This is a genomic window from Vibrio metschnikovii CIP 69.14 (assembly GCF_000176155.1).
GTDB classification, from domain to species: domain Bacteria; phylum Pseudomonadota; class Gammaproteobacteria; order Enterobacterales; family Vibrionaceae; genus Vibrio; species Vibrio metschnikovii.
Genome location: NZ_ACZO01000009.1, coordinates 1 through 57671 on the forward strand (window position 1 = coordinate 1; position 57671 = coordinate 57671).

Here is a 57671-nt window from a genome sequence, read left to right on the forward strand (position 1 = left end):
GACTAGTGAGCTATTACGCTTTCTTTAAATGATGGCTGCTTCTAAGCCAACATCCTAGCTGTCTAAGCCTTCCCACATCGTTTCCCACTTAGCAATACTTTGGGACCTTAGCTGGCGGTCTGGGTTGTTTCCCTCTTCACGACGGACGTTAGCACCCGCCGTGTGTCTCCCGGATAGTACTTACTGGTATTCGGAGTTTGCAAAGGGTTGGTAAGTCGGGATGACCCCCTAGCCTTAACAGTGCTCTACCCCCAGTAGTATTCGTCCGAGGCGCTACCTAAATAGCTTTCGGGGAGAACCAGCTATCTCCGAGTTTGATTGGCCTTTCACCCCTAGCCACAAGTCATCCGCTAATTTTTCAACATTAGTCGGTTCGGTCCTCCAGTTGATGTTACTCAACCTTCAACCTGCCCATGGCTAGATCACCCGGTTTCGGGTCTATATCCAGAGACTGAACGCCCAGTTAAGACTCGGTTTCCCTACGGCTCCCCTATTTGGTTAACCTTGCCACTGAATATAAGTCGCTGACCCATTATACAAAAGGTACGCAGTCACCCCATTAAAGAGGCTCCTACTGCTTGTACGTACACGGTTTCAGGTTCTATTTCACTCCCCTCACAGGGGTTCTTTTCGCCTTTCCCTCACGGTACTGGTTCACTATCGGTCAGTCAGGAGTATTTAGCCTTGGAGGATGGTCCCCCCATATTCAGACAGGATATCACGTGTCCCGCCCTACTCGATTTCACTTTACTGGCGTTAACGGCTACGGGGCTATCACCCGGTATCGCGTGCCTTTCCAGAGCACTTCGCCTGACACCAATAAAGCTTAAGGGCTAATCCAATTTCGCTCGCCGCTACTTTCGGAATCTCGGTTGATTTCTTCTCCTCGGGGTACTTAGATGTTTCAGTTCCCCCGGTTTGCCTCGCTGCGCTATGTATTCACGCAGCGATAAGTGCTTATGCACTTGGGTTTCCCCATTCGGAAATCGTAGACTCGAGTGGCTTTTACTGCCTCATCTACGCTTATCGCAAGTTAATACGTCCTTCATCGCCTCTGACTGCCTAGGCATCCACCGTGTACGCTTAGTCACTTAACCATACAACCCCAAAGGGTCTTTGGCTTCTTGCTTTCACGAAAGTGAAAACAAACAAGCGACCAAGTTGTCTCGCGTTTAATTTACATGAGTGCGAGACAGATTTTGCCGGACTCAATTTTGAAAAGCATCCGAAGATGTTTTTCACCAAGCACACTTGAATGTGTATTTTTGGTCTTTATCAAAAGATAAAGATTGAGAACTTTACAAGTAACCCATCAATGAAGATAAGTTACTTTGTCAGCTTTCCAAATTGTTAAAGAGCAAAGTGTTTTTCACACTTTCTAACGATTCTCAGCGTCAATAACTCAGCCACCTAAGTAAACTTGCGCGGCTGGATATTGTTATCCAAGAACATTTAGAGAGTGGTGGGCGATACCGGGTTCGAACCAGTGACCCCCTGCTTGTAAGGCAGGTGCTCTCCCAACTGAGCTAATCGCCCACATTATTTTACTTCCCGTGGAGGGAATGGTGGGTCGTGCAGGATTCGAACCTGCGACCAATTGATTAAAAGTCAACTGCTCTACCAACTGAGCTAACGACCCAATTTTCTTCATTAAAGAAGTGGTATCCCGTAGGGGAGTCGAACCCCTGTTACCGCCGTGAAAGGGCGGTGTCCTAGGCCTCTAGACGAACGGGACACTAAGATACTCTCTTTACTAACTAAACCAATTCAATCTGTGTGAACACTCATCAATGCACAATCTTTACGTAAGGAGGTGATCCAGCGCCAGGTTCCCCTAGCGCTACCTTGTTACGACTTCACCCCAGTCATGAACCACAAAGTGGCAAGCGTCCTCCCGAAGGTTAAACTACCTGCTTCTTTTGCAGCCCACTCCCATGGTGTGACGGGCGGTGTGTACAAGGCCCGGGAACGTATTCACCGTGGCATTCTGATCCACGATTACTAGCGATTCCGACTTCATGGAGTCGAGTTGCAGACTCCAATCCGGACTACGACGCACTTTTTGGGATTCGCTCACTATCGCTAGCTCGCCGCCCTCTGTATGCGCCATTGTAGCACGTGTGTAGCCCTACTCGTAAGGGCCATGATGACTTGACGTCGTCCCCACCTTCCTCCGGTTTATCACCGGCAGTCTCCCTGGAGTTCCCGACATTACTCGCTGGCAAACAAGGATAAGGGTTGCGCTCGTTGCGGGACTTAACCCAACATTTCACAACACGAGCTGACGACAGCCATGCAGCACCTGTCTTACAGTTCCCGAAGGCACTCCCGCGTCTCCGCAGGATCCTGTAGATGTCAAGAGTAGGTAAGGTTCTTCGCGTTGCATCGAATTAAACCACATGCTCCACCGCTTGTGCGGGCCCCCGTCAATTCATTTGAGTTTTAATCTTGCGACCGTACTCCCCAGGCGGTCTACTTAACGCGTTAGCTCCGAAAGCCACGGCTCAAGGCCACAACCTCCAAGTAGACATCGTTTACAGCGTGGACTACCAGGGTATCTAATCCTGTTTGCTCCCCACGCTTTCGCATCTGAGTGTCAGTATCTGTCCAGGGGGCCGCCTTCGCCACCGGTATTCCTTCAGATCTCTACGCATTTCACCGCTACACCTGAAATTCTACCCCCCTCTACAGTACTCTAGCCTGCCAGTTTCAAATGCAACTCCGAGGTTGAGCCCCGGGCTTTCACATCTGACTTAACAAACCACCTGCATGCGCTTTACGCCCAGTAATTCCGATTAACGCTCGCACCCTCCGTATTACCGCGGCTGCTGGCACGGAGTTAGCCGGTGCTTCTTCTGTCGCTAACGTCAAAGAATACCGCTATTAACGATACCCCCTTCCTCACGACTGAAAGTACTTTACAACCCGAAGGCCTTCTTCATACACGCGGCATGGCTGCATCAGGCTTGCGCCCATTGTGCAATATTCCCCACTGCTGCCTCCCGTAGGAGTCTGGACCGTGTCTCAGTTCCAGTGTGGCTGATCATCCTCTCAGACCAGCTAGGGATCGTCGCCTTGGTGAGCCATTACCTCACCAACTAGCTAATCCCACCTGGGCATATCCTGACGCGAGAGGCCCGAAGGTCCCCCTCTTTGGTCCCTGTTCATTATAAACAAGGGCATCATGCGGTATTAGCCATCGTTTCCAATGGTTATCCCCCACATCAGGGCAATTTCCCAGGCATTACTCACCCGTCCGCCGCTCGTCAGCAAAGAAAGCAAGCTTCCTTCCTGTTACCGCTCGACTTGCATGTGTTAGGCCTGCCGCCAGCGTTCAATCTGAGCCATGATCAAACTCTTCAATTTAAGTTCTTTTTGGCTCAATGAATACTGACTCTAAATTACCTAGCTCCTATAAATAGAAGCGTAATTCAAAGCTATTATCGTTCCAACAGAACGATAATGAATTGACTGTGCCGATAGTGCTAAAAGCCCTATCAATTGGTCACTCAGTTCATTGAAACCGAAGTGCTTATTGCTAAGCATTTTGATTATCATCAACGAGTGCCCACACAGATTGATTGGTTTAAATTGTTAAAGAACGCTTCCTAGTTAACTTAGTCAACTCGGAAGAGGCAGCTATTTTAGCGAGATAAACTTTCGTGTCAAACACTTTTTTCATTTATCTTTTCAAGGTAAAAACCTTTTTAAAACAACTTACTGACTGGCTTAATAATTTAAGCTTTACCTTGTCAGCGAGGCGGCATTATAGAGATCAACATCACATTGGCAAGCACTTTTTTGAACTTTTTTGCCAATCAATAAACAAGCGTACAAAAACAAAGCAAACAGAACAAAACCAACCATATTTCGTTACATCTGATTAAACTGATTAGCGAAATTAGTCACCTTTTGCCAATTTGTGTACTCCACCTCTTTCGTAGTATCCGTTTCTCCACCAGTTAAACTCATAATAAAGCGAATCATCATCTTATCGAACAGACCATAACGCGGATAATATAAAGCACCAGCAAAAACACCGATCAAACTCGGCTTCCAAGGCGATTTTTTTAAGAAGGTTTGAATATAAACACTCCCTTCAGGAGTATCTTTACCTTGTTGTTCTTTGCGAGCCGTAAGATTAACGCAAAAAAAAGCGCACTTGTTTTGCTGTAAATAACTCTGGTTCGCTGCTATGAATGAATAAAGCTGAGGATTCAATCGACCATAACGAATGGATGCGCCAATAAGAACTTTATCGTAAGTTGATAAGTCTTCTGCAGTGTAGTCTTGTAAGTCCTGAATCTCACATTGGCTACCAACAAGCTTATTAGCGATAAACTGGATGATTTTCTTAGTTTGTCCTTCACGGGACGAATATAACATCAATATTTTCACGAAATCCCCTTAGCTACGCCAAAAAGTAGGCGTGAGTAAAATAAGTAATGTGAATATCTCTAGTCGACCAAATAGCATAGATACGATCAGAATCCATTTAGCCGCATCGTTAATATCCGCAAAATGAGACGCAACCTCGCCAAGTCCTGGACCAAGATTATTTAACGTCGCGGCTACCGCAGAAAAGGCGGTTAATTCATCGATTCCAGTAAAGATTAACGCCAACATACAGACCACAAATACTAAAGCGTACGCAGAAAAAAAACCCCAAACGGCATCAACAACCCGTTGTGGTAGAGCGCTATCACCTAACTTGATCGGATAAATAGCCCTTGGGTGCACCAAACGCTTCATTTCACGTGCACCTTGTAATGTTAATAAGAACACTCGGATCACTTTCATCCCGCCGCCTGTCGAACCAGCGCAGCCACCGATAAAAGAAGAAAATAATAATAAAACCGGTAAAAAGAGCGGCCACTCAGAAAAACCCGTCGTCGTAAAGCCAGCGGTAGTGGATATAGAAACCGTTTGAAACAGCGTTTGATCAAAAGCATGGTATAGCGAGTCATAACTATGATGCTTAAGAATGACCAGAAAACAGATGATAAATAAAATCACTTGGATCAGGATAAAAGCTCGAAATTCCCTATCAGCCCAATAATATTTAGGATGAACGCCTCCTGTAGCAAAGGCGGCATAGTGAAGAGTAAAGTTACAAGCAGAAATGAGTAAGAAAATTACGGTGATCAGATTAATCGCATAACTGTCAAAGTATCCGATACTCGCATCATGGGTTGAAAAACCACCAATCGCAATGGTTGAGAAGCTATGACATATTGCATCAAACAGCGTCATACCAGCAAACCAATACGCTGCCGCGCAAGCAATAGTTAGGCTTAAATAGATATACCATAAGGCTTTCGCCGTTTCAGCTATTCGGGGGGTAACTTTATTGTCTTTAACTGGGCCAGGAATTTCTGCACGATAGAGCTGCATTCCCCCAATCCCCAACACTGGTAAGATAGCCACAGCGAGAACGATGATCCCCATTCCACCAAACCATTGTAAAAACTGACGATAAAAAAGAATCGCTTTAGGCAAATCGTCAAGGCCAACAATCACCGTTGCTCCCGTGGTCGTTAAGGCAGAGAACGATTCAAAAAAGGCATCGGTTACAGACACATTTGGGTTGTCCGCTAATAAAAACGGCAGTGCTCCAGCACTACCAATAACGGTCCAGAATAAAACAACAATCAAAAATCCATCTCGTGCTTTTAACTCATGGCGATGGTGGCGATTAGGCAGCCATAGCAAGCTCCCTAAAATAAAAAGCACGAAAAAAGTAGAGACAAAAGGCACCCCGGCACCATCACCATAGATTAAGGCAACAGAAGCAGGTATCAGCATAGACACACTAAACAAAGCGAGCAATAGCCCGACGATTCGAATAATTGAACGAAATTGCATAAAAAATGACGAAGCTCTGCTTCTGACTTCCTAAGTATGTTCTATGTGAGTAACAAGAATTTTAGCACCACTCTTGTTAATAATATTTTGTGTAAAATCATTCAGGTTACCCCAAGGTAACTCCATGATAATCTGCACATTATCATGGTACTGAGCTTCAACCTGTTTGGCTTCATACTCATTCATGATCGATTGAGCTAAGGCAATAAAACTGTAGTCTAACGTTAGCAATACTTTTGTGGTGATTTTTTTCTCATTTATTTGAAGCTGCTTAAGCGCTTGCTGTACCCCGCCACCGTAGGCTTTTACTAACCCTCCTGTACCAAGCAAAATACCACCATAATAACGTGTGACGACAGCGGTAATTTCTCCAATTCCAGAACCTGATAATTGTGCAAGCATCGGCTTACCCGCCGTACCAGAAGGTTCACCATCATCACTAAAGCCCCATAACGTTGAGTTTTCAGGCCGTCCTGCGATAAATGCTGAGCAATGATGTCGCGCATCGGGATGCTGTTGCTTAATAGAAGCAATAAATGCCTTAGCTTCTTCAACTCCAGAGGTATGAGTAAGATAAGTGAGAAAGCGGCTTTTTTTTATCTCTTCCTCAAACAAGCAGGCCTCTGCTGGAATAGGATAAGACTGAACGTTCATAACTCAATAGTCGATCGTAAAAAGGTGACTTAGTGTATCACGAACGTAACAAAAGTCGGCTCGGATTGGTAACAAGCGCACAATGTTAAACACTTGTTTAAAAAATGTATTGAAATTAATCTATCTCCCGTTCAAACTGAAAAAACTGGTCAAACCAGAACATTAATACCACAACACTCTCACACGCAATCGCCGGATTGTATGTCACGGAGATAGACAATGATTTACCAAGCCAAAACCCTACAGGTAAAGGAATTGCAAGATGGTATCGCAGAGCTGAACTTTTGCTCTCCTGAATCCGTCAATAAACTTGATCTAGCAACCCTTACCGCACTTAATGAAGCTCTAGATGCTTTACACCAGCACTCTGGATTAAAAGGACTGATCCTGACTTCAAATAAACCTGCTTTTATCGTCGGTGCTGATATTACTGAGTTTTTAGGTTTATTTGCGATGCCTGATGCTGAGCTTGATCAGTGGTTAGTGTTTGCTAACACTATCTTTAACAAATTAGAAGACCTACCAGTCCCAACCTTATCTGCCTTAACAGGTTTCACTTTAGGTGGTGGCTGTGAGTGTGTACTTGCTACTGACTTTAGAATCGGCGATAAGACAACCAGCATTGGACTACCAGAAACCAAGCTCGGGATCATGCCCGGATTTGGTGGAACCGTCCGTCTACCTCGCTTAATTGGCGCCGACAGCGCAATGGAAATCATCACTCAAGGTAAAGCCTGCCGAGCTGAGGAAGCGCTTAAGTTAGGCTTACTTGATGCGATTGTCGACAGCGATAAGCTACTTGAATCCGCACTCAATACCATCACTCAAGCGATTAATGAGAAAATTGACTGGGTAGGACGACGCCAACAAAAAACGTCACCGTTAACCTTAAGCAAAATGGAAAGCATGATGAGCTTTACCATGGCAAAAGGTGTTGTTGCTCAAGTCGCTGGTAAACATTATCCCGCGCCAATGACCGCAGTAGTCACCATTGAACAAGCCGCGCGTAGCTCACGCGATGAAGCACTGGATATTGAACGCCAGCACTTCATCAAATTGGCGAAATCAACCGAAGCTCAAGCGTTAGTGGGTCTCTTTTTAAATGATCAACACATTAAAGGATTAGCGAAACAATCGGCTAAATCAGCCAGCCAAGACACCCAACGTGCAGCTGTATTGGGCGCCGGCATTATGGGAGGCGGTATCGCTTACCAATCTGCCAGTAAAGGTGTGCCAGTCTTGATGAAAGATATCGCTCAGCCTTCACTCGACCTAGGCATGACCGAGGCTTCTAAACTACTCAATAAGCAACTAGAACGCGGTAAAATTGATGGCTTCAAAATGGCGGGCATTCTTGCTTCCATCACCCCAAGCTTACATTATGCGGGTATAGAACAGGCCGATGTGATTGTTGAAGCAGTAGTCGAAAATCCTAAAGTTAAAGCAGCGGTATTGAGTGAAGTTGAAAGCCAAGTTTCGGATAACACGATCATTACGTCCAATACGTCAACTATTCCGATTAATTTGCTCGCCAAATCACTGAAACGCCCAGAAAACTTCTGTGGTATGCATTTTTTCAATCCTGTGCATCGTATGCCATTAGTTGAAATCATTCGTGGCGAGAAAACCTCTGACGATACCATTAATCGCGTTGTCGCTTATGCGGCCAAAATGGGTAAATCGCCAATTGTCGTTAATGATTGTCCGGGCTTTTTCGTTAACCGTGTTCTGTTCCCTTACTTCGGTGGTTTCAGCTTGCTATTACGTGATGGTGCTGATTTCACCCAAATCGATAAAGTTATGGAACGTCAGTTTGGCTGGCCAATGGGACCCGCGTATTTACTCGACGTGGTTGGTCTTGATACCGCCCATCACGCACAAGCGGTCATGGCAGAAGGTTTTCCTGAACGAATGGGTAAACAAGGCCGTGATGCGATCGATGTTCTTTATGAAGCCAATAAATATGGCCAAAAAAATGGTCATGGCTTCTATAGCTACTCGATAGATAAAAAAGGCAAACCGAAGAAAAACTTCTCGGATGAAATTTTATCTCTTCTTGCTGACGTCTGTGCCAACCCACAGCCTTTTGAAGCTCAAACGATCATTGAACGAATGATGATTCCGATGATCAACGAAGTCGTGCTATGTCTAGAAGAGGGAATTATTGCTTCTCCTCAAGAAGCCGATATGGCCTTGGTCTACGGTTTAGGATTCCCTCCATTCCGTGGTGGGGTTTTCCGCTACCTCGATACCATCGGTTTAGAGCAATACATTGCGATGGCCAGACAGCATCAGCATTTAGGCGCGATGTATCACCTACCACAACTGTTACTGGATATGGCAGAAAAAGGGCAGCGCTTTTACCCCATCCCTGCTCCGGCTTCTTTATAAACAGTGATTTGGAAAAGGAATAACAAAATGAATACTGTAGTGATTGTTGATTGCCTTCGTACGCCAATGGGACGTTCGAAAGGCGGAGCATTTCGCCACCAGCGCGCTGAAGATCTCTCGGCTCATCTGATGAAGGGAATATTGGCTCGTAACCCACAAGTCAATCCGCAAGAGATCGAAGACATTTATTGGGGCTGTGTACAACAAACCTTAGAACAAGGGTTTAATGTCGCTCGTAATGCCGCCTTACTTGCTGGCCTACCGATAGATATTGGCGCGGTTACCGTCAACCGTTTATGCGGTTCATCGATGCAAGCTTTACACGACGCAGCACGAGCAATTATGGTTGGTGATGCGGAGATCTGTTTGGTTGGTGGTGTTGAGCATATGGGTCATGTACCGATGAATCATGGTGTTGACTTCCACCCTGGTTTATCAAAGAACGTAGCCAAAGCCGCCGGTATGATGGGCTTAACCGCAGAAATGCTTGGCAAGCTGCATGGCATAAGCCGTGAGCAACAAGATGCTTTCGCGGCTCGTTCTCATCAACGCGCTCAAGCCGCAACCGTCGAAGGCCGTTTTAAAAATGAGATTTTACCGACCGAAGGTCATAGCGCAGATGGAAGCTTATTTACGCTAGATTATGATGAAGTCATCCGCCCAGAAACGACGGTTGAAGGTTTAGCAGAACTGCGTCCAGTTTTTGATCCCGCCAATGGAACTGTGACTGCTGGCTCTTCATCTGCTCTTTCTGATGGCGCATCGGCTATGCTGATCATGAGTGAAGCCAAAGCTAAAGCCTTAGGACTGACCATTCGCGCTAAAGTAAAATCAATGGCGATTGCCGGTTGCGACCCATCGATTATGGGTTATGGACCAGTACCCGCGACCCAAAAAGCACTGCAACGCGCCGGACTCACGATGGCTGATATCGATCTCGTCGAGTTAAATGAAGCCTTTGCCGCTCAATCTCTGCCTTGTGCGAAAGATCTTGGTTTGATGGATGTAGTTGATGAGAAAGTCAACTTAAACGGTGGTGCAATTGCTTTAGGCCATCCTTTAGGCTGCTCAGGAACCCGAATTTCCACGACATTGATCAACCTCATGGAAGCGAAAGACGCTAAATATGGTCTGGCTACGATGTGTATTGGCTTAGGTCAAGGTATAGCAACGATTTTTGAACGCCCATAACACGTTGATTCATATTTAAAGAGCCAGTTAAACTGGCTCTTCTCTTTTAGGCGTCGGTTTTTAGCCAATCGCGATGTAACTGATCACTATCACCTAAATAATCTACCATCCATTCGATTAATTGATGGTTCTCATCTTTACGCCACACTAAGCAACATTGACTTAATGGCTTATTATCAGGGAGATCTTTAGCAATTAACTGACCAGAAGACAGCAAAGGTTGAGCCATATGACTGGGCATAAAACCCACCCCTAATCCTTTTTTTAAACACTCTTTCGCACTATACCAATTTGGTAGTAAAAGGCGTCGCTGCTTGGGGTAATGTCCTGTATGGCGCTTAGGTAATAGACTGGAAGTATCATCTAAACAAATCGCAGGATATTGGCTCACCAGTTCTTCGGTTAATATATCGATATGCGCACAAGGATGATCGGGAGAAAGAACAAAGACCCAATCTAATAATCCCATATCACGGACTTCAAAATCTCCACCAACGGGTATTGCTGAGGTCGCCCCAATCACAATATCTGCTCGACCTTGAGAGATGGCTTCCCACGATCCATTAAACACTTCCATGTTGATTTGTAGTTCGGCAAATTCAAACGTTTGATAAAAATTTTCAACCATAGGTTTGATGCAATCAAGCTTGACGACATTATCTAGCGTCAATTTAAGGGTTTTTTGCCATCCGTGTGCTGCTCTTCTGGTTTGTGATTTGATCTCCTCCATTTGCCGCAATAGATGACGAGCCTCGACCATAAAGAGCTCACCAGCACTGGTTAATTCCACTTTGCGCGGTAAACGACGAAATAAAATCACCCCCAACTCCGTTTCGACTTGACGAACCCCATAGCTGATCGCCGAAGGAACTTTATGCAATACCTCTGCTGCCGCAGTAAAACTGCCTAACCTGGCAACGGTATCAAGCATTTCCAGAGATGATTTAGAGAACATAGCCAACCCACCAATCAATTTTTTTGAACGATAACCAATAAATTTCGCGTTTCATTTAATACAAAATAATCAATACAATAAATAACCATAGAGAACATAGCTATCAATAGCAAATAACAAGAAAAAATGAATTAATTTTTTTGATAGGAATAAAAATGAAAGTCTCACCTTTACAACTGTTTTACTTATCAGCGCTATCGATGCTCGGCTTTATTGCTACCGATATGTATTTACCTGCCTTTAAAATCATGGAACATGATTTTGCGACAGGTCCAGAGCAGATCGCCCTGTCTTTGACGGTATTTTTAATGGGCATGGCGATCGGTCAACTCTTATGGGGCTTGGCCTCCGATAAGTTTGGGCATCGCAATACCTTAATTGTCGGACTGGTGATTTTTACCATTGCCTCTTGCGGCTTAGCTTATAGCGAAGAAGTATGGCAATTGCTGAGTTTACGCTTTGTCCAAGCGATTGGGGTTTGTGCACCAGCGGTTATCTGGCAAGCGATGGTGATTAAACGTTACCCTAGTCAAGTTAGCCAACAACTTTTCGCAACGATTATGCCGTTAGTCGCACTATCCCCTGCGCTGGCACCACAATTGGGAGTGCTGCTCGCCAATACCTTCGGCTGGCATAGTATTTTCTTTACGCTCACTCTGATGGGGATTGCTCTGGTCATCTGTACGGGTTTGCAAGACAACGTCAAAGGTGATCCGAAAACAACATCGATTGCCGAAGATATCAAATATCTTTTTCAAAGTCGGGCTTATATCGGTAATGTGATGATGTTTGCTTGTGCTTCTGCGGCTTTTTTTGCCTATTTAACCGGAATGCCAGAAATCATGGCACAGCTAGGTTATGAAGCCAAAGACATTGGGATGAGCTTTATCCCACAAACCATCGCGTTCATGGTTGGGGGTTATATTGGTAAAAAATCGGTCAACAAATATGGGGATGAGAAAGTCCTTAAGCAACTACTCGCCCTATTTACCTTATCATCGGTACTGATATTTGTTGCATCGCAGTGGACACTCACCTCTATTTGGCCAATCTTAGCGCCTTTCTGTTTGATCGCTGTAGCGAATGGTGCACTTTACCCAATAGTGGTTAATCGTGCACTATCGAGCGCAAAACATAGCCCAGCCACTGCCGCGGGTATGCAAAATAGCCTGCAAATTTGTGCCGCAAGTTTAGCCAGCGCTTTAGTCGCTACATTAGCAAGTCAAGCTCAAGTGGTTACTGGCGTCGCAATTATTATTTGTATGTTTGGTCTTTGGGTCGGATACATCATTGCTAACCGACACTTAAGCCAACAGTTTACCACGCCGGATAACTCTCGCGTTGTGCGCGATAAATAGCGACGTAAACGAAGTGCAAAAACACCATCGCCCGCATGATGCGGGCGATGGTGTTTAGAACACGGTTTATTTTTTCACAGGCCGTGACCACCCAGAAATTTTCTTTTCTTTAGCGCGAGTAATCACTAACTCACCAGCGGCCACAGGCTTAGTCAGCGTGGTTCCCGCACCAACCGTTGCTCCATCCGCTATCGTAACCGGTGCAATCAATTGGCTATCTGAACCGATAAATACGTCATTGCCAATAATCGTTTTATGTTTATTAGCCCCATCGTAATTACAAGTAATTACCCCTGCCCCAATATTAACCCGCTGCCCAACCTCGGCATCCCCTAGGTAAGTAAGATGATTGGCCTTTGAGCCTTCACCCAAGCGAGCATTTTTCATCTCGACAAAGTTACCGACATGGGCATCATCACGCAGTTCAGCGCCGGGGCGTAAACGGCTGAATGGACCGACGGTACAATCTTCACCGACCGTTGCACCTTCAATAATGCTATAGGGACGAATTACTGTATTATCATCAATCTCACAATCAATAAGGATGGAACCGGCACCAATCACAACGTTATTGCCTATCGATACCTGACCTTCGATCACGACATTAACATCAATTTCGACATCAACCCCACATTGCAACTCACCGCGCAGATCAAATCGTGCAGGATCGCGCAACATCACGCCTTGCTCAAGCAACTTATTAGCTTGGCGAGCTTGGAAAGCACGCTCTAAACGAGCAAGTTGAATGCGATCATTGACACCTTCCACTTCAATTGAACTGACTGGATGCACCGCTTCAACCGCACGCCCTTCATCATGAGCAGCGGCAATCACATCCGTTAAATAATACTCACCCTGAGCGTTATTCTTATTAAGCCCTTTTAACCAGCGTTTTAAATCTCCACCGGTGGCAACCATAACACCCGTGTTGATCTCTTTAATTTGTTTTTGCTCTTCGCTGGCATCTTTCTGCTCAACAATCGCCACTACTGGGCCGTTCTTACGGACAATACGTCCATAGCCCGTTGGGTTATCGAGAACCACCGTCAACAGCGCAATACCACCTGTTGGTTGAGCTTCAAGTAAACTTTCTATGGTCTGCTCAGAGATCAATGGAACATCACCATACAAAACCAAGATTTTTTCATCGTCTCTAAACTGATCCGACGCCTGATCCACCGCGTGTCCAGTGCCGAGTTGCTCTGCTTGCAAAACCCAGTTAACGGGCTCATCGGCCAGAACGTGTTGCATTTGCTCTCCACCATGCCCATACACCAAATGGATATTGTGTGCTCCAAGATTATGGCAGGTGCTAATCACATGTTTGACCATGGGCTTTCCTGCCAAAGTGTGCAGCACTTTAGGAATATGGGAGTGCATACGGGTGCCTTTGCCTGCAGCAAGGATCACAGCGCTAAATTTCATCGGATACCTATGACGTTATATAAAATATGGCTCGCATTTTAGCGGGTAACACGAGACGTGTTAATTTTCTAGTGCAAGTTTTTGATAAAAAACCAACAAAAAGGCGACCAGAAGGTCGCCTTTTATGATTACGTACTGAAAAGAGATCAGCGACGCTTTCTTATTAGATCAATGACTCGTAACTGAGCAATCGCTTTAGCCAGTTCACTCGATGCCTGCGCAAAGTTCACATCACCATGATTGTCATTTAGCAACTCTTCTGCTGAGCGTTTCGCTTCAGCCGCTTTTGCTTCATCAAGCTCTTCAGCACGAATCGCAGTATCTGCTAAAATCGTTACATCATTCGGTTGAACTTCGAGTATGCCACCAGAAAGGTAAATAATTTCTTCTTTACCTTTAATGGTCACAATACGCACCATCCCCGGTCTGATATAAGTCAGTAAAGGGACGTGTCCTGCTAAAACGCCTAAATCTCCGCTTTCACCCGAGACTTGAATAGACCGCGCCCAACCGGAAAAAATCCGCTTTTCAGCACTGACTACATCTAAGTTAAAGGTTACTGATGCTGTCATAAAGCCTCCTTGGAGATTTGAGCGTTATAGCTTCTTGGCATTCTCAAGTGCATCATCAATCGTACCGCAGTACATGAACGCTTGCTCTGGAATGTCATCATAATCGCCAGCTAATAAACCTTTAAAGCCACGCAACGTCTCTTTCAGCGATACGTAAACACCTGGGTCACCAGTAAAGACTTCCGCTACGTGATAAGGTTGAGTTAAGAAACGCTCAATCTTACGCGCGCGAGCAACCACTTGCTTATCAGATTCAGACAACTCGTCCATACCCAAAATCGCAATGATGTCTTTGAGTTCTTTATAGCGCTGTAGCGTTGACTGAACACCACGAGCAACATCGTAATGCTCTTGGCCAACCACCAAAGGATCCAACTGACGAGACGTTGAATCAAGCGGGTCAATCGCTGGGTAAAGACCCATTGCAGCGATGTTACGGTTAAGTACTACCGTTGCATCCAAGTGAGCAAACGTCGTCGCTGGTGATGGGTCAGTTAAGTCATCCGCAGGTACATAAACCGCTTGTACTGAAGTGATAGAACCCGTCTTCGTTGACGTGATACGCTCTTGCAGAACCCCCATCTCTTCAGCAAGCGTTGGCTGATAACCTACCGCAGAAGGCATACGACCAAGCAGTGCCGATACCTCTGTTCCCGCAAGGGTATAGCGGTAGATGTTATCAATAAACAGCAATACGTCACGACCTTCATCACGGAATTTCTCCGCCATGGTCAAGCCAGTCAAAGCAACACGTAGACGGTTACCTGGTGGCTCGTTCATCTGGCCATAAACCATCGCTACTTTTGATTCTTCTGGTTTTTCGATGTTAACAACACCTGCTTCCTGCATTTCATGGTAGAAATCGTTACCCTCACGAGTACGCTCTCCCACCCCAGCAAATACTGAAAGACCTGAGTGTTGTAGTGCGATGTTATTGATAAGCTCCATCATGTTAACGGTCTTACCTACACCTGCACCACCAAAGAGACCGATTTTACCGCCTTTAGCGAACGGACAAATCAAATCAATTACTTTTACACCAGTTTCAAGTAGCTCTGTCGAGTTAGATTGCTCTTCATAGCTTGGCGCTAAACGGTGAATAGAGTAAGTCTCTTCTGCACCAATTTCTCCGCGCTCGTCAATCGCATCACCGAGTACGTTCATGATACGACCAAGGGTTTTAATCCCTACTGGTACTGATATTGGACCGCCAGTATTTTCAACTGTCATTCCACGACGTAAACCATCTGAGCTGCCCATTACAATACAGCGAATGATACCACCGCCTAACTGTTGTTGAACCTCAAGAACAAGACGCTCTTTTGAGTCTTGAACGTTAAGTGCATCATAAACGCTAGGCACTGAGCTCTGTGGAAACTCTACGTCGACTACCGCACCGATGATCTGTACGATCTTACCTGTAGCCATCGTTAATCCTCTAGTCTGTTAATTACCTTTGTTAAACCGCTGCTGCGCCGCTAACAATCTCTGACAATTCTTGGGTGATGGCTGCTTGGCGAGCCTTGTTATACACCAGTTGTAAATCATCAATCAGATTACCTGCGTTATCCGATGCTGCTCTCATCGCAACCATTCGGGCAGACATTTCACACGCTAAGTTTTCCACTACGGATTGATATACTTGTGCTTCGATATAACGAGTCATCAAAGTATTCAGTAGTTTATTCTGATCAGACTCAAACATGTAACTCCAAGCATGCTTGCGACCTGAATCATCTTCTTGCGTTTTCGGCAAAGGTAACAATTGTTCCATCTTTGGTTGTTGAGTCATCGAGTTAACAAACTCGTTGTACACTAGGAACAAACGATCGATTTCACCTTCTTTGTACTTAGTCAGCATAACGCTGATAGAACCGATCAAATCATCTAATTGTGGCTCATCACCGATACCGGTTTTCTGAGCGACAATTTTTGCCCCTATGCCTCGGAAATAAGAACTACCTTTACTTCCAATCATCGCTATTTCAATCGCAGTGCCACGGCTAGAATATTCATTCATATGCGCAACGGCTTTTTTAAACATATTGATGTTTAAACCACCACACAAACCGCGATCGGTGGATACGACGATATACCCAACACGTTTAGCTTCACGTTCTTCTAAGTAAGGATGAGTAAACTCCAAAGTACCGTTTGCTAAATGACCAATGACTTTACGAATTGTTTTTGAATATGGACGAGGCCCTTCCATCGCATCTTGAGTTCGACGCATTTTAGAAGCCGCAACCATTTCCATTGCTTTAGTAATTTTTTGAGTGCTTTTGACACTCCCAATCTTACTGCGAATCTCTTTTGTATTGGCCATCGTTACTCTCCGTTAATTACAATGTGGCTTGTAATTACCAAGTCTGAGTTGCTTTAAAATCTTCCACTAACTTTTTCAACTTAGCTTCAATTTCATCGTTGTAAGCACCCGTCTTGTCAATTTCCGTTTTTAAATCGGCATATTGAGAATGAGCATACGACAGAAGTGCAGATTCAAAATCCAACACTTTATTCAATTCGACATCGCTTAAGTAACCGCGCTCAGCAGCAAAAATAACCAACGCCTGATCAAAAACTGACATTGGTGCATACTGCTTTTGCTTCATCAATTCAGTCACTTTTTGACCATGGTTAAGCTGACGTTTCGTCGCCTCATCCAGATCAGAAGCAAACTGAGCAAATGCCGCAAGTTCACGATAAGCCGCCAGAGCAGTACGGATACCACCAGAAAGCTTTTTGATGATTTTTGTCTGTGCAGCACCACCTACCCGAGAAACAGAGATACCTGGATCAACCGCAGGACGAACCCCAGCATTAAATAACTCAGTTTGTAGGAAGATCTGACCATCGGTAATCGAAATTACGTTGGTTGGTACGAAAGCAGAAACGTCACCTGCTTGGGTTTCAATGATCGGTAATGCCGTTAAAGAACCGGTTTTACCTTTCACTTCACCGTTAGTGAAACGTTCTACATACACTTCACTCACACGAGCCGCACGCTCTAAGAGACGAGAGTGGAGGTAAAAAACGTCACCAGGGAAAGCTTCACGACCCGGTGGACGACGCAACAATAGCGAGATTTGACGATACGCCACCGCTTGCTTTGATAAGTCATCATAAACAATCAGTGCATCTTCACCACGGTCACGGAAGTATTCACCCATGGCACAGCCAGAATAAGGCGCTAGATATTGTAGTGCTGCTGATTCAGAAGCAGAAGCGACCACAACGATGGTGTTTTTCAATGCACCATGCTCTTCCAATTTACGTACAACGTTAGCAATGGTTGACGCTTTTTGGCCAATCGCTACGTAGATAGAATAGATACCTGAATCTTTCTGGTTAATGATCGCATCAATCGCCAAAGCGGTTTTACCCGTCTGACGGTCACCGATAATCAGCTCACGCTGACCACGACCGATAGGAATCATCGCATCAACAGATTTATAACCCGTTTGTACAGGCTGATCGACCGATTTACGATCAATAACCCCAGGGGCAATCACTTCTACTGGAGAAGTTAATTTTGCGTCAATCGGACCTTTACCATCAATTGGCACACCTAAAGTGTTCACCACTCGACCCAAAAGCTCTGGACCTACTGGGACTTCAAGAATACGCCCAGTACTGGTCACTTTCATACCCTCACTGAGATCAGTGTAAGGGCCCATGACAACAGCACCTACCGAATCACGTTCAAGGTTAAGTGCGAGAGCAAAATTGCCGCCCGGCAGTTCAATCATTTCACCTTGCATCACGTCCGCTAGGCCGTGAATACGGATGATACCATCGCTTACTGATACGATAGTACCTTCATTGCGAGCATCAGAAACAACGTTGAAACCTTCAATTCGCTTTCTGATGATTTCGCTGATTTCCGTGGAATTAAGTTGCATTGCTCCAATTCCCCTAATTAAGACTTCATCACGTCTTTCAGACGATTAATACGACCCAGTAACGAGCTGTCAAGGATATTATCCTCTACTCGAATAACGGCTCCGCCAATAAGATTGCTGTCAATTTGGCAATTCAGCTTTACTTTACAGTCATAGCGTTTTTCTAAGTTACTGGTTAAAGTTTCAACCTGTTCATCGCTTAACTCATAAGAGCTCACTACTTCAACTTCCTTAGTACCAGAAGATTCCGTAGCAAACTTTTGAAACTGCTGACATATATCACCGAGCGCCGCTATGCGACGATTTTCCATCAACACCAATAAAAAATTCAGCATGGGTTGATCAAACTGCTCACCCGCTACATCAGCATACACCTGCAACAATTGTTGCGATTGTAAGCTAAAAGCGGCCGATGATAATTCAGGTACCAACGACATTGTTTTTGCCAATTCGAGCATAGCTGACCACTGTTCAACCATACTGTGTTCACTGGCATAACTGAATGCAGCCTTAGCGTATGGACGAGCAATCGTTGTCAAATCCGACATACAAATGCACTCCTTTATAGCTTCGCAGAAATACTATCAAGTATGTCTTGGTTAGCTGCCTTATCGACAGTTCGTTGAACAATCTTCTCAGCGGCAAGTAAAGCAAGAGTAGACACTTCTTTTTGCAGCTCATTACGAGCTCGCAAAATTTGCGCTTCTAGTTCTGCTTGGCCTTGAGCCAAGATATGCTCACGCTCGTGCGCTGCTTCTTGACGAGCTTCGTCTAAAATTTGAGCTTTGCGTTTGTTCGCTTGCTCAATAATGACTAGCGCCTCTTTTTTAGCAATTTTAAGCTGGTCTGCAGCATTGCTTTTAGCCAGATTAAGGGCTTTATCAGCACGCTCAGCAGAAGCTAAACCATCAGCGATCGTTTTCTGACGCTCTTCTATGGCACTCATCAAAGGAGGCCATACATACTTCATGCAGAACCAAACAAAGATTAAAAATGCGATGGTTTGGCCCAACAGAGTTGCATTGATATTCACACTAACTCTCCTTTATTTTGCTTCTGTTTACCCAATCATCTGTGCGTTTGGGTGACACAAAAAGGACAAGTTATGCAAACAGCATGTACATAGAGATACCAACACCAATCATAGGTACCGCATCAAGCAGACCAGCAATAATAAACATGTTAGTTTGTAGTACAGGGGCCATTTCTGGTTGACGAGCAACAGATTCAAGGAATTTACCACCAAGGATAGCAAAGCCAAAAGCAGTCGCTAGAGCACACATACCTAGTAGTAGAGCAACAACGAAATAAGTTTCCATAATAAAAGTCTCCAGTTTTCTTGGGTTGTTTAAATTAAGAGTTTAATGAGAGTCATTACTTGCCATGCTGAGATAAACTATCGTCAACATCATAAAAATAAAGGCTTGCAGAGTAATAACCAGTACATGGAAGATGGCCCAAATGACATGCGCGACAACGCCTAAGCCACCGAGTACGAAACCAGCACCGTAAGTGATTGCGATCAAAACAAAGATCAGCTCACCCGCGTACATGTTACCGTACAGACGTAGCGAAAGGGATACCGGTTTTGCCAAAAATGACACCGTCTCAAGAACTAAGTTGAAAGGAATCAACGCCCAATGGTTAATTGGATGTAGGGTAAATGCCTTAACAAACCCCTTAAATCCTTGGTATTTGATGTAATAAGCAATTACCAATATCATGACCCCAATAGCCATTGCCAAGGTGATATTCAAGTTAACCGTAGGGAGAATCTTGAAATATTCGACACCAGCCAATGTCATTGCTGTAGGGACATAATCCACTGGCACTAAGTCCATTAAGTTCATCAAGAAAATCCAGACGAAAATGGTTAATGCTAATGGTGCGACCAACTTATCCTTGCCATGAAAAGTTCCTTTGACTAAGCCGTCAACCTGCTCAACGAGCATTTCAACAAAGCATTGCCATTTACCAGGAACTCCCGTGGTTGCATTTTTCCCAACACGATAAAACAACCACAAAAACAGCACGCCTAGACCCACTGAGAACAATAACGCATCCCAGTTTAACGTCCAAAATCCAGCATCCGCACAGCCATAGTTTGTGGTGATGTTACCATCAACCAAACAAACTTGAGCGCTTGTGAGGTGGTGCTGAATATATTCCTTCGGAGTATCAGCCATGGTGGTTCCCATTTTTTGCGGTAAGTAGTATAGGTGCAAACCAAAACATCAAGATGGTCAGTTTATAACCTGACATCATGGCACCAGGATGATGCACATCAGTGAGATTAAAAATCAGCACAAACATGATAACGGTTAACACCAGCTTTAAAGCCCACCCCATCATAATAAACCCGAGCATAACAGTACCGTCAGCATCTGGTTTTGGGAGAAAGGCAAACAGTGTATAGACATAGTTACCGATGAGGGCAATCGCTCCACCTTTTAAGATAAAACGCGCTTCATCGGGTCCCCAGTACATATACGTAATGCCTCCGATCAGCAACAAAAAAACCAGCTGAAGGTGAACAACTCGAAATGCCGCCTTAGCTTGCTGACTCTGTGTTGCTATAAACATCAAAAGCACCTGTTTTCTGTATTATTCGCCAAGTTACAGTACGTTAATAAAACATTGCAACTCGGTGAAAAAAGCTTCGAAATTATATATAGGTATCGTAAAAACTCAACTGAAAGCGGGTGAGCCAAGCCGCAGAAAATATATTCTATGACCGATTTTCATGATGCAATCGTATCTAATTGTTTCAATAGCTCGATCAATTGTTCTTGATTTGTAAAATCAATGGTTAAACGCCCTTTGCCATTGACTTGTAACTTTACCGCCATCTTTTTTTGTAACCGTTCAGCAAGTGCAGATAATTGCTGCTCAACCTCCGTCGCTAAGACGGGTGAAACAGGAGCTGCAGGAGCCTCACTAGACCAACGTTTAACTAAAGATTCAGCCTGACGTACCGTTAGTTGCTTGTCGACCATTACTTGTGCACAAGGCTGCTGTTGCTCTATAGGTAAAACCAGTAGGCTACGAGCATGGCCCATTTCCAGTTGTTTACTTTCAACGAGACGCTTAACGGCATCATCCAACTGATTTAAACGCAGTAAGTTACTTACTGTGGTGCGCGATTTGCCGATCACATCCGCCACTTGCTGATGGGTTAACTTAAACTCATCTTGTAATCGTTCTAGTGCCTGAGCTTCTTCGATCGCATTCAGATCTTCACGCTGGATATTTTCGATCAACGCCATGGCGATCGCGGCACGATCATCGACCCGCTTGATCAAGCAAGGCACTTGTTTTAAACCCGCCTGCTTAGCGGCACGCCAACGGCGCTCACCCGCGATGATCTCAAAACCACCAAACTCAAGCGGCCTAACCACGATAGGTTGAATAATACCTTGTGACTGAATAGAAAGAGCAAGCTCTTCCAGCGCTTCTGATGACATATCCTTACGAGGCTGATAAATGCCTGGTTTCAGGCTAGTAATCGATAACTCGATTAACTCGCCATCGGTTGACATCGCTTGGCTGTGTGAAGCGGTTTGTTGCTTTTCCCTCGCCATAGAGCTGGTTGCCAGTAAAGCATCTAAGCCTTTTCCTAAACCACGTTTCGACATCTCGGAGCGTTCCTTTTCGGTATTATGCAGGGATTTCTTCGCGACGCAGCATTTCGCCCGCTAAAGCGAGGTAAGCTTTAGAACCCGCGGAATGCTTATCATAATACATGGCTGGTTTACCATGACTTGGGGCTTCAGCGAGCCGAACGTTACGTGGAATAACCGTGCGATACACTTTATTGCCAAAATGCTTTTTCAGTTGATCAGACACTTCATTCGCGAGTCGATTACGTGGATCATACATGGTTCGTAATAATCCTTCGATCTTTAGATTCTCATTGACGACGGCGGCAAGTTTACTGATGGTGTCCATCAAAGCCGTTAACCCTTCTAACGCAAAATACTCACACTGCATGGGCACCAACACCGAATCGGCGGCAGCCATCGCATTGATTGTAAGTAGGTTTAAAGAAGGGGGGCAATCAATAAAGATGAAATCATAGTTATCGCGAACTAATGCCAACGCATTTTTCAAACGTACTTCTCGAGCAAACACTTCCATCAGCTTAATTTCGGCCGCGGTGACATCTCCATTCGCGGCAATCAAATCATAGTAACCCGACGTTTTTCTACACACCACTTGTTCAAATGGTGCTTCTTCGACAAGTAATTCATAAGCGGTGGCATCGACTTGGTATTTATCCACGCCACTGGCCATCGTTGCGTTGCCTTGCGGGTCAAGATCAACCACCAAAACTTTACGTTTTGTGGCCGCCATTGAAGCCGCTAAATTAATGCACGTTGTTGTTTTACCTACGCCACCTTTCTGGTTGGCGATCGCTACGATTTTGCCCACGGTATGCCTCGCTATTATCCCTTGCGCGATAAGATTACAAGATGACGCTCACCTTCCAACTCCGGAACTTTCAAAGCTTTGATGTCGATCACACTGCACCATTCAGGAAGAGAGTTTAGCTCTTCTTGCGGACGTTGCCCCTTTAAGGCTAAAAACACCCCCTGTTTAGCACAAGGTAAGTGATGACACCACTCTACCATATCTAACATGGAAGCAAAGGCACGACTGAGTACGCCATCAAAACCGTGCTCTGGCTTAAACTCTTCGACTCGACTTTGCAGTGCGGTGACATTATCGATTCTCAGCTCATGCAAAACTTGCTTAATAAATCGAATCCGCTTGCCTAAGCTATCGAGTAACACAAACTGTCTATCAGGGTTCATGATCGCCAAAGGAATCCCCGGCAATCCAGGCCCCGTACCTACATCAATAAAGCGTTTCCCCTGTAAATATGGGCTGACCACAATACTATCGAGAATATGCTTAACCAACATTTCCTGTGGATCGCGTACAGAAGTTAGATTATACGCTTTATTCCACTTATTGAGTAACTCTACGTAACCGACCAGTTGCTCACGCTGCTGATCGGAAACGACCAAATCCGTTTGTGCAATCAATGCATCGAGTTTACTTCGTAATAGGTTCATTACGCAGCCTCTCCTTTTTTCAAGAGACCTTGCTTTTTCAGGTGTACTAATAAAATCGAGATTGCGGCAGGAGTTATCCCTGATATACGCGATGCAATCCCTAATGTTTCTGGCTTCGCCGCGTTTAATTTAAGTACAACTTCATTCGATAAGCCTTTGACTTGCTGATAATCCAAATCTGCTGGCAACTTGGTATGTTCATGACGCAGCGATTTTTCTATCTCATCTCGCTGACGCTGAATATAACCTTCGTATTTAACTTGAATCTCAACTTGTTCCGCCGCTTCACTATCTTCAATCGCTGGAGAAAACGTCGCGATAGACGTCACCTGTTGATAGGTCATTTCAGGACGACGCAACAAATCTTCCCCATTCGCTTCTCGCGAAATAGGGGTTTTCAATAATGCGTTCAACGCCTCAGCATCTGTAGACGTTGGATTAATCCAAGTTTCTTTTAAACGCTGACGTTCTTGCTGCATATGTTCGACTTTTTGATTAAAACGAGCCCAACGCTGTTCACAAACTAAACCCAGTTGATAAGCTTTTTCTGTGAGACGGAGATCGGCGTTATCTTCGCGCAGCAACAAACGGTATTCAGCGCGAGAAGTGAACATACGATAAGGTTCTTTGGTGCCCATGGTTGAAAGATCATCGATCAATACGCCCATATAAGCTTGATCGCGGCGCGGACTCCAGCCTTCTTTGTCTTGACTGTACAAGCTGGCATTTAAACCTGCCATTAAGCCTTGAGCGGCCGCTTCTTCATAGCCGGTGGTACCATTGATTTGTCCAGCAAAGAACAAGCCGTTAATAAACTTGGTCTCGTAAGTCTGTTTTAGATCTCTTGGGTCAAAGAAGTCATATTCAATCGCATAACCAGGTCGAACAATATGCGCATTTTCGAAGCCCTGCATCGAGCGCACAATTTGTACTTGGACATCAAACGGCAAACTGGTCGAGATACCATTAGGGTAGAGCTCGGTTGTTGTTAGTCCTTCAGGCTCAATAAAAATTTGGTGGCTGTTCTTATCTGAAAAGCGCATCACTTTATCTTCAATGGATGGGCAATAACGCGGACCAATCCCTTCGATAACTCCGGCATACATCGGGCTACGATCCAAGTTATTACGAATCACATCATGGGTTTTTTCATTGGTGTGGGTAATAAAACAAGGAATTTGACGTGGATGTTGCTCACGCTTGCCCATGAATGAAAAAACGGGTGTTGGATTATCGCCGTGTTGTGCTTCTAGCTGGGAGAAATCAACACTACGTGCATCAATTCGTGGGGGGGTTCCCGTTTTTAAACGATCGACGCGGAATGGCAGTTCACGCAAACGATGAGCCAAAGCGATCGAAGGAGGATCCCCAGCTCGACCGCCTGAAAAGTTTTCTAATCCTATGTGGATCTTGCCACCAAGGAAAGTCCCTACCGTCAATACCACCGATTTAGCGTGAAACTTAAGGCCCATTTGCGTGACAACACCACGCACATGATCTTGTTCAACGATCAAGTCGTCGGCCGCTTGCTGAAACAGGGTTAAATTCGGCATATTTTCTAATGCATGACGAACATAAGCTTTATAAAGCGCACGATCCGCCTGCGCTCGAGTCGCACGAACCGCTGGACCTTTAGAAGCATTTAAGGTTCTAAATTGAATACCTGCATGGTCAATGGCTTGTGCCATTAAACCACCCATCGCATCCACTTCTTTGACTAAGTGGCCTTTACCAATTCCGCCGATAGCGGGATTGCAGGACATCTGGCCTAAAGTATCGATATTATGAGTCAGAAGTAACGTACGCTGTCCTGTACGAGCGGCTGCGAGTGCGGCTTCCGTTCCTGCGTGACCGCCACCAACCACAATGACGTCAAATGTTTCGTGATAAAGCATGAACGACCTCAGGTATTTATTGAGATAGGGATAAACAAAAGAGACGTATTCTACCTTCTTTCCTAAGCAGAGAAAATCGCTTTTCGAGTTTTTTACTTCACGCGTTATTTAATAATATAAAGAAAGATCTATAGAAAGATCTTTTATTAGATCTATTATTACGCAAGATGATCTCTGTGGATAAGCGGGAAATGATCAACAAGATCATGATCATGTTAGCGATCAGATCATGTGTTCAGACACTGATCAAATCGCGTATTAGCTGGGATCAAAAAAAGGTTTTATGCACAGGCATAAAAAAGATCTTCGGTTTAAAAAGAATAACTATAGGTTAATCACCGTATAAAGACTTACTTATCCACAGGTGATTGGAGAGTCAACCAGGTTAATAGGGATAAAAAGTGATGGGTATGAAGAGTGAAAAACAAAAAAAGCGGCCGAAGCCGCTTTTTTTGTTGTTTTTGAGAGTAGGGATTACTGATTTTCTAATAGATGTTGATTAATAGCAATCTTACGCGGTTGCATAGCTTGTGGTATTTCTCGTTCTAAGTCGATATGCAATAAACCGTTTTCAAGCCCTGCTCCCATCACTTTTACGTAGTCCGCTAATTGGAATTTACGTTCAAAATTACGTTCAGCAATACCTTGATAGATATAATTGCGGTTGTCTTCTTGCTGACGCTCACCGCGAACAATTAAGGTATTTTCTTGTTGAGTAATATCGAGTTCTTGCTCTGCAAAGCCAGCAACCGCCATTGTGATACGGTATTTATTGTCTTCTTGTTGCTCGATATTATAAGGAGGATAACCCCCTTGAGTATTTTTGTTACTGTTTGCTTCCATCATATTCAATAGACGGTCAAAGCCAATCGCGTTGCGGTATAAAGGAGTAAAATCGACAGTTCTCATAATGCTATCCTCTTAGTAAGCAATAGTCTTAACGAGTTTCGTTAAGGATGAGGCTTATTGTTAACAACTAAGCTCATCAAGATTAATGTTGATGGACGGGCTTACCTCAGTGAGCGTAACGCCAATCCAAGTTGAGGCCCTTGCGGCATCCTCTTCACTACTTTATATAAGGTCGGTCGTTGGACTTTCAAGAGTCGCGTATCGATTTTTTTTGAAAAAGCCTAATCGAATGATTAGGCTCAGGGATAATCAATTAGCTAAGAAAACGTTACTTGCCGCGACTTTTACGTGCTTTTTCTACTCCGTTTTCCGAGGCTTTTTCTTGTTTCAATTTACGCTTTTCTTTTAAGCTTAATTGAGGTTTCTTCAGGTCTTTTTTACTCATGAGTGAGATCTCCTTCATTTACTGACAAAGTAAACAACCACATGGTACAGATGTACGTCGAGGTTGGTATGACTGACGGGTAACTTGGGTGATAACAAAAGAGTGTCGTTGTCCGAGCAGTAGCAGACTAATTACTTCTTGCTCAGTTCGGCCAAACAGTGCGGCTCCTAAGTAGGAATCGATCGCAATATAGCCCACGGTATGATCACAACGATGATCTGCAACCAGCTTGATTTTAAAAGGACTATTGGTGGCTACATCCAATAGGTGTACGGTATCTCCTAAGCGAATGCTGGTGGAGCGAGGGCAATGCGGGGTATTTTGCTGCTCTTGTCGTTCGAACAATTGAATGAGGAGCAAAGGGGATTGGTAGGTGATAAACCCACTGGTTAGCCACCACATGCGTAACGTTTGTAGCCATGATCGATAAAAGCGGTAAAGCATAGTGATTTCTCCTCACTCCTGATAACAAGACAGCCGTTAAGTGTCTCCCGAGAGCAAGTTTGCTCTCGGTCTAAACCAGAAATGCCATCACTATTCCTCCTGCAAATGTTATGTGATTCCCTGTCACGGCTAGTGACTATTGGGCTATATCATGAAGTCTGTTGACTATAGCGAGTTAAAAAAAGAAAGCAAAAGCGCTCGACCAGAGAAAATGGCGTTTTTAGTCATTAAAGAACAGAAAATGGTAAGGGTAAGATTGATACTAGGGCTAAAGGCCAGTTTTATCGAAATAAGAGAATAAAATGGTTATTTTTGCTGTTTATATAAACAAAAACGCAGTGCCGAAGCACTGCGTGAGAGAACACGATGTTATGAAAAACTACACGTCTAAGTTTGCTACTCTTAATGCGTTGTTCTCAATAAAGGCACGACGAGGCTCTACTTGATCGCCCATCAATGTGGTAAATAGCTCATCAGCACCGACGGCATCTTCAATGGTGACTTGCATCATGCGACGTGACTCAGGATCCATGGTGGTTTCCCAAAGTTGATCTGGGTTCATTTCTCCCAAACCTTTATAACGTTGGATTGCTAAACCACGACGTGATTCTTTAATGAGCCAGTCAAGGGCGGCGGTGAAACTGGAAACCACTTGGGTACGCTCGCCACGTTGAATGTATGCCCCCTCTTCTAGAAGCCCATCGAGCGAATCAAAAAGATCCGCCAATCGGTTGTATTCTTTAGAATTAAGCAGATCAACACTGAGTAGGTAATCGTACGTAACCCCATGGGTACGGACGATAATTTTCGGTGAATAAACACCGAGCTCTGGATTATGCTCAATCGCAAAGTGATACTGACTTGCACCGACTTCTTTGGCGTTCAATTGAGTGACCAAACGTTCGGTCCATGCTTCTACCGCACTGCTATCTTGGCATTGTTGCTCGGTTAAACGTGGCATATAGGTAAATTCATTGAGCATCGCCAGTGGATAACGGCGGCTCATTCTTTCCACTAATTTCATCGCTGCATTGTATTGCAGCACCAGTTTCTCTAGTGGTTCACCCGCTAACGCTGGCGCATCGGCATTCACATGCAAAGAGGCATTATCGAGCGCTAAAGCAATTTGATATTGCGTCATGGCATCTTCATCTTTGATGTACTGCTCTTGTTTGCCTTTTTTGACTTTATACAGCGGTGGCTGAGCAATATAGATGTAGCCACGTTCGATCAATTCTGGCATTTGACGATAGAAGAAGGTCAATAATAGCGTTCGGATGTGCGAACCATCGACGTCAGCATCGGTCATGATAATGATATTATGATAACGCAGTTTGTCTGGGTTATATTCATCGCGGCCAATACCACAGCCCAGTGCGGTGATCAGTGTCGCAACCTCTTGTGACGAGAGCATTTTATCAAAACGAGCTTTTTCTACGTTAAGGATTTTACCTTTGAGCGGCAAAATGGCTTGATTCTTACGGTTACGTCCCTGCTTTGCAGAGCCGCCCGCTGAATCTCCCTCGACAATATACAGTTCAGACAGTGCTGGATCTTTCTCTTGGCAATCAGCAAGTTTGCCTGGCAAACCTGCAAGGTCGAGTGCGCCTTTACGACGCGTCATTTCACGCGCTTTACGTGCCGCTTCGCGAGCTCGAGCGGCATCAATAATTTTACTACACACCATTTTCGCTTCAGAAGGATGCTCTGCTAAAAACTCATTGAGCTTTTCACCCATCGCTGACTCAACCGCCGCCTTCACTTCAGAAGACACCAATTTGTCTTTGGTTTGGCTGGAGAACTTAGGATCTGGAACTTTAACAGAAACGACGGCTGTTAAGCCTTCACGAGCATCATCGCCAGACGTCGCGGTTTTGGCTTTTTTGCTGTAGCCTTCTTTTTCCATATAGGTGTTAAGCGTTCGAGTCAGTGCAGCGCGGAATCCGGCTAAGTGAGTCCCGCCATCACGCTGTGGGATATTATTGGTAAAGCAGTAGATGTTTTCTTGGAAACCATCATTCCATTGCATTGCGACTTCAACGCTGGTGCCATCTTCACGGTCATGATTGAAGTGGAATACTTTGTCATGAATCGGCGTTTTATTGCGATTGAGGTGGGTAACGAACGCTCGAATCCCCCCTTCATACATAAAGTGATCGTGTTTATCCGCTTCACGCTCATCTTGTAGACGAATCGAGACGCCTGAGTTTAAAAAAGACAGCTCACGCAGGCGTTTAGCTAGAATGTCATAATGGAATTCAATGTTGGTAAACGTCTCGGCACTCGGCCAAAAGCGCAGTGTAGTACCAGTACGTTCGGTATCACCAACCACCGCTAAGGGGGCTTGAGGTACGCCATGACGATAGGTTTGAGTGTGAATTTTGCCACCACGATAGATGGTTAACAAAACTTTTTCAGACAACGCGTTGACGACAGAAACCCCAACGCCGTGCAAGCCACCGGATACTTTGTAGGAGTTATCATCAAACTTACCCCCAGCGTGCAATACGGTCATGATAACTTCTGCAGCAGAGACGTTTTCTTCGGTATGTAATTCCGTTGGGATACCACGGCCATCATCGCTGACCGATACCGAGTTATCTTCATGAATTGTCACGACGATATCTTTACAGTGACCCGCTAACGCTTCATCTATTGAGTTATCCACCACCTCAAAAACCATGTGGTGAAGACCGGTGCCATCATCGGTGTCGCCGATGTACATTCCTGGACGCTTACGTACCGCGTCTAGACCCTTCAGTACCTTAATACTCGATGAATCGTAATTATTCGACATGAGTGACTCTCTCAGTAGTTATCCTTGCTCTATTGTGCCATGTTCGACATGAAACATCTTGCTATTCGGCTCGATCATGTCGGTGACTTGGCTTTCAGTAATAGAACTTACAAAAACTTGAGCCCCCGTCGCTTTTAAGCAGTCTGCTAGACGCTGACGACGTTGGCTATCGAGTTCGGAAGCAAAATCATCAATCAGATAAATGCATTGCTTCCCGGTCAGCTCGGTTAAATGTTGACCTTGTGCTACGCGCAGGGCGCAGACCATCAACTTAAGCTGGCCGCGTGATAGAACATCTTCTACAGGTGTTCCATTCACTTTTATTTTCAAATCCGCTTTGTTTGGACCGCTGAAGGTGTAACCCAACAATTGGTCACGGGCAAAGTTGTTTTGCAATATCTCTTTATAAGGCGTTTGTTTATCCCAACCTCGATAGTAGGTTAAGCTGATCGAAAATTCGGGTAAGAAGCTTTGGCACAATGCTTCGGCCACTTTTTTCATGTGCTCGACATAGATCTGCCGCCATTGATCTATCTGCTCGGCAAGCTGAGCTAATTCTTGATCCCAATAGCTGATCTCGCGATAGCTTTTGGCGGTTTTAAGCAGCGCATTACGCTGTTTATTTAAGCGTTTAAATCGTCCCCAAGCATCAAAAAAAGCGGGTTGAGAATGAAAAACCCCCCAATCAATAAAGGCTCGACGCTGTTTCGGTCCATCGGTTAGTAGTTCAAATCCTTCAGGATGAATTAACTGCAATGGTAGGACTTGCGCCAGCTGAGCTAACTTTTGTCCTGATTGACCGCCTATTTTAACCTCTGTTGAGCCATCTCGCTGCTTATTAATGCCAATCGGTAGCTCAAATTGATCCGAGTTCAAAAAACGGCCATGAACAAACAGTTCTGAGCACTCATTTTGGATCACTCTTCCAGTTAATGAGCTCTTAAATGAGCGACCATGGCCCAATAAATAGATAGCTTCTAGTACACTGGTTTTACCGCTGCCATTTGGACCAATAAGAAAATTAAAGCCTGATGACAGGGTCATATCACAGGCTTTAATGTTACGAAACTGCTGAACGACTAAGCGCGTTAATGGCATGCTATGTTCTTTATCTGTCAATTAAAGACGGATTGGCATCACCACGTACATGGCACTGTCGTCCTCAACATTTTCGATTAATGCACTGGCATTCGCATCTGACATTGAGATGCGGACTTGGTCACAGCGCAAGGTATTGAGCACATCAATCACGTAACTGACGTTAAAACCAATCTCAATTGCCTCACCAGTAAAGCTCACATCGAGCATCTCTTCGGCTTCTTCTTGCTCTGGGTTATTGGCGGTAATGCGCATCGTTCCTTCAGCAAGGTTAACCCGCACGCCACGAAACTTTTCATTAGATAAAATCGCCGCGCGTGAGAAAGCCTGGCGTAATTCATCGCAGCCAGTGATTAGTGTCTTATTAGTATTTTGCGGTAAAACTCGGCGATAATCAGGGAAACGGCCGTCAACGAGCTTAGATGTAAAGACAAATTGGTTGACTTCTGCACGTAGATTTGACGCTCCAATTTGCAACACAACCGGTTGTTCTGGCGCATCAAGCAATTTTACAAGCTCTAAAATACCTTTACGAGGGAAGATAATTTGTTTGTTTGCCAACGCTTGAGAGACGGTCGTTTGAGCGACAGCCATACGATGGCCATCAGTTGCTACGGCACGTAAGGTCGAAGCATCGATTTCAAACATCATTCCATTCAGATAATAACGCACATCTTGGTTAGCCATAGAAAACTGAGTTTTCTCAATCAGGCCCCGTAATTCGGCTTGAGTGACAGTAATATCGATATCGCTCTGCCAATCTTCAATATTTGGGAAGTCATTGGCTGGTAGGGTTGCCAGTGAAAAACGGCTGCGACCTGAGCGAATCGAAATGCGGTCTCCTTCAAGCAGCACGGTGATCACCGCACTGTCCGGTAAACCTCGACAGATATCCAAAAATTTACGCGCTGGAACGGTAATACTGCCTGCTTCAAAGTCCCCTTCCAAGGTAACTCGACTGATCAATTCCACTTCTAAGTCGGTTGCGGTGATCGAGAGTTGGTTATCTTCAATCTTTAATAATAAATGACTTAGAATGGGTAACGCAGCTCGTCCACCTAATGTACCGGAGACCTGTTGCAGGGGTTTAATAAAGTGACTACGTTCAATGGTAAATTTCATAGTGAGATCTTAACCTAACGATATGGAATAAAACGGTACCTAATAAGCGTTCAATATAGCGTAAAAACTTATGAAGAAAGGGTACGAATTAAATTGGAATAATCTTCTTTTATGTCGTGACTTTCTTCACGCAATTGTTCGATTTTTCGGCAAGCATGCAGCACCGTAGTATGGTCTCTACCACCAAATGCATCGCCAATTTCTGGTAGGCTATGGTTGGTCAACTCTTTCGAAAGCGCCATAGCTAGCTGGCGAGGACGGGCCACAGAACGAGAGCGGCGTTTAGATAACAAATCAGCAACTTTGATTTTGTAGTATTCAGCAACGGTTTTTTGAATGTTATCAATCGTGACCAGCTTTTCTTGTAAAGCAAGCAGATCACGGAGTGCTTCACGAACAAAATCAATCGTGATCGGTCGACCGGTAAAATTCGCATTGGCGATCACTCGGTTAAGTGCTCCTTCCAATTCACGCACATTAGAACGTAAGCGTTTAGCAATAAAGAACGCCACTTCATCAGGAAGATGAATTTGATGATCTTCCGCTTTGGTCATTAATATGGCTACGCGAGTTTCTAATTCCGGAGGCTCAATCGCAACGGTTAATCCCCACCCGAAACGAGACTTCAGACGATCTTCTACCCCGTTGATCTCTTTGGGATAACGATCCGATGTTAAAATGATCTGTTGATTACCTTCAAGCAATGCGTTGAAGGTGTGGAAAAACTCTTCTTGAGAACGTTCTTTGTTGGCAAAAAATTGAATGTCATCGATCAATAAAGCATCGACGCTACGATAGTAACGTTTAAATTCTTCAATGGCGTTATTTTGCAGCGCTTTAACCATATCTTGCACAAAACGCTCAGAGTGCATGTAGACCACTTTCGCATTGGGTTTGTTATCGACAATCGCATTACCAACCGCGTGCAATAGGTGAGTTTTACCTAAGCCTGTTCCCCCATATAAAAACAATGGGTTATAAGCTGCACCTGGGTTATCGGCCACTTGACGCGCGGCGGCAAGACCGAGTTGGTTCGATTTACCTTCAACAAAATTATTAAACTTATGTTTCGGGTTTACATTAGAGCGATGATTGATATCGCTAGCGGCAGAATCGTCATCCCATGTTTTATGAACCGGTCTGCGCTGAGCTAATTGCGCTGGGGCAGAGGATTCGGCAGCAACATCCGCTGCGGTTCGGATTGGGGCGACAGGAGCGGACGCAATTACTCGTCGACTGCCGACTTCAAATCGTAAGCTGGGTGCATTATGCCCGCAATGTTCTCTAAGTAACCTGTTGATATTGTTTATGTATTTATCACGTACCCAATCGAGCACAAAGCGGTTTGGGGCGAACAAAGTGAGAGTATTGTCATTGAGCTCCGCTTGTAACGGACGAACCCACATACTGAATTCTGTGGCTGGTAGCTCTTCTTGAAGCTGTTGCAAACACTGCAACCAAAGCGAAGATGACACGGTTCCCTCACTCTAAAATTAATGGCTAATAAAGAAGGTGATTCTACCTGTTGATAACTTAGATCGCCAGTGATTGATCGATAAACTCTTGAATAAGATCGAAGTTATACACAAGGTTCAGGGGATATTTACGAAGATCCTCACAGGGATCAAGCTAATTACCCCCATTATGATCCACATATACTAAGATCTTGCTAAGTTATCCCCAATAGTGATTTTTACTATCTTATTTTGTATTAATCGCCAATAAGCTATGGTTAACCCGGTATAAGATGTGCATCAGATGAGATGTTGATCCGTCGTTGAGTCTGTGGAAAAAGGCAGATTAAGTAAAAAAGCGTGAAGATCGAACGAGGATCCTTGAGATTTCATTGATACTCCGTATAATCGCCCGACCGGAAAGAATGGGGAGGTAAATGACTTATTGAAAAATGAGTAACACTTCGCCACCCCAAGTCATTGACACTTTTTGTGACTGTGATTACAATTCCGCCTCTTTGTTGAGAGGCGTCGGCGTCTTTACGAAGACACATATCCCACGCCGGGTTAACTTAAGAACCTAACACTACTGATCAGTAAAGGTAATAATAATGTCTAAACGCACTTTTCAACCTTCAGTTCTAAAGCGCAAGCGTAGCCACGGTTTCCGTGCACGCATGGCGACTGCGAACGGTCGTAAAGTAATCAATGCACGTCGTGCAAAAGGCCGTAAGCGCCTGTCAAAATAATCACTGAATTATTTTGAATACGTACGCGTTCAATCGGGAGTTACGTCTGTTAACTCCCGAGCATTATCAAAAAGTCTTCCAGCAAGCGCATCGTGCTGGCTCTCCTCACTTTACCATCATTGCTCGCGATAATAACCTTTCTCATCCTCGTTTAGGATTAGCTGTCCCAAAGAAGCAAATTAAAACGGCTGTGGGTCGTAATCGCTTTAAACGTATTGCTCGTGAAAGTTTTCGTCTCCATCAACATAAACTTGCTAACAAAGATTTTGTTGTGATCGCGAAGAAAACCGCGCAAGATTTAAGCAATGAAGAACTGTTTACTTTATTCGACAAGTTATGGCATCGCCTATCTCGCCCTTCACGTGGTTGACTATTGGTTTAGTTAAACTTTACCAATGGATCATCAGTCCGCTTATCGGCCCTCGTTGCCGGTTTACGCCGACTTGCTCAAATTATGCGATAGAAGCATTGAGAGCTCACGGTTTTATAAAAGGGTGTTGGTTATCTGGCAAACGTCTATTAAAATGCCACCCTTTGAACGAAGGGGGATATGACCCCATTCCACCAGTCAAAAAACCAGACAGAGACAAATAACGATGGATTCTCAACGTAATATCCTGTTAATTGCTTTGGCGCTTGTTTCTTTTTTACTTTTCCAGCAATGGCAAGCAGCAAAGAACCCAGCCCCACAAGTGATTGAGCAGGCTCAAACCAGCACCACGGCCCCAGCACCTTCATTTGCAGATGAATTTGATCCTGCTCCTGAGCAACATCGTGCTGCTGCACAAACCGTGACGGTCACCACGGATGTTTTGACTCTGTCAATTGATACCGTTGGTGGGGATATTATTCATGCTTTGCTCAATCAGTACGCTGATGAACTTAATTCATCGACGCCATTTACTTTGTTAAGAAATGACCCTAATCACTTATTTATCGCTCAAAGTGGTTTGATTGGGCCGCAAGGTATCGATTTGAGTAGCAATCATCGTCCGGTTTATCACGTTGATGGTGATCATTTTGCGTTAGCAGATGGTGAGCAGGAACTGCGTATTCCTATGACCTATCAAGCGAATGGCATTGAGTACGTGAAAACCTTCATTGTTAGACGTGGTGATTATGCCGTTGATGTTACGTTTGATGTGATCAACCGTTCTGGTAATAACGCGACGTTAGGTATGTATGCGCATTTGCGTCAAACCTTACTTGATTCAGGCGGCAGTTTAGCGATGCCGACTTATCGTGGTGGCGCTTACTCTACCGAAGATACACGTTATAAAAAATTCAGCTTCAAAGATATGCAAGATCGTAACTTGTCACTACCTTTACCGAATGGTCAGGGGTGGGCAGCGATGATCCAGCATTACTTTGCTAGCGCATGGATTCCTCGCAATGAACCTGGTACCAATCTGTATTCTCGTGTGATTGGTAACGTTGGTGATATTGGTGTGCGCATGCCAAACAAAACTATTGCTGATGGTGATGCGACTCAGTTTACGGCGACCTTATGGGTTGGCCCTAAATTGCAAAATGACATGGCCGCTACCGCTCCTAATCTAGACTTAGTGGTCGACTACGGTTGGTTATGGTTTATTGCTAAGCCGCTGCATACTTTGCTGTCATTTATTCAGAGCTTTGTCGGCAATTGGGGTGTGGCGATTATCTGTTTGACCTTTATCGTTCGTGGTGCCATGTACCCACTGACCAAAGCGCAATACACGTCAATGGCCAAAATGCGTATGCTACAGCCTAAGCTACAAGCTATGCGTGAGCGTATTGGCGATGATCGTCAGCGTATGAGCCAAGAAATGATGGAATTGTACAAGAAAGAGAAAGTCAACCCTCTGGGTGGCTGTCTACCTATCTTGCTACAGATGCCGATCTTCATTGCTTTATACTGGGCATTAATGGAGTCGGTTGAACTGCGTCATTCACCATTCTTTGGTTGGATTCATGACTTATCAGCGCAAGACCCATACTACATCTTGCCATTGCTGATGGGTGCCAGTATGTTCCTGATTCAGAAAATGAGTCCGAATACCATTACTGACCCTATGCAGCAGAAGATCATGACCTTCATGCCGGTGATGTTTACCTTCTTCTTCCTGTTCTTCCCATCAGGCTTAGTGCTTTACTGGTTGGTATCGAATATCGTAACGTTAATTCAACAAACGTTGATTTACCGTTCACTAGAGAAGCGCGGTTTGCACTCTAAGTAATAGGCGATTGAGTTAATGAAGGCGACCTTTTGGTCGCCTTTTTGTTCGCTGCTGATTACAATAATCACTCATCGATCGTTAAGTAGGTAATAGTATGACCACCGATACCATTGTCGCGCAAGCTACCGCTCCTGGGCGAGGCGGCGTTGGCATCATTCGTGTTTCTGGCCCACAAGCCGCTTTCGTGGCCAAGCAAGTAACCGGAATGGACCTTAAGCCTCGTTATGCGAAGTATTTGCCTTTCAAAGATGCTGATGGCGCTGAACTAGACCAAGGCATCGCGCTGTATTTCCCAAATCCTCACTCCTTTACCGGTGAAGATGTCCTTGAGCTACAAGGTCATGGCGGCCCCGTGGTAATGGACATGTTGATCAAGCGTATCTTAGCGATTCCTGGTCTTCGTCCAGCGCGCCCTGGCGAGTTTTCTGAGCGAGCGTTTTTGAACGATAAGTTAGATTTAACCCAAGCGGAAGCGATTGCGGACTTAATTGACGCCAGTTCAGAACAAGCGGCAAAATCCGCCCTTCAATCGCTGCAAGGACAATTTTCTAAACGAATTAATACTCTAGTTGAATCACTGATACATTTACGTATTTACGTTGAAGCGGCGATTGATTTCCCGGAAGAAGAAATTGATTTTCTGGCGGATGGTAAAGTTTCTGCTGATTTACAAGCCATCATTGATAATCTGGCTGCGGTTCGTCAAGAAGCCAACCAAGGTGCGATTATGCGTGAAGGGATGAAGGTAGTGATAGCCGGTCGCCCTAATGCCGGTAAATCGAGCCTGTTAAATGCGTTATCGGGTAAAGACTCGGCGATTGTGACCGACATTGCTGGTACCACGCGTGATGTATTGCGTGAACACATTCATATTGATGGTATGCCGCTGCACATCATTGATACCGCAGGTTTACGTGATGCCTCTGATGAAGTAGAAAAAATTGGTATCGAGCGTGCGTGGGAAGAGATCAAACAAGCTGACCGCGTTTTATTTATGGTCGATGGCACGACGACTGAAGCAACCGATCCAAAGGATATTTGGCCGGACTTTGTTGACCGTCTACCCGATCAAATGGGGATGACGGTGATCCGTAATAAAGTTGATCAAACCGGTGAAACACTGGGTGTCTGTCACGCTAGCCAACCAACTTTGATTCGTCTTTCCGCCAAAACCGGCCAAGGCGTCGAAGCGCTACGCACGCATTTGAAAGAGTGCATGGGCTTTACCGGTAATCAAGAGGGCGGTTTTATGGCGCGTCGTCGCCATCTTGATGCGTTAGAGCGTGCCGCAGAACACTTAGCTATTGGTCAACAGCAACTCGAAGGCTACATGGCCGGTGAGATTCTTGCCGAAGAGTTACGCATTGCTCAGCAGCACTTAAATGAGATCACCGGCGAGTTCAGCTCTGATGATCTCCTTGGACGCATTTTCTCTTCGTTTTGTATTGGCAAATAGAGTGGATAATCCGCTCTATTTTTGCTTGTCATGAGAAATAAAGCCCACGCGTGATCCGCTTGGGCTTTTTTCGTCATTTTGGCTAGTTCACCTCTTGCTGAGAGCGATAGGTTTTGATGCGAGAGTGGATCCCTTCAAGTAAGGTTGTGGTCGATAAGCGTGATTTGAGTAACACAGCTTCAACTTGATCATGCTGATGCTGAGTGACTGGTTTGCCAGAAAGAATGACGATTTTTATTTCAGGTTGGAGTAGCTTTGCCTCAGAAAGTAGCTCCCAGCCAGAGCCGTCAGGAAGGTTAAGGTCTAATAATAGGACATCAAAAGACGCTTGTTGTAGCTTTAGACGAGCTTGTGCAAGGGTTGATGCAAGTTCAAAACGTGCTGAATCTCCCGCCATCTCACGAATGACTTCATGTAAGTCAGAATCATCTTCAACATGCAGCACGTGTGGCTGATAGGGCGATGTTAAGGAAAGCTGCTGTTGGACTAAATGAATCAGTTGCTGTTGATCAATGGGTTTAGAGAGCCACTCGATACCACCGCCATCACCATTAAGCGCTAAGCGTCCTTGCTCAATGGTGGCAGAGACAACCACAATCGGGATGGTGGCCGTGGTGGCCGTGGTGGTTTGCTGGCGAAGTTGACGGATGATCGCTAATCCGCTGATATCAGGAAGCATCAGATCTAAACTAATCAGATCGTAAGTTCGGCTGTGTATGGCTTGCAGTGCATCAGCGCCGTTGTAGCAGATATCAACCTGATACCCAGCATCGCTTAACATGATGGCCAACAGTTTCGCCACATCAACATTATCTTCTACCACCAAAATACGTCCTGTTGGCGGATGGGTGTCGTCATTATTTGAATCAGATTTGAGCGTACATAGTGGTGAAACTAAGGGCAATACAAAGAAAAATCGCGAGCCTTTACCCATCGTAGATTCAAAATCAATTTGTCCACCCATGCGCTCAATCAGCTCACGTGAAATGGCTAGTCCAAGTCCTGTGCCTTCTTTTGCTCGAGTATCAGAGGAATCGGCTTGAGCAAAACGTTGGAAAATACGTTCACGAAACGCTTGGTTAATGCCCGGGCCTTGGTCAATAACGCTGACGATCGCTTTACCGTTATCGGTAGTGACCTCAACAATTACTTGACCATGATCGGATGAAAATTTAATCGCATTGGATAATAAATTAGCCAACACTTGCAGCAAACGTTGACTATCGACATGAACCAAAACTGTGTTCGCGTCACAGATTAAGCGGATTGAGACATCGCGACTGCTGCCATAGTGTTGGTTGGTTTCTATTGCTTGTTCGACCAATAGCGTTAACTCGTGCAAGCGCATGTCGAAATGCAGTTTACCGGCAGCAATTTTTTCAATATCGAGTAAATCATTAATCAAATGGGACAAACGTTGATTATTGCGATGGGCAGTCTTGAGTAGTTTTTGAGTTTTGTCCGGTAGTTCTTCAAAACGACTACCGATAATCAAACCGAGCGCGCCAGAAATAGAGGTAAGGGGGGTTCTTAATTCATGGCTGACGGTTGAGATAAACTCACTTTTCATTTTATTCATACGTTTGTATTCAGTGATATCTTCTGCGATACCAAGGTAGCCGGTTATTTCACCAGCCTCATTACGCATGGTGGTGACGATCAGCGATACCGGAATATGGCGGCCATTTTTGTGCACATAGGTCCACTCTCGTTTCTCGTGATTTTCTTGTTCTGCAATATCAACAAATACTCTAAAACCTTCAACAGGATAACCAAGGAGTGCAGTCAGTTCTACTGAACGTGCGGCGACTTCCTCTTCAAGGTGTAAGCTCGCCGGGGTCTGTTTGCCAATCATCTCGTGCTTGCTGTAACCAAGTAAATGTTCCGCACCAGTATTAAACGCGGTGATAAGCCCATGCTTGTTGGTCGCAATAATTGAAATCTCGCTGGCCGCATCTAATACGGTCGCTAAAAAGCGCTCGGCTTGAGATAAGGCAATTTCTGCCGTTTTTCGTTGTTCCGCAAGGCGGTTCATCGCCCTCGCTAATGCGCAAACTTCAGGACCTCCTTGTTCTAGGAAGTTACCGTCAAAGCGGCCACTATCCGCCATTTGATCAATGCGTCGAGTCATTTTTTCAATCGGTTTGGTGATGCTGTGTGCCAAGCCGATCCCCGCTAATCCTATACAGCTTGTGGCGATGAGAGTGATTAATAATAAGCGATGAAAAGAGGTTTGTGCGGGAGCCATTGCCTCGGTGTAAGGGATGGCGCGTAACACGACCCAGCCGAGTTCTTGTAGCGATCGATTGATCTGTAGATAGCGCTGTTGTTGATAATTAACTAAGGTGCCTGCTGGACTGAGAGATACAGCAGCATCAACCAAAGGATTGACGCCTTCTGCAGGCAAAGGCTCAGGCTTATCAAAGGGTTGTTGCATTGACACAAATAAGCGATGTGTCGGATCAATAATGATGGTGATTAAGTTAGCGGAATCATTAGTGGCTACCTGTTTATTGAGCAGCGGTGTTTTAGATAGATCTAAACTGCCGCCAAGGTAGCCTAAAATCTCTCCCTCGCTGGTGACCAAAGGATGTATATAGGAAATTAACGGCAGGCCAGTTCGACGACCTAGTATAGGTTCTGAGATGACGGGTTGCTGAGTCTGCTTGGCGCGTTGAAAGTGTGGTCTGTCGGCATAGTTGGTTCCAAGGCGACCAGGCACATAATCACTTTCGGCAATTAATGTTGCCTGGGCATCAAAAATGAGTATTCCATCAGGAAACAGATGGCGAGCGACAGAGGGCTTTTGCAGTAAAGCTTGTAGTATCGATGGAGGGTATAATTGCCCTTCTTGGTTTAATACACGGCTCGCCAAGCCTTCTAATCCGAGTAAGCGTTGTTGTTGAGAGAGTTCAAGCTCTGACACTAGGCGATCTATTTTGGCACTCTCGCGCTCCATCACTAACGCTTGGTAATCATTGATCATCAGTTTATAGACGGTTATCAGCAAGCCACAGACCAATACGGTACTGGTGATGATCACGAGGAGAATAATCCGCAGACTTAATGGCACTCGTAGCATGCATTTCATCCTATCGGCAATTGAATAATAAACTCGGCACCGCGGCCGTTAGGTTGTCGGTACATGACACTGCCTCCGAGTTGTTGACAGATTTCCTGAGTAATCGCGAGCCCAAGCCCGGTTCCAGGTAGTTTGCGGGTGTCGCTACTGTCAGCTTGAGAAAAACGTTGAAATAGTCGGTCTTCAAATTCAGGCGCGACACCTTGACCACGATCGCGTACCAGAATGTGGATATTGGTATCCTGTTGTTGCACCTTGATGGTTATCGCTTCGCCTTGTGGAGAAAATTTAATGGCATTTGAGAGTAGGTTACTCAATGCTTGAATCAAACGCTGCCCATCAACGTTGACTTGTACGGCGGGCCAGCTTCCAGAGCATTGCAATACAACATTATGCTGCTGAGCATAACTGCTTAAGGAATCGATGGTTTCATCCAGTAAAGGACCAAGAGGTTGTTTTAAAAAGGTCATCGGCATTTTGCCTGCAACCAATTTTTCCATATCGAGCAAATCATTAATTAATGTCGTTAAGCGTTGAGCATTACGCTCAGCAGTGACTAATAGGGCTTGTGCTTTATCAGAAATGGATCCAACCGCTCCTCCGGCAAGTAAATTGAGTGAACCTTTGATTGATGTTAGCGGCGTTCGAAGTTCGTGGCTGATCGTTGAGATAAATTGGTCTTTCATTTTATCAAGCTTACGGCGCTCGGTAATATCTTCAATTAATGACCAAATCACGGTGCGACCATCTTGTTCTTTGCTTAACATGCCTTGTAAGCGAACGGGATAGCGACTGCCATCTTTACGAATGTATTCTTTTTCAAACGGACCGTAGCGTCCTGTGGTGTTCAAGTTGGCGAGTGCTTGCTCTTCGAGAGATTGATATTCTTGAGGCGTAATATCCCAATAGCTAAGGGCGATAAACTCTTCGCGAGTATAGTCTGTAGGGGCAATTAGTGCGTTATTCAGATCCAGAAACTGGCCCGTTTCGAAATCGTTAAGTGCGATACCAATCGGTGAGAAATCGAATAAACTGCGTAATCTCGCCTCATTTCTTTCGGTGGTTTGGCGCGCTTGTTCTTGCTCGTGGATATCGTGTAAATAGCCGTGCCATAATACACTGCCATCGCTTAATCTTTCTGGCTTGGCTTGCCCAGCAAACCAGCGGTAATCTTGACCTTGGTAGCGGACTCGATAAGTCGCTTGCCAATATTCTAAAGTATTCGCGGAATGCTCAATAGAGTCACTGATCGCTTGCAAATCGTCAGGATGGATTCGTTCAAAAGCTGGGCTAGCATCTTGCGCGGCTTGTTCAGGTGTAATGCCATAGAGATCGAGAATTTGTGGTGAGCTAAAAGGGAAGGTAATTTTACCACTAGCAAAGCGTTGAAATTGATAGACGACGCCAGGAAGTTGGGCGGTTAACTTACCAAGTCGCTCATTACTGAGCTCCTCGGCTTGAATTAATGCTTCAACGGTGGCGGCCAAATCTTTGAGCATCGAACGCTGCTTGCTTGAAAATGATTGCGGCTGGCTATCAATTAAACAGAGTGTGCCAATCCGATAACCTTTGGTTGAGTGTAATGGAGCACCAGCATAAAAACGAATATCAGGAGCGCCCATGACCAAGGGATTATCGCAAAATCGTTGATCCACCAGTGCATTTTCAATCACAAATATCTCACTATTTAAAATAGCGTGGCCACAAAATGAAATCTCTCTTGGGGTTTGCTGTGCATCAAGCCCTTGACGAGATTTAAACCATTGACGATCTCGGTCAACCAGAGAGATGAGTGCGATCGGGACAGAAAAAATCTGCTGCGCGAGACGCGTAATACGATCAAAGCGAGCTTCGGAGCCACTGTTGAGTAAGCCGGTTTTATCCAGTGTTTTCTGACGTTCGCTTTCTTCCTCAGGAAGGGGTGGTACTTGCATTAGTCATCCTTAATCATTCGAGCTCGTATCTGGCGTTGCTAAGCAAACTCGATTTCGTCCCCGGTTTTTGGCCAGATATAACGCTTGATCGGCACGGTTGAGCAGCGTTTCGGCGTCATCGTTAGGAAATTGCTGACTATCGACAATACCTGCTGATATTGTGCAGGAAAATTGTTGCTGGCCACCGCTAAATTGAATCGCTGAAAAATCCTGTCTTAAGCCATTCACCATTTTTTCTGCCTGCTGAAGATCACAATGGAGAAGAATCAGCATAAACTCCTCACCTCCGTAGCGACCGAGCTTATCTGTACGGCGAAAGCGTTGTTTTAATAAAGTTCCCGTCGTGGCAATAACCACATCACCGACCGAATGGCCATAGGTATCGTTAACCCGTTTAAAGTGGTCAATATCGAGCATAACCACACAATAACCTTGCGCTTGCCTTTGAGATATAAGCCACTGATTATGTAGCGCTTCTTTAATGCTGGCGTGCTTTAATAGCTGAGTTAATCCATCTTGAGTTTGTGCTTGTTCTCGTTCACGGAGTTGCTGTACTCGAGCTCGACACAGTTTGATCAGCAGGGTGATATCGATAGGTTTAGTTAATAATCCATCGGCACCAGTGATTAACGGATCGGCTTGTAGATGGGTTGTTGAATGAGGGGCAAGATAAATAATCGGCAATTGACGCCAGCGGTCGGTCTGTCTTAATAAAGTGGCTATTTCTACTCCCGAGACATCAGGAAACCCAAGACTGATCAACACGATTTCAGGATTAAATTCACTCATTGCTTCAAACAAGGTTTCTGGTCGCTCGAGTACCATCACTTCCATTCCCGCTTCGCCTAATGCGGTTTGGTAATCTTGTGCTAGGCCTTGGTTGTCTTCAATCAGTAGAACGCGTTCAGGAGCGGTTTGCTCGGTGTTAGTCAGTTCAATAATATAAGAAGAAAGTTTAATGATATCTAATGGTTTAATAAAATAGGCTTGTCCACCACTACGTAGCGCTCGCAAACGAGCGGTAAAGGTTTCTTCGACGCCCATAAATAGTCGTGGACAGGAAAAGGCGTTGAGATATTGCTGCCAAAAAGCGACCGGATCGGACTTGAGCGCTTCTGTTTGTCCTGCGTTATGATCAATCAAAAGTAAATCTGGCGACTCAGAAGTGTGATGCTCAAGTTCATCAGCATCTTTTAAGTGCTTAACACGAAAGCCAAAGCTTTCTAGTTGCTGCATGGTGTATTCGGCGAGGATGATATCGCGTTCAATTAACCACACCTTTGGTTTTTCGATGAGCGTCTCAGCGTTAGGTGTCGAAAAACTCACCGCGGTTTTGGGTTCTGTATCTGAATCAACGATGAGCGCTAGTTGTTTGACCCATTCGAGAACAGCTAAGGGCTGTCGGTCGGTATGTTTTTTTGCCAGCTCTTGTTGGACTTGTTGCTCAAATAATCGCGCTTGTCGACCCAGTTGATTAAAACCAAAGGTGCCTGCCGAGCCAGCTAGGGTATGTAGCGTTGAATGCAACTGTTCAAGATAGGCCGTATCATTAGGCTTACTGGTTATCTGTTTGGCGAGAAATCGAAGCTGTTCCAGTTCGGAATCGAGGCGTTTTGAATAGGCAAGCTTTAAGGCTTCTAAGCGAGTAGTTAGCGAGCTCGGCGGTGATGAGTTACTCATTAAATAATGCCCAAATTTTGATGATATCGTCAGCCAGTGTCATTGGATCGAAAGGTTTAGAAATGACCTCTATCGCGCCAAGCTGTTTATAACGTTCAATTTCCTCAGGGTGGACTTTCGCGGTCATAAATACAATAGCAATGGATTGATTGACATCTCCCTGCTGGATCAGCCTCTGTAGTGTTTCTGGCCCATCCATATCGGGCATCATGACATCTAATAGCAGCATTTGTGGGGCAAAGTCGTTAATGTCCCGTAAAGCTTGTGCGCCTGAATCACAAGCTTTTACCGTCAGGCCTCCAACATCGACTAGCGCAATGGTGGCAATTTCGCGGATATCTGGATCGTCTTCGACATACAAAATGCGTTCAAGTTTTTGCAAAAAGAGCCTCCTCACGGTTTAGCTTATGCTTTGATTGCATCCGCTTCTTTTTACTGGTTTAGATGAGTCGATAAAATAGCTTTTTCATATTTTCCGAGCTAATGATCTTTGCGTGTTTATTATCATCATGACTTTGTTGGGTTTTGGCTACAGAGTGTATTGTTTTACGTGTAATATAATTATCCTAGACGTCTATGTCGCTGGTTGCCAATCTCAAGAAAAGATTTGTCGGTTTTCTTGAGTGATTGACGTCACGTTGCTGTATTAAGGCCGTTCGTCAACAGATATAGGCGAGAAGTTCATCACGCTAGCGGCGTCATTTTTTATATCAGTTAATCGAGTAATGCACATGATTCATATTATTACCGGAAGTACCTTGGGTGGGGCTGAGTACGTAGGCGATCACATTAGCGATGTACTGCAGCAAGCGGGGCTTGATACTCAGATTCATAACCAGCCCGTATTGGCGGATATTCCAGCGCAAGGCACATGGCTTATTGTAACCTCAACTCATGGTGCTGGGGATTATCCTGATAATATTCAGCCTTTTATTAATGATCTTCAGCAAACGCCCCCTAATACTCAGCAGTTGTCTTACGCGGTGGTTGCGATTGGTGATTCAAGCTATGACACCTTTTGTGCGGCGGGAAAACACGCTGATGATTTATTGGAAGACATTGGCGCAACACCGATTGCAGATTGCTTAACGATTGATATTCAGCACCATCCTGTGCCTGAAGATGCGGTTGAGGAATGGTTAAGTGAATTCATTCAGCGTGTGGCGAAGTAACCTGAACGTGTAAAGTAAGTTAGTCGGCGGATTGAACGTGCGCGCATTTACGATTCGCGCATAAGTGTTTAGTGCCGCTGGCAAATTTTTTCTCTACCAGTAACGGAAAGCCACAAGCTTGGCATTGCCCTATTACCGGCGGCTGATTGACGGCGAACTTACATTTTGGGAAAGCATCACAAGCATAAAAGGTTTTTCCAAACCGCGATTGACGTTCAATCAGATGGCCTTGGCGACATTCTGGACAAACCAAGTGACTAGTATGGTCTTCTTTTGGTGTGTTGGCGGTTGGTGACTCGATATGGTGACAGATTGGATAATTGCTGCAACCGATGAACATGCCGTAGCGTCCTTGGCGTAGCACCAGTTCATGTTGACACTCTGGGCAAGCGACACCGAGTGGTTTGACAATATGTCCATCGTTGTGATGCAAGGGTTTGATATAGTCACAGTGGGGGTAGTGCTCACAGCCTAAGAATGGGCCAAGTTTAGCGCGGCGAAGCCGTAAGGCTCCACCACACTTGGGGCATGGCTGATGGTTAAGGGCTTGTTCGTGAGCCGAAAATAACGATGGATCGATCGAATTGCTCATAGTGGCTTAATGTAAAATACCTTGTTCTTTGCTGTACAGTAGCTCTTCCATCAAGGTATAGGCATTTTCATTGCCGGGAACATTAAACAGCACCATTAAGATGATCCATTTTAGGTCATCAAGTTCGAATTCGTTGGTTTCTAAGCCCATGACTCGATCAATAACCATTTCTCTGGTATCAGAGGTTAATACTTTTATTTGCTCTAAAAACAGTAAGAATCCACGTGCTTCGATGTCCAAACGTTCCATTTCTTGGGTGGTAAACATTCGCATCGACGTGGTTGCGCTGGTGGCGATGGCAGAGTGAGCATCCGTTTGTTGCAACGCTGCCAGCTCTTCGAGCCAATGTAGTGCTTTGTAAATATCTGGTTGATGAAAGCCTGCTCTTAACAATTCATCTTCGAGCTCGTCTTGATCCACCTGCAATTCAGCATCGCTATGGATATACGTCTCAAATAGATACATCAAAATATCCATCATCATAGCTTGCCTCTCCCCTTACGAATATAGCCACCGGAAACGGCAACAACATGGCCTAAAAGCTCTAACTCTAGTAGCTGCATCATGACTTCTTGCACGGGGATATGGGTCCGTTGTGCCAGAATATCAACTGGTGTCGCTTCTACTCCTACGTTAGCTAACAGCTCGGGAAATGGCAATTGTTCTTCATCATTTGGGCAAGAAAAAAGTTCACCTTGTGTGGTAGAGGGTGAATCTTTGCACCAATTGAGCAGGTTTTCTACTTCTGCCAAAATATCCTCAACAGTCTGTACGAGACAGGCACCTTGACGGATCAACTGATTACTGCCCTGGCTATTGGCACTCGTGATCGGGCCGGGAATCACAAAAACGTCTCGCCCTTGCTCTATTGCATAGCGAGCGGTGATTAATGAGCCACTTTTTTCAGCGGCTTCTACAACCAACACCCCAAGAGATAAGCCACTGATAATGCGATTGCGTCGTGGAAAATGTTCGGCACGCGGTGGCGTATTAGGCCGAAACTCAGAAATTAATGCCCCATTATCTTTGATCCGCTCCGCAAGCGTTTTATGCCGTGTGGGATAAATACAATTTAGTCCAGATCCCAATACTGCGAGGGTTGCTCCCCCAGCTTTCAGCGCCCCATCATGCGCATAACCATCAATACCTAAAGCCAGTCCACTGGTGATCACTATATCGTGCGCGGCTAATTCACCGGCAAATTGTTGAGCGATGTGTTGATTATCAATCGTCGCATTACGACTGCCGACAATAGCGATTTGAGGTTGTTTTAACCAGTGCCGTTGTCCTTCAACAAACAGTACTTTGGGGGGAGAGGGAATTTCACGCAATAACGGAGGATAATTGACTTCATCATAGAGAGGGATGATATGACGCTGTGCAGCTTGTTGTTGCCACATCAAACACTGTTCAATGTCTTGCTTGGCTTGGCCAAGTAGATAATCCACTTGTTGATCGGTTAATCCCAGAGCCAACCATTGTTGGGCGGTGTAACCCGCAAGGTTAGTCAATGCATCACGACTCAGTAATCGGCTTAAGTTTTTTTGGGTTAACTTAGGCGTAAAACTGAGTGCGAGCCACATGGCTAAATCGCGTTGGTCGGTTGGCATCACTGTGCTATTGGTGAAGTGAGCTGAACGTCGATGTCGCGGTATCCGATACTTCGGGAGGTAGGATCAATACCTGATTATCAATCGCGGCTTGGCTACTGGTGATCAGCGCTAGACTCATGGTGGGATAAGGACGAATGACCATGAGAGTACCGATTTTTTTCGCTGGTAACGTAATTGCTTTGCTAGCACGCTGTGCTATATCGCTATATTGCTCTCCTTTTTGGTAAACCGTTTGGCCGACTTGATAAAGTTCAAACATACTGCCTTGTTCTAGACCCTCTTGTTGTCCATGGTCGATGACCACCACATGGTGTTTCGCTGCATATTGACTGCCTTCCAACGTGCCGAGTAATCTAGGGCGTGCATCACGTGGTGCTGGGTTAGGGAAAAAAGTCGTGCTTAATGGTAATGACTCCAAGCTGATTTCTGGCAAAGCGATATCGTTTGCACGGATCTCTTGATTGAGCTCATCAATGGCTAAGGTTGTCATTGAGGGAGTGCTTTCAACCTGATGTGCGGTCGCCAAGCGACGTAGGGCTCGCATAGAGTGATTGGCGCGTTGAAACTCGTTCATGGGACGATAGATACCCCAATGTTGCGCCTCATGTTGACCTTCAAGGTATAGCGCATCCGGTTGACTCAGGTATTGCTTGCCTTGATTTGAGCCAAGAATGCGTAACTGGTCGTTTAACTCTTGGGAGGGAATCAGTCTATCAGCCAGTAAGTAAGGCAGTAGTAACGCTTCTTCGACCGTTGTGAGGGGCGGTTTTTCGAGTACTCGTGCTTGTGGGCTGAGTTTTATCATCGGTTTGAGGCTTAATGTCGGTTGACTGTCGCGCCAGATTAATGTCAGTTGATCGCCAGGATAAATTAAATGCGGATTATTTATCTCAGGATTTGCTTGCCACAGACGTGGCCATAACCAAGGGCTATCTAAATACAGGGCAGAAATATCCCACAGTGTATCGCCTTTAACAACCGTATAAGTCCGTGGTGCTGAGTCTTTGATGCTTAACGGAGCAGGAGAGGCTAATGCATTGATGGATAAACAGACAATGGCTAAACCTAGTGCGCTAAACCGTAACCACAGAGAGCGATATTGAGTCATTAATACGGTCATCACCTGACTTCCTTGCTGGATGAATGAGAAAAGGTTTGTGAGAAATATGGCAGGATGCTGTCATTTAGGTCATAAAATGTCTAGAATTGACCCAACCAGCGTTAAGCTGTTTCGGCACAGTTCAATTTTTCGAGTGTATATGTCTGTATTACAAGTATTAACATTCCCTGATGATCGTCTTCGCACCGTTGCCAAGCCGGTTGAAAAGGTCACGCCAGAGATCCAAAAAATCGTTGATGACATGCTAGAAACCATGTACGACGAAGAGGGTATCGGGCTTGCTGCGACTCAAGTCGATATTCATCAACGTATTGTGGTGATTGATGTTTCGGATAGCCGAGATCAACCCATGGTGCTAATTAACCCGCAAATTATTGAAAAGCGCGGTGAAGATGGTATCGAAGAAGGTTGCTTATCGGTGCCTGGATCGCGAGCTTTAGTGCCTCGTGCTGCTGAGGTGACTGTAAAAGCGCTTAATCGCGATGGCGAAGAGTATACCTTTGAGGCTGATGATTTATTGGCTATCTGCGTTCAGCATGAGCTGGACCACTTAGAAGGTAAGCTATTTGTTGATTACTTATCGCCATTAAAGCGTAAGCGTATCAAAGAGAAGTTAGAAAAGATTAAGCGTTTCAACGAGAAACGAAATTAATGCAATAGAGAGGTCAGCGTGAACCAATCATTACGTATTGTGTTTGCAGGAACTCCGGATTTCGCCGCCCGTCACTTGGCGGCGTTGTTGTCTTCGGAGCATGAGGTTATCGCGGTTTATACTCCGCCCGATCGACCTGCCGGACGCGGTAAAAAACTCACCGCCAGCCCAGTTAAACAGATGGCGCTTGAGCAAAATATCCCTGTGTATCAGCCAGAGAATTTCAAAAGCGACGAAGCAAAACAGACCTTGGCTGATCTTAATGCCGATGTGATGGTAGTGGTGGCTTACAGTTTGTTATTACCGAAAGCTGTGCTTGATATCCCTAAATTGGGTTGTATTAATGTTCATGGCTCAATTTTACCTCGCTGGCGTGGCGCAGCGCCGATTCAGCGCTCGATTTGGGCCGGTGACAGTGAAACTGGCGTCACCATCATGCAGATGGATGTTGGTTTAGATACCGGTGATATGCTGAGTATCGTTCGCTTACCGATAGAAGCCAGTGATACCAGCGCTTCAATGTATGACAAATTAGCTGAGCTTGGCCCACAGGCTTTGGTTGCTTGCCTTGATAAATTAGCTTTAGGCCAACTTAGCCCAGAAAAGCAAGACGATGCTTTGGCAAATTACGCCCAGAAGCTGAGTAAAGAAGAAGCGAAAATCGATTGGACACAAGAGGCGGCGTTTATTGAACGCTGCGTGCGAGCGTTCAATCCTTGGCCGATCAGTCATTTTGATGTCGCTGATAACACGATTAAAGTCTGGCAAAGCCGTGTCGATGAGCGCGAGTCTACTCATGCCCCCGGTACCATTATTCAAGCGGATAAATCGGGCATTTATGTGGCGACAGGCCGTGGTGTGTTAGTGCTAGAGCAAATCCAAGTGCCGGGTAAAAAAGCCATGCCAGTACAAGATATTCTTAATGCTCGCGCCAGTTGGTTTGCGGTGGGCACCCAACTTAGCTAAACCTTTACGAGGGCAGAGATGCCCTAATTGATTTTCTTTTTAATGTGGTATTACTCATGAATGTTCGCGCAGCTGCGGCCAATGTTTTATTCCAAGTGGTCGATAAAGGTCACTCTCTGTCACACGCTTTGCCTGCGGCGCAAAAAACCATCCGTCCCCGCGATCATGCTTTATTACAAGAGATTTGCTACGGGGCATTACGTTATTTGCCTCGTTTAGAGTCGATAGCCGGCCAGTTAATGGATAATCCATTAAAAGGTAAAAAGCGCGTCTTTCATCATCTGATCTTAGTCGGTTTGTATCAGTTGAGCTATATGCGTATTCCTTCCCATGCCGCAGTGGCGGAAACGGTGGAAGCCACCAAAACTTTGCGTGGTCCAAGTTTAAGTGGTCTGATAAATGCCGTACTGCGCAGCTATTTACGCGATCAAGAAGCCCTTGATGCTTTTGCTGTTAGCCATAATGCAGGATTATATGCGCACCCAAGTTGGTTATTGAAACTACTGCAAGAGGCTTATCCTCAGCAATGGCAAACCATCATTGAAGCCAACAATAGTAAAGCACCGATGTGGCTGCGGGTTAATCGCCAGCATCATAGCCGTGAAGCATACCTTGCGCTGCTCGATAATGAGCAGATCGAATACACCGTACATCCACAGGCGGCAGACGCGATTAAGCTCGCGAGTCCGTGTGATGTTACTTTATTGCCCGGTTTTGATCGTGGTTGGGTGTCAGTGCAAGATGCCGCCGCTCAGTTAGCAATAGATTATTTACAACCGCAAGATGGTGAGCTGATTTTAGATTGCTGCGCGGCACCGGGCGGAAAAACAGCGCATATTTTAGAGCATACTCAAGATACTGAAGTAGTGGCGATCGACAGCGATGCGGCACGTTTGGAGCGAGTCTACGATAATTTAGAACGTCTGCAACTGCGCGCGGATGTGATTTGCGGCGATGCACGCTACCCAGAAGAGTGGTGGCAAGGTGAGCAGTTTGATCGTATCTTGCTCGATGCGCCTTGTTCGGCAACGGGAGTGATTCGTCGTCATCCGGATATTAAATGGTTACGCCGCGCCAGTGATATTGAGGCTTTAGCTGAGCTACAGAGTGAAATTCTCGATGCGATGTGGAAGCAACTTAAAATCGGCGGCACTTTAGTCTACGCAACGTGCTCAATTACTCCGCAAGAAAACAGCCAGCAAATCAAAGCTTTCTTGGCGCGAACGCCTAAGGCACAGCTGATCGACTCTGATCCCGAGCAGCCGGGCAGACAAATTTTGCCTGGTGAGCAGGACATGGACGGCTTCTACTATGCGGTGTTGCGCAAGCAAGCCTAGTCATAGATAGAGGCTAGCGGCTGTTGAGCGTTAATTAATACAATTAGCGCTTAATTTTTATCATCCGTTGGATTACGTGAAGACAAGAGAGTAGGGTATGAAAATCATCATTCTTGGGGCAGGGCAGGTCGGTGGCACGCTAGCAGAAAACTTGGTCGGCGAAAATAATGATATTACCGTTGTTGACCGTAATCCCGAACGGTTGCGTGAATTACAAGATAAATACGATTTGCGAGTGATTAATGGCCATGCTAGCCATCCGAGTGTGCTACGTGAAGCGGGTGCACAAGATGCCGATATGTTAGTGGCCGTGACCAATACAGATGAAACGAATATGGCTGCCTGCCAAGTCGCGTTTACTTTATTTAACACCCCAAATCGAGTGGCGCGGATTCGTTCTCCAGAATACCTACTAGAAAAAGAGGCACTGTTTCAATCGGGCGCGGTGCCTGTTGATCATCTGATCGCTCCAGAAGAGCTGGTAACCAGTTATATTGAGCGTTTAGTTCAGTATCCCGGTGCGTTGCAGGTAGTCAGTTTTGCCGAAGAAAAAGTCAGCTTAGTGGCGGTAAAAGCCTATTATGGCGGCCCGTTAGTGGGCAATGCATTATCGGCATTACGCGAGCATATGCCACATATTGATACTCGTGTGGCGGCGATTTTTAGACAAGGTAGACCGATTCGACCGCAAGGTACGACGATCATTGAAGCTGACGATGAAGTTTTTTTCGTCGCTGCGAGCAACCACATTCGTGCAGTCATGAGTGAGCTACAACGGTTAGAAAAACCGTATAGACGGATCATGATTGTTGGTGGCGGTAATATTGGCGCGAGTCTAGCCAAACGTTTAGAACATACCTATAGCGTGAAACTTATCGAGCGTAATTATCAACGGGCGGAGCAACTGTCTGAAGAGCTCGAAAACACGATTGTATTTTGTGGCGATGCGGCGGATCAAGAGCTATTGTCGGAAGAAAATATCGATCAAGTCGATGTGTTTATTGCCCTAACCAACGAAGATGAAACCAATATTATGTCCGCCATGCTAGCAAAACGCATGGGCGCGAAAAAAGTCATGGTGTTGATTCAGCGTGGTGCTTACGTCGATTTAGTGCAAGGTGGGGTAATTGATGTGGCGATCTCGCCTCAACAAGCGACCATCTCGGCGTTATTGACCCATGTGCGTCGTGCTGACATTGTCAACGTCTCTTCGTTACGGCGCGGCGCAGCAGAAGCGATTGAAGCGATTGCTCACGGTGATGAAACTACTTCTAAAGTGGTCGGACGCACGGTGGGAGAAATACGCTTGCCACCGGGAACGACCATTGGAGCGATTGTCCGTGGTGAAGAAGTGCTGATTGCCCATGATCGCACCGTGATTGAACAAGATGATCACGTGGTGATGTTCTTGGTCGATAAAAAATACGTGCCTGACGTGGAAAGCTTATTCCAGCCAAGCCCCTTCTTTTTATAACTATTCTTTCTGTAACTATAGGTATTTGGCGTTATGTTGAATATACGCCCGATTTTATTCGTGGTAGGGCTGGTACTGTCAAAGCTAGCGCTATTTATGTATGTCCCGACATTGGTGGCCTTTTTTACTGGCACTGAAGGGTTTATCGATTTTGCGCAAGCGCTAGTGATCACCCATCTTGCGTCGTTTGCTTGTTTGAGTATAGGCCGCTCCGCTGTATTTCGTCTGAATGCCCGAGATATGTTTTTGATCACCAGCTTGGTTTGGACGATTGCCAGTGCCTTTGCGGCATTACCGTTTGTGTTCATCAACCACATCAGCTTTACCGACGCTTATTTTGAAACCATGTCAGGTCTCACTACCACGGGTTCTACGGTGCTCAGTGGCTTGGATTCTATGGCCCCGAGCATTCTACTCTGGCGCTCCATTTTACAATGGCTAGGCGGCGTCGGTTTTATCGTCATGGCGGTAGCAGTATTGCCAATGCTTAACGTTGGCGGGATGCGTCTGTTCCAGACTGAATCATCCGATTGGTCTGATAAAAGTAGCCCTCGCGCTAAAACGGTAGCGAAAAATATTGTCGGGGTTTACTTGGTGCTAACCGGACTGTGTATCCTCAGCTACTTATTGACGGGCATGGGATGGTTTGATGCTATTAATCATGCGTTCACGACTTTATCGACCGGTGGTTACTCAACCTCTGATGGCTCAATGAACCATTTTTCTCATGGGGCTCACTGGGTCGCGATCGTGTTTATGTTTTTGGGTGGGTTGCCTTTCCTATTATTTATTGCCGCCCTTCGTAAGCGTAGCCTACAAACGGTCATTCAAGATGCCCAAGTACGCGGCTTTTTCCTATTATTTATGATCACCAGTTTAGTGATTGCGCTATGGCTAACCATACATAATGGCTACTCGTTATTAGATGCACTGCGCGTGGCGATGTTCAATATTGTCTCGGTAGTGACCACCACAGGATTTGGACTGGATGATTTTACGGCGTGGGGGGCCTTCCCTGCGACGTTATTCGCTTTTTTGATGGTCTCAGGGGCGTGCTCCGGATCCACCTCTGGGGGGATAAAAGTCTTTCGTTTTCAAATCGGCTTTGCCTTGCTCAATAAACAAATGCTGAAACTGGTTCATCCGTCGGGTGTGTTTGTACAGCGCTATAATCAACGGCCGGTTAACGAAGATATTGTGCGTTCCGTCGTCGCCTTTGGTTTGGCATTTTTTATTACCATTATTTTGCTTGCTGGTGCGTTATCGGCGATGGGGTTGGATGCCGTAACCAGTATTTCTGGAGCGATCACGGCCGTCGCGAATGTGGGTCCAGGTATGGGCAATGTGATTGGCCCAAGTGGCAATTTTGCCCCGTTACCCGATGCGGCGAAGTGGCTGCTCAGTATTGGTATGCTGATGGGGCGATTGGAAATATTGACGATTTTAGTGCTATTTTTTCCCGCTTTTTGGCGACGGTAGAGGAGTCTATCCTTCGCTGTGTGTTTATGATGCTGGCACATAAAAATAAATCGCTAAAAAGTGGCAAGCGCAGCCGACCAAAACAAACACATGCCAAATCGCATGATGGTAAGGGATGCGCTTAGCAACATAAAAAATAACGCCCAATGAATAAATCAACCCGCCTAATGCCAACAGCAATAAGCCCCCTAAAGGTAAATTAGCGGTTAGTTGATAAATCACGATCAACGATAACCAGCCCATGCTCAAATAGCTAAACAGCGAAAAGCGTTTAAAGCGCTGCATGAACGCGATTTTCATGATGATCCCCGCCAGCGCAATCGACCAAATGATCACCATTAAACCTATCGCTAAAGGCGTACGTAAGCTGACCAATAAAAAAGGTGTATAACTGCCAGCGATCAACAGATAAATCGCGCAGTGGTCAAAAACTTTCAACCCCTGTTTGATTTTTTGATCAGAAACCGCATGGTACAAGGTAGAGGCAAGAAACAGCACAATCATGCTACTACCATACAGAGCCATACTGGTAATGGTTAGCGGATCGGCCTCATAAGCCAGTGCCTTATTGAGCAATAGAATCAAACCAATAATCCCCATCAATAGGCCAATCGCGTGGCTGATGGTGTTGGCGATCTCTTCTTTATAAGGATAAGTATCTGTTGCCATGGTCTCTTTACCCATTAATGTATTTATTATTCGATTATCGCACATTAAGCGTACACGTGTAAGTTGGTTTTTTGTTAGTAAAAATGTTGGTTAACTATCGATCAATGGTTGAGTTGGTGATAATCTATTATTGATATGCAAACATATCGTCATCCCTAAATAATTATTTGGATTGGCACTGCCAGAATGAGCCACTTTTTAGCCATCATTGGATAAAGATTAACTCATAATTATTTAGGCTATACCATTGGCAATGGATATGCCTGACCGTTAGGTAAGTTAATGCGCCCAACAGCTGTCAGGTTTTCGCACACTAACCGTAGTGCAATGCGCCGTCGTAGTGGTTTTACTACTGCATTGGTTGCAAAAAAAATCGCGTCTGCACCGACTCTTGTCGAACAACGTGCGTTTATCGCATCGAATGAAACAAAAGTGGTCCAGGCCGCTTAAGTTAAAAAGCGCAGCTTATTTTCTGCGCTTTTTTTTGTCTGTTGCTCTCCCTTTTTTTGTCTGTTGCTCTCCCTTTTTTTGTCGCTCGCCACGGTTTTTTTCATCGATGGCATCATGGCTACTGACCTTGCGCCGATGGTGCTATCTCTCCGATTAACTCGCTTACCCTTCCCCTTTGGATTGTTTGCCAGAAGGCAATTTGCTACCTTTAGTGAAAAACCATCATAACCATATGGAGACGAGCATGAAATGCCATCGTGTTGAAGAGTTATTAGCCTTATTAGAGCCAGAATGGCACAAGCAGTCTGAGTTGAATTTGGTCCAGTTTATTGGATTATTAGCTCAAGAGGCTGGTTACCAAGGTAATCTGAGTGAGTTAACCGATGATGTACTGATTTATCATTTGAAAATGCGTAATAGCAGTAAAGATGAAGTGATCCCAGGCCTTAAAAAAGACTACGAAGATGATTTTAAAACGGCGATCCTACGTGCGCGTGGTATCTTGCCTGAATAAACGAAGGATTAGCGAACGATGCCTTGGTTCTTCCTGGGTATAAGCTGATTGACACGATCTCACTATGGCAAGGGGCTCAGTAATGATCTCCTTTATGCAATGACGCAAGCGACTTTTCATTTCGATGCACTGACACCGGATTTAATTTGGTACGCACTAGAAAGCATCGGCGTGCGTGCTGAATCAGGTTTTTTAGCCCTCAATAGCTATGAAAACCGAGTCTATCAATTTACTGACGAAGAGAGTCGACGTTTTGTCGTTAAGTTCTATCGACCACAACGTTGGACGGAGCAGCAAATCCAAGAGGAGCACGATTTCGCTTTAGAACTCGCCGCGGCAGAAATCCCATTAGCGCCCCCTTTAGTGATCAATGGCAACAGCTTACATTACTATCAAGGTTACTATTTTGCGCTGTTTACTAGCATGGGAGGACGCCAGTTTGAAGTGGATAATCCGCAGCAGCTAGAGTGGGTGGGGCGTTTTTTAGGGCGAATCCATAAAATAGGGGGCAGTAAAACCTTTATTCATCGCCCGAGCTTAGGTTTAGAAGAGTATTTATATCAACCGAAACGGGTCTTAGAACAAGCTTCGTTTATTCCATCACATTTACAAAATGCTTTTTTTAATGATCTCAATTTGTTAATAGAGCGTATCGAACAATATTGGCAACCCACACAGAGCCCTATTCGCCTGCATGGTGATTGCCATCCCGGCAATATTTTATGGCGAGATGGGCCAATGTTTGTCGATTTAGATGACGCGCGTAATGGACCTGCGGTGCAAGATTTATGGATGCTGCTCAGTGGCGATCGGCAGGATAAGCTTGTTCAGTTGGATATTTTGCTGGAAGGTTATCAAGAGTTTTGTGATTTTAATCCCCAGCAATTGAAACTTATTGAGCCATTGCGCGGTCTACGCATGGTGCATTATATGGCCTGGTTGGCTAAACGCTGGCATGATCCGGCGTTTCCACTCGCTTTCCCATGGTTCAATGATCCAAAATATTGGGAAGGTCAAG

General features: G+C 45.2%; 49 protein-coding genes, 3 tRNA genes and 2 rRNA genes (1 of these 54 running past the window's edge). 16 read left to right on the plus strand and 38 right to left on the minus strand.

Annotated features, from left to right (window positions below; genetic code table 11):
* From VIB_RS16330 to VIB_RS16365, 8 genes are all read right to left on the minus strand, one after another.
* Positions 1-1097: ribosomal RNA gene (locus VIB_RS16330) — 23S ribosomal RNA — on the minus strand; the annotation flags it as partial.
* Between the two features lie 363 nt (positions 1098-1460).
* Positions 1461-1536, minus strand: a tRNA-Val gene (locus VIB_RS16335).
* 27 nt (positions 1537-1563) lie between these two features.
* A tRNA-Lys gene (locus VIB_RS16340) sits at positions 1564-1639 on the minus strand.
* A 20-nt stretch (positions 1640-1659) separates the two neighbouring features.
* Positions 1660-1735, minus strand: a tRNA-Glu gene (locus tag VIB_RS16345).
* Between the two features lie 71 nt (positions 1736-1806).
* Positions 1807-3366 (minus strand): 16S ribosomal RNA (locus VIB_RS16350).
* A 507-nt stretch (positions 3367-3873) separates the two neighbouring features.
* Positions 3874-4386, minus strand: a complete 513-nt coding sequence (gene hemG / locus VIB_RS16355) for a menaquinone-dependent protoporphyrinogen IX dehydrogenase (protein WP_004397522.1) — start codon at positions 4384-4386, stop codon at positions 3874-3876.
* A 21-nt stretch (positions 4387-4407) separates the two neighbouring features.
* The gene (locus VIB_RS16360) at positions 4408-5865 is read right to left on the minus strand and encodes a TrkH family potassium uptake protein (protein WP_004397523.1); all 1458 of its coding nucleotides are present in this window, start codon (positions 5863-5865) and stop codon (positions 4408-4410) included.
* Positions 5866-5895: 30 nt separating this feature from the next.
* Positions 5896-6519, minus strand: a complete 624-nt coding sequence (locus tag VIB_RS16365; RefSeq protein ID WP_004397524.1) for a YigZ family protein — start codon at positions 6517-6519, stop codon at positions 5896-5898.
* 219 nt (positions 6520-6738) lie between these two features.
* Here VIB_RS16365 and fadB point away from each other — a divergent pair, with 219 nt between their 5' ends.
* The gene (gene fadB, locus VIB_RS16370) at positions 6739-8910 is read left to right on the plus strand and encodes a fatty acid oxidation complex subunit alpha FadB (protein ID WP_004397525.1); all 2172 of its coding nucleotides are present in this window, start codon (positions 6739-6741) and stop codon (positions 8908-8910) included.
* Between the two features lie 27 nt (positions 8911-8937).
* Positions 8938-10101 carry an acetyl-CoA C-acyltransferase FadA gene (gene fadA / locus VIB_RS16375; protein ID WP_004397526.1) on the plus strand — a complete coding sequence of 388 codons (1164 nt, stop codon included), beginning with the start codon at positions 8938-8940 and terminating at the stop codon, positions 10099-10101.
* Positions 10102-10147: 46 nt separating this feature from the next.
* Here the strand turns inward: fadA and punR are convergent, their stop codons facing one another.
* On the minus strand, positions 10148-11056 hold the full coding sequence (gene punR / locus VIB_RS16380) for a DNA-binding transcriptional activator PunR (RefSeq protein WP_004397527.1): 909 nt from the start codon (positions 11054-11056) through the stop codon (positions 10148-10150).
* Between the two features lie 155 nt (positions 11057-11211).
* Between punR and punC the strand changes: the two genes are divergently transcribed.
* Complete coding sequence (gene punC / locus VIB_RS16385) at positions 11212-12414, plus strand: purine nucleoside transporter PunC (RefSeq protein WP_004397528.1); 1203 nt, start codon at positions 11212-11214, stop codon at positions 12412-12414.
* 66 nt (positions 12415-12480) lie between these two features.
* On the opposite strand, the gene glmU is transcribed toward punC, so the two are convergent.
* From glmU to dnaA, 20 genes are all read right to left on the minus strand, one after another.
* Positions 12481-13839 carry a bifunctional UDP-N-acetylglucosamine diphosphorylase/glucosamine-1-phosphate N-acetyltransferase GlmU gene (gene glmU, locus VIB_RS16390; protein WP_040905767.1) on the minus strand — a complete coding sequence of 453 codons (1359 nt, stop codon included), beginning with the start codon at positions 13837-13839 and terminating at the stop codon, positions 12481-12483.
* A 146-nt stretch (positions 13840-13985) separates the two neighbouring features.
* Positions 13986-14411 carry a F0F1 ATP synthase subunit epsilon gene (locus VIB_RS16395; protein ID WP_040905769.1) on the minus strand — a complete coding sequence of 142 codons (426 nt, stop codon included), beginning with the start codon at positions 14409-14411 and terminating at the stop codon, positions 13986-13988.
* A gap of 24 nt (positions 14412-14435) precedes the next feature.
* Positions 14436-15839 (minus strand): F0F1 ATP synthase subunit beta, encoded by a 1404-nt coding sequence (gene atpD / locus VIB_RS16400; RefSeq protein WP_004397531.1) that lies wholly within the window; start codon positions 15837-15839, stop codon positions 14436-14438.
* 31 nt (positions 15840-15870) lie between these two features.
* Positions 15871-16737 carry a F0F1 ATP synthase subunit gamma gene (gene atpG, locus VIB_RS16405; protein ID WP_004397532.1) on the minus strand — a complete coding sequence of 289 codons (867 nt, stop codon included), beginning with the start codon at positions 16735-16737 and terminating at the stop codon, positions 15871-15873.
* Positions 16738-16771: 34 nt separating this feature from the next.
* Positions 16772-18313 carry a F0F1 ATP synthase subunit alpha gene (atpA, locus tag VIB_RS16410; protein WP_004397533.1) on the minus strand — a complete coding sequence of 514 codons (1542 nt, stop codon included), beginning with the start codon at positions 18311-18313 and terminating at the stop codon, positions 16772-16774.
* A 17-nt stretch (positions 18314-18330) separates the two neighbouring features.
* Positions 18331-18861, minus strand: coding sequence for a F0F1 ATP synthase subunit delta (locus tag VIB_RS16415; protein WP_004397534.1), 531 nt, complete (start codon positions 18859-18861; stop codon positions 18331-18333).
* Between the two features lie 14 nt (positions 18862-18875).
* Positions 18876-19346 carry a F0F1 ATP synthase subunit B gene (gene atpF, locus VIB_RS16420; protein ID WP_004397535.1) on the minus strand — a complete coding sequence of 157 codons (471 nt, stop codon included), beginning with the start codon at positions 19344-19346 and terminating at the stop codon, positions 18876-18878.
* Positions 19347-19416: 70 nt separating this feature from the next.
* Positions 19417-19647, minus strand: coding sequence for a F0F1 ATP synthase subunit C (atpE, locus tag VIB_RS16425; protein ID WP_040905771.1), 231 nt, complete (start codon positions 19645-19647; stop codon positions 19417-19419).
* Between the two features lie 27 nt (positions 19648-19674).
* Positions 19675-20499 (minus strand): F0F1 ATP synthase subunit A, encoded by an 825-nt coding sequence (atpB, locus tag VIB_RS16430; protein WP_004397537.1) that lies wholly within the window; start codon positions 20497-20499, stop codon positions 19675-19677.
* On the minus strand, positions 20492-20896 hold the full coding sequence (locus VIB_RS16435) for an ATP synthase subunit I (RefSeq protein WP_040905775.1): 405 nt from the start codon (positions 20894-20896) through the stop codon (positions 20492-20494). Before VIB_RS16435 ends, atpB begins: the two co-directional genes overlap by 8 nt.
* A gap of 158 nt (positions 20897-21054) precedes the next feature.
* On the minus strand, positions 21055-21948 hold the full coding sequence (locus VIB_RS16440; protein ID WP_004397539.1) for a ParB/RepB/Spo0J family partition protein: 894 nt from the start codon (positions 21946-21948) through the stop codon (positions 21055-21057).
* A gap of 22 nt (positions 21949-21970) precedes the next feature.
* Positions 21971-22744: a ParA family protein gene (locus tag VIB_RS16445; RefSeq protein ID WP_004397540.1), complete on the minus strand. Its 774-nt coding sequence runs from the start codon at positions 22742-22744 to the stop codon at positions 21971-21973.
* Between the two features lie 14 nt (positions 22745-22758).
* Complete coding sequence (rsmG, locus tag VIB_RS16450) at positions 22759-23391, minus strand: 16S rRNA (guanine(527)-N(7))-methyltransferase RsmG (RefSeq protein WP_004397541.1); 633 nt, start codon at positions 23389-23391, stop codon at positions 22759-22761.
* On the minus strand, positions 23391-25286 hold the full coding sequence (gene mnmG, locus VIB_RS16455) for a tRNA uridine-5-carboxymethylaminomethyl(34) synthesis enzyme MnmG (protein WP_004397542.1): 1896 nt from the start codon (positions 25284-25286) through the stop codon (positions 23391-23393). Before mnmG ends, rsmG begins: the two co-directional genes overlap by 1 nt.
* Before the next feature lie 474 nt (positions 25287-25760).
* Positions 25761-26195, minus strand: a complete 435-nt coding sequence (locus VIB_RS16460; RefSeq protein ID WP_004397543.1) for an Hsp20 family protein — start codon at positions 26193-26195, stop codon at positions 25761-25763.
* 403 nt (positions 26196-26598) lie between these two features.
* Positions 26599-27024 (minus strand): GreA/GreB family elongation factor, encoded by a 426-nt coding sequence (locus VIB_RS16465; RefSeq protein WP_040905777.1) that lies wholly within the window; start codon positions 27022-27024, stop codon positions 26599-26601.
* A gap of 379 nt (positions 27025-27403) precedes the next feature.
* A complete protein-coding gene (gene gyrB, locus VIB_RS16470; RefSeq protein ID WP_040905780.1) occupies positions 27404-29821 on the minus strand; it encodes a DNA topoisomerase (ATP-hydrolyzing) subunit B in 2418 nt (805 codons plus the stop codon).
* Positions 29822-29839: 18 nt separating this feature from the next.
* Entirely contained in the window at positions 29840-30919 is a 1080-nt protein-coding gene (recF, locus tag VIB_RS16475; protein ID WP_004397546.1) for a DNA replication/repair protein RecF, read from the minus strand.
* Between the two features lie 21 nt (positions 30920-30940).
* Positions 30941-32041 (minus strand): DNA polymerase III subunit beta, encoded by a 1101-nt coding sequence (dnaN, locus tag VIB_RS16480; protein WP_040905782.1) that lies wholly within the window; start codon positions 32039-32041, stop codon positions 30941-30943.
* Positions 32042-32109: 68 nt separating this feature from the next.
* Complete coding sequence (dnaA, locus tag VIB_RS16485; protein ID WP_040905784.1) at positions 32110-33516, minus strand: chromosomal replication initiator protein DnaA; 1407 nt, start codon at positions 33514-33516, stop codon at positions 32110-32112.
* Positions 33517-34106: 590 nt separating this feature from the next.
* Here dnaA and rpmH point away from each other — a divergent pair.
* The 5 genes from rpmH (at position 34107) to mnmE (ending at position 37919) form a co-directional block, all read left to right on the plus strand.
* A complete protein-coding gene (rpmH, locus tag VIB_RS16490) occupies positions 34107-34244 on the plus strand; it encodes a 50S ribosomal protein L34 (protein WP_004397549.1) in 138 nt (45 codons plus the stop codon).
* Between the two features lie 46 nt (positions 34245-34290).
* A complete protein-coding gene (gene rnpA, locus VIB_RS16495; protein WP_233268204.1) occupies positions 34291-34614 on the plus strand; it encodes a ribonuclease P protein component in 324 nt (107 codons plus the stop codon).
* Positions 34581-34838, plus strand: coding sequence for a membrane protein insertion efficiency factor YidD (gene yidD / locus VIB_RS17525; protein ID WP_072670255.1), 258 nt, complete (start codon positions 34581-34583; stop codon positions 34836-34838). Before rnpA ends, yidD begins: the two co-directional genes overlap by 34 nt.
* A gap of 2 nt (positions 34839-34840) precedes the next feature.
* Positions 34841-36463, plus strand: a complete 1623-nt coding sequence (gene yidC, locus VIB_RS16500) for a membrane protein insertase YidC (RefSeq protein ID WP_004397551.1) — start codon at positions 34841-34843, stop codon at positions 36461-36463.
* A gap of 94 nt (positions 36464-36557) precedes the next feature.
* Positions 36558-37919 carry a tRNA uridine-5-carboxymethylaminomethyl(34) synthesis GTPase MnmE gene (mnmE, locus tag VIB_RS16505; protein ID WP_004397552.1) on the plus strand — a complete coding sequence of 454 codons (1362 nt, stop codon included), beginning with the start codon at positions 36558-36560 and terminating at the stop codon, positions 37917-37919.
* A gap of 82 nt (positions 37920-38001) precedes the next feature.
* On the opposite strand, the gene VIB_RS16510 is transcribed toward mnmE, so the two are convergent.
* From VIB_RS16510 to VIB_RS16525, 4 genes are read right to left on the minus strand one after another with little or no spacing between them, the layout of a single operon-like run.
* Positions 38002-41001, minus strand: coding sequence for a response regulator (locus tag VIB_RS16510; protein WP_004397553.1), 3000 nt, complete (start codon positions 40999-41001; stop codon positions 38002-38004).
* 5 nt (positions 41002-41006) lie between these two features.
* Positions 41007-42935, minus strand: a complete 1929-nt coding sequence (locus tag VIB_RS16515; RefSeq protein ID WP_004397554.1) for an ATP-binding protein — start codon at positions 42933-42935, stop codon at positions 41007-41009.
* Positions 42936-42944: 9 nt separating this feature from the next.
* Positions 42945-44615 carry a diguanylate cyclase gene (locus VIB_RS16520; RefSeq protein ID WP_004397557.1) on the minus strand — a complete coding sequence of 557 codons (1671 nt, stop codon included), beginning with the start codon at positions 44613-44615 and terminating at the stop codon, positions 42945-42947.
* On the minus strand, positions 44608-44997 hold the full coding sequence (locus tag VIB_RS16525; RefSeq protein WP_004397559.1) for a response regulator: 390 nt from the start codon (positions 44995-44997) through the stop codon (positions 44608-44610). The genes VIB_RS16520 and VIB_RS16525 overlap by 8 nt, the downstream gene beginning before the upstream one ends.
* A 349-nt stretch (positions 44998-45346) precedes the next feature.
* On the opposite strand from VIB_RS16525, the gene mioC reads away from it, so the two are divergent.
* The gene (mioC, locus tag VIB_RS16530) at positions 45347-45787 is read left to right on the plus strand and encodes an FMN-binding protein MioC (protein ID WP_040905787.1); all 441 of its coding nucleotides are present in this window, start codon (positions 45347-45349) and stop codon (positions 45785-45787) included.
* A 19-nt stretch (positions 45788-45806) separates the two neighbouring features.
* Here mioC and VIB_RS16535 read toward each other — a convergent pair whose 3' ends face one another.
* Genes VIB_RS16535 through VIB_RS16550 form a run of 4 tightly spaced genes read right to left on the minus strand, consistent with a single transcriptional unit; the run spans position 45807 to position 49112 of the window.
* The gene (locus VIB_RS16535) at positions 45807-46379 is read right to left on the minus strand and encodes a DNA topoisomerase family protein (RefSeq protein ID WP_040905790.1); all 573 of its coding nucleotides are present in this window, start codon (positions 46377-46379) and stop codon (positions 45807-45809) included.
* Positions 46380-46385: 6 nt separating this feature from the next.
* The gene (locus tag VIB_RS16540; RefSeq protein ID WP_004397561.1) at positions 46386-46862 is read right to left on the minus strand and encodes a DUF494 family protein; all 477 of its coding nucleotides are present in this window, start codon (positions 46860-46862) and stop codon (positions 46386-46388) included.
* A complete protein-coding gene (dprA, locus tag VIB_RS16545; RefSeq protein ID WP_040905793.1) occupies positions 46859-47989 on the minus strand; it encodes a DNA-processing protein DprA in 1131 nt (376 codons plus the stop codon). Before dprA ends, VIB_RS16540 begins: the two co-directional genes overlap by 4 nt.
* A gap of 7 nt (positions 47990-47996) precedes the next feature.
* A complete protein-coding gene (locus VIB_RS16550; protein ID WP_004397565.1) occupies positions 47997-49112 on the minus strand; it encodes a LysM peptidoglycan-binding domain-containing protein in 1116 nt (371 codons plus the stop codon).
* A gap of 139 nt (positions 49113-49251) precedes the next feature.
* On the opposite strand from VIB_RS16550, the gene def reads away from it, so the two are divergent.
* From def to VIB_RS16575, 5 genes are all read left to right on the plus strand, one after another.
* A complete protein-coding gene (gene def / locus VIB_RS16555) occupies positions 49252-49764 on the plus strand; it encodes a peptide deformylase (RefSeq protein ID WP_004397567.1) in 513 nt (170 codons plus the stop codon).
* Between the two features lie 18 nt (positions 49765-49782).
* Entirely contained in the window at positions 49783-50730 is a 948-nt protein-coding gene (gene fmt, locus VIB_RS16560) for a methionyl-tRNA formyltransferase (protein ID WP_040905798.1), read from the plus strand.
* A gap of 56 nt (positions 50731-50786) precedes the next feature.
* Positions 50787-52067, plus strand: coding sequence for a 16S rRNA (cytosine(967)-C(5))-methyltransferase RsmB (gene rsmB, locus VIB_RS16565; protein WP_004397571.1), 1281 nt, complete (start codon positions 50787-50789; stop codon positions 52065-52067).
* 97 nt (positions 52068-52164) lie between these two features.
* On the plus strand, positions 52165-53541 hold the full coding sequence (gene trkA, locus VIB_RS16570) for a Trk system potassium transporter TrkA (RefSeq protein WP_004397573.1): 1377 nt from the start codon (positions 52165-52167) through the stop codon (positions 53539-53541).
* 33 nt (positions 53542-53574) lie between these two features.
* Positions 53575-55020, plus strand: a complete 1446-nt coding sequence (locus VIB_RS16575; protein ID WP_004397575.1) for a TrkH family potassium uptake protein — start codon at positions 53575-53577, stop codon at positions 55018-55020.
* A gap of 24 nt (positions 55021-55044) precedes the next feature.
* On the opposite strand, the gene trhA is transcribed toward VIB_RS16575, so the two are convergent.
* A complete protein-coding gene (gene trhA / locus VIB_RS16580) occupies positions 55045-55689 on the minus strand; it encodes a PAQR family membrane homeostasis protein TrhA (protein WP_040905819.1) in 645 nt (214 codons plus the stop codon).
* Positions 55690-56383: 694 nt separating this feature from the next.
* Between trhA and VIB_RS16585 the strand changes: the two genes are divergently transcribed.
* Together VIB_RS16585 and VIB_RS16590 are read left to right on the plus strand one after the other, a co-directional pair.
* Entirely contained in the window at positions 56384-56653 is a 270-nt protein-coding gene (locus VIB_RS16585; RefSeq protein WP_004397581.1) for a YihD family protein, read from the plus strand.
* A 99-nt stretch (positions 56654-56752) separates the two neighbouring features.
* Positions 56753-57671 carry the 5' portion of a serine/threonine protein kinase gene (locus tag VIB_RS16590; RefSeq protein ID WP_004397583.1) on the plus strand. 68 nt of this gene lie beyond the right edge of the window, so only the first 919 of its 987 coding nucleotides appear in the window; its start codon is at positions 56753-56755; its stop codon lies off the right edge, out of view.

Excerpts from the sequence above, each read along its gene's own strand:
- hemG (WP_004397522.1), bottom strand. The coding sequence starts at position 4,386 with ATGTTATATTCGTCCCGTGAAGGACAAACTAAGAAAATCATCCAGTTT.
- VIB_RS16360 (WP_004397523.1), bottom strand. The coding sequence starts at position 5,865 with ATGCAATTTCGTTCAATTATTCGAATCGTCGGGCTATTGCTCGCTTTG.
- VIB_RS16365 (WP_004397524.1), bottom strand. The coding sequence starts at position 6,519 with ATGAACGTTCAGTCTTATCCTATTCCAGCAGAGGCCTGCTTGTTTGAG.
- fadB (WP_004397525.1), top strand. The coding sequence starts at position 6,739 with ATGATTTACCAAGCCAAAACCCTACAGGTAAAGGAATTGCAAGATGGT.
- fadA (WP_004397526.1), top strand. The coding sequence starts at position 8,938 with ATGAATACTGTAGTGATTGTTGATTGCCTTCGTACGCCAATGGGACGT.
- punR (WP_004397527.1), bottom strand. The coding sequence starts at position 11,056 with ATGTTCTCTAAATCATCTCTGGAAATGCTTGATACCGTTGCCAGGTTA.
- punC (WP_004397528.1), top strand. The coding sequence starts at position 11,212 with ATGAAAGTCTCACCTTTACAACTGTTTTACTTATCAGCGCTATCGATG.
- glmU (WP_040905767.1), bottom strand. The coding sequence starts at position 13,839 with ATGAAATTTAGCGCTGTGATCCTTGCTGCAGGCAAAGGCACCCGTATG.
- VIB_RS16395 (WP_040905769.1), bottom strand. The coding sequence starts at position 14,411 with ATGACAGCATCAGTAACCTTTAACTTAGATGTAGTCAGTGCTGAAAAG.
- atpD (WP_004397531.1), bottom strand. The coding sequence starts at position 15,839 with ATGGCTACAGGTAAGATCGTACAGATCATCGGTGCGGTAGTCGACGTA.
- atpG (WP_004397532.1), bottom strand. The coding sequence starts at position 16,737 with ATGGCCAATACAAAAGAGATTCGCAGTAAGATTGGGAGTGTCAAAAGC.
- atpA (WP_004397533.1), bottom strand. The coding sequence starts at position 18,313 with ATGCAACTTAATTCCACGGAAATCAGCGAAATCATCAGAAAGCGAATT.
- VIB_RS16415 (WP_004397534.1), bottom strand. The coding sequence starts at position 18,861 with ATGTCGGATTTGACAACGATTGCTCGTCCATACGCTAAGGCTGCATTC.
- atpB (WP_004397537.1), bottom strand. The coding sequence starts at position 20,499 with ATGGCTGATACTCCGAAGGAATATATTCAGCACCACCTCACAAGCGCT.
- VIB_RS16435 (WP_040905775.1), bottom strand. The coding sequence starts at position 20,896 with ATGTTTATAGCAACACAGAGTCAGCAAGCTAAGGCGGCATTTCGAGTT.
- VIB_RS16440 (WP_004397539.1), bottom strand. The coding sequence starts at position 21,948 with ATGTCGAAACGTGGTTTAGGAAAAGGCTTAGATGCTTTACTGGCAACC.
- rsmG (WP_004397541.1), bottom strand. The coding sequence starts at position 23,391 with ATGAACCTATTACGAAGTAAACTCGATGCATTGATTGCACAAACGGAT.
- mnmG (WP_004397542.1), bottom strand. The coding sequence starts at position 25,286 with ATGCTTTATCACGAAACATTTGACGTCATTGTGGTTGGTGGCGGTCAC.
- VIB_RS16460 (WP_004397543.1), bottom strand. The coding sequence starts at position 26,195 with ATGAGAACTGTCGATTTTACTCCTTTATACCGCAACGCGATTGGCTTT.
- VIB_RS16465 (WP_040905777.1), bottom strand. The coding sequence starts at position 27,024 with ATGCTTTACCGCTTTTATCGATCATGGCTACAAACGTTACGCATGTGG.
- gyrB (WP_040905780.1), bottom strand. The coding sequence starts at position 29,821 with ATGTCGAATAATTACGATTCATCGAGTATTAAGGTACTGAAGGGTCTA.
- recF (WP_004397546.1), bottom strand. The coding sequence starts at position 30,919 with ATGCCATTAACGCGCTTAGTCGTTCAGCAGTTTCGTAACATTAAAGCC.
- dnaN (WP_040905782.1), bottom strand. The coding sequence starts at position 32,041 with ATGAAATTTACCATTGAACGTAGTCACTTTATTAAACCCCTGCAACAG.
- rpmH (WP_004397549.1), top strand. The coding sequence starts at position 34,107 with ATGTCTAAACGCACTTTTCAACCTTCAGTTCTAAAGCGCAAGCGTAGC.
- yidD (WP_072670255.1), top strand. The coding sequence starts at position 34,581 with ATGGCATCGCCTATCTCGCCCTTCACGTGGTTGACTATTGGTTTAGTT.
- yidC (WP_004397551.1), top strand. The coding sequence starts at position 34,841 with ATGGATTCTCAACGTAATATCCTGTTAATTGCTTTGGCGCTTGTTTCT.
- mnmE (WP_004397552.1), top strand. The coding sequence starts at position 36,558 with ATGACCACCGATACCATTGTCGCGCAAGCTACCGCTCCTGGGCGAGGC.
- VIB_RS16510 (WP_004397553.1), bottom strand. The coding sequence starts at position 41,001 with ATGCTACGAGTGCCATTAAGTCTGCGGATTATTCTCCTCGTGATCATC.
- VIB_RS16515 (WP_004397554.1), bottom strand. The coding sequence starts at position 42,935 with ATGCAAGTACCACCCCTTCCTGAGGAAGAAAGCGAACGTCAGAAAACA.
- VIB_RS16520 (WP_004397557.1), bottom strand. The coding sequence starts at position 44,615 with ATGAGTAACTCATCACCGCCGAGCTCGCTAACTACTCGCTTAGAAGCC.
- mioC (WP_040905787.1), top strand. The coding sequence starts at position 45,347 with ATGATTCATATTATTACCGGAAGTACCTTGGGTGGGGCTGAGTACGTA.
- VIB_RS16535 (WP_040905790.1), bottom strand. The coding sequence starts at position 46,379 with ATGAGCAATTCGATCGATCCATCGTTATTTTCGGCTCACGAACAAGCC.
- VIB_RS16540 (WP_004397561.1), bottom strand. The coding sequence starts at position 46,862 with ATGATGATGGATATTTTGATGTATCTATTTGAGACGTATATCCATAGC.
- dprA (WP_040905793.1), bottom strand. The coding sequence starts at position 47,989 with ATGCCAACCGACCAACGCGATTTAGCCATGTGGCTCGCACTCAGTTTT.
- VIB_RS16550 (WP_004397565.1), bottom strand. The coding sequence starts at position 49,112 with ATGACCGTATTAATGACTCAATATCGCTCTCTGTGGTTACGGTTTAGC.
- def (WP_004397567.1), top strand. The coding sequence starts at position 49,252 with ATGTCTGTATTACAAGTATTAACATTCCCTGATGATCGTCTTCGCACC.
- rsmB (WP_004397571.1), top strand. The coding sequence starts at position 50,787 with ATGAATGTTCGCGCAGCTGCGGCCAATGTTTTATTCCAAGTGGTCGAT.
- trkA (WP_004397573.1), top strand. The coding sequence starts at position 52,165 with ATGAAAATCATCATTCTTGGGGCAGGGCAGGTCGGTGGCACGCTAGCA.
- VIB_RS16575 (WP_004397575.1), top strand. The coding sequence starts at position 53,575 with ATGTTGAATATACGCCCGATTTTATTCGTGGTAGGGCTGGTACTGTCA.
- trhA (WP_040905819.1), bottom strand. The coding sequence starts at position 55,689 with ATGGCAACAGATACTTATCCTTATAAAGAAGAGATCGCCAACACCATC.
- VIB_RS16585 (WP_004397581.1), top strand. The coding sequence starts at position 56,384 with ATGAAATGCCATCGTGTTGAAGAGTTATTAGCCTTATTAGAGCCAGAA.